Source organism: Streptomyces azureus (assembly GCF_001270025.1).
Taxonomy (GTDB): Bacteria; Actinomycetota; Actinomycetes; order Streptomycetales; family Streptomycetaceae; genus Streptomyces; species Streptomyces azureus.
The window spans coordinates 1-49,292 of the sequence record NZ_DF968189.1; the positions used below are offsets into that span (position 1 = coordinate 1).

General features: G+C 70.2%; 41 protein-coding genes and 4 pseudogenes. 32 read left to right on the plus strand and 13 right to left on the minus strand.

What is annotated here, in order from left to right; all coding sequences use genetic code 11:
- Nucleotides 1-70: 70 nt before the first annotated feature.
- A complete protein-coding gene (locus tag AOQ53_RS01320) occupies nt 71-526 on the minus strand; it encodes a tellurite resistance TerB family protein (protein WP_059414140.1) in 456 nt (151 codons plus the stop codon).
- Nucleotides 527-606: 80 nt separating this feature from the next.
- Nucleotides 607-1,602, minus strand: a complete 996-nt coding sequence (locus AOQ53_RS01325) for a sporulation protein (RefSeq protein ID WP_059414142.1) — start codon at nt 1,600-1,602, stop codon at nt 607-609.
- Nucleotides 1,603-1,934: 332 nt separating this feature from the next.
- On the opposite strand from AOQ53_RS01325, the gene AOQ53_RS44370 reads away from it, so the two are divergent.
- The 3 genes from AOQ53_RS44370 to AOQ53_RS01335 all read left to right on the plus strand — a co-directional run bounded on the left by AOQ53_RS44370 (nt 1,935) and on the right by AOQ53_RS01335 (nt 4,604).
- Complete coding sequence (locus AOQ53_RS44370; RefSeq protein ID WP_167745662.1) at nt 1,935-2,072, plus strand: response regulator; 138 nt, start codon at nt 1,935-1,937, stop codon at nt 2,070-2,072.
- A 172-nt stretch (nt 2,073-2,244) separates the two neighbouring features.
- Nucleotides 2,245-3,582: a hemolysin family protein gene (locus AOQ53_RS01330; protein ID WP_059414144.1), complete on the plus strand. Its 1,338-nt coding sequence runs from the start codon at nt 2,245-2,247 to the stop codon at nt 3,580-3,582.
- The gene (locus tag AOQ53_RS01335) at nt 3,579-4,604 is read left to right on the plus strand and encodes a hemolysin family protein (RefSeq protein ID WP_059414146.1); all 1,026 of its coding nucleotides are present in this window, start codon (nt 3,579-3,581) and stop codon (nt 4,602-4,604) included. Before AOQ53_RS01330 ends, AOQ53_RS01335 begins: the two co-directional genes overlap by 4 nt.
- A gap of 9 nt (nt 4,605-4,613) precedes the next feature.
- Here AOQ53_RS01335 and AOQ53_RS47615 read toward each other — a convergent pair.
- Nucleotides 4,614-4,814 (minus strand): annotated as a pseudogene (locus AOQ53_RS47615) (rhamnogalacturonan lyase family protein); the annotation flags it as partial.
- A 32-nt stretch (nt 4,815-4,846) separates the two neighbouring features.
- Here AOQ53_RS47615 and AOQ53_RS01340 point away from each other — a divergent pair.
- Complete coding sequence (locus AOQ53_RS01340) at nt 4,847-5,221, plus strand: SGNH/GDSL hydrolase family protein (RefSeq protein ID WP_330219269.1); 375 nt, start codon at nt 4,847-4,849, stop codon at nt 5,219-5,221.
- Nucleotides 5,222-5,306: 85 nt separating this feature from the next.
- Nucleotides 5,307-5,681, plus strand: a pseudogene (locus AOQ53_RS01345) (VOC family protein); the annotation flags it as partial.
- A 67-nt stretch (nt 5,682-5,748) separates the two neighbouring features.
- Here AOQ53_RS01345 and AOQ53_RS01350 read toward each other — a convergent pair.
- The 3 genes from AOQ53_RS01350 to AOQ53_RS01360 form a co-directional block, all read right to left on the minus strand.
- Nucleotides 5,749-5,976 carry a helix-turn-helix domain-containing protein gene (locus tag AOQ53_RS01350; protein WP_330219270.1) on the minus strand — a complete coding sequence of 76 codons (228 nt, stop codon included), beginning with the start codon at nt 5,974-5,976 and terminating at the stop codon, nt 5,749-5,751.
- A 387-nt stretch (nt 5,977-6,363) separates the two neighbouring features.
- Complete coding sequence (locus AOQ53_RS01355) at nt 6,364-6,738, minus strand: TraR/DksA family transcriptional regulator (RefSeq protein WP_059414148.1); 375 nt, start codon at nt 6,736-6,738, stop codon at nt 6,364-6,366.
- Nucleotides 6,739-6,783: 45 nt separating this feature from the next.
- On the minus strand, nt 6,784-7,110 hold the full coding sequence (locus AOQ53_RS01360; RefSeq protein WP_059414149.1) for a TraR/DksA C4-type zinc finger protein: 327 nt from the start codon (nt 7,108-7,110) through the stop codon (nt 6,784-6,786).
- A gap of 292 nt (nt 7,111-7,402) precedes the next feature.
- Here AOQ53_RS01360 and AOQ53_RS01365 point away from each other — a divergent pair, with 292 nt between their 5' ends.
- From AOQ53_RS01365 to secF, 4 genes and pseudogenes are all read left to right on the plus strand, one after another.
- On the plus strand, nt 7,403-8,356 hold the full coding sequence (locus tag AOQ53_RS01365; RefSeq protein WP_059414151.1) for a HAMP domain-containing sensor histidine kinase: 954 nt from the start codon (nt 7,403-7,405) through the stop codon (nt 8,354-8,356).
- Between the two features lie 2 nt (nt 8,357-8,358).
- The gene (locus AOQ53_RS01370; protein ID WP_059414152.1) at nt 8,359-9,042 is read left to right on the plus strand and encodes a response regulator; all 684 of its coding nucleotides are present in this window, start codon (nt 8,359-8,361) and stop codon (nt 9,040-9,042) included.
- 46 nt (nt 9,043-9,088) lie between these two features.
- On the plus strand, nt 9,089-9,472 hold the full coding sequence (locus tag AOQ53_RS44380; protein WP_059414154.1) for a hypothetical protein: 384 nt from the start codon (nt 9,089-9,091) through the stop codon (nt 9,470-9,472).
- A pseudogene (gene secF / locus AOQ53_RS01380) lies at nt 9,394-10,110 on the plus strand (protein translocase subunit SecF); the annotation flags it as partial. The gene AOQ53_RS44380 and the pseudogene secF, both read left to right, overlap by 79 nt.
- A gap of 79 nt (nt 10,111-10,189) precedes the next feature.
- Here the strand turns inward: secF and AOQ53_RS01385 are convergent.
- Nucleotides 10,190-10,627, minus strand: a complete 438-nt coding sequence (locus AOQ53_RS01385) for a DoxX family membrane protein (RefSeq protein WP_059414158.1) — start codon at nt 10,625-10,627, stop codon at nt 10,190-10,192.
- Between the two features lie 86 nt (nt 10,628-10,713).
- On the opposite strand from AOQ53_RS01385, the gene AOQ53_RS01390 reads away from it, so the two are divergent.
- The 9 genes from AOQ53_RS01390 to AOQ53_RS01430 all read left to right on the plus strand — a co-directional run bounded on the left by AOQ53_RS01390 (nt 10,714) and on the right by AOQ53_RS01430 (nt 20,618).
- A complete protein-coding gene (locus tag AOQ53_RS01390) occupies nt 10,714-11,415 on the plus strand; it encodes a helix-turn-helix transcriptional regulator (protein ID WP_059414161.1) in 702 nt (233 codons plus the stop codon).
- Nucleotides 11,416-11,662: 247 nt separating this feature from the next.
- Nucleotides 11,663-13,306 (plus strand): BCCT family transporter, encoded by a 1,644-nt coding sequence (locus AOQ53_RS01395; RefSeq protein ID WP_078945090.1) that lies wholly within the window; start codon nt 11,663-11,665, stop codon nt 13,304-13,306.
- Nucleotides 13,307-13,585: 279 nt separating this feature from the next.
- Nucleotides 13,586-14,671 (plus strand): S-(hydroxymethyl)mycothiol dehydrogenase, encoded by a 1,086-nt coding sequence (locus AOQ53_RS01400; RefSeq protein ID WP_059414163.1) that lies wholly within the window; start codon nt 13,586-13,588, stop codon nt 14,669-14,671.
- Entirely contained in the window at nt 14,671-15,306 is a 636-nt protein-coding gene (locus tag AOQ53_RS01405; RefSeq protein ID WP_059414165.1) for an MBL fold metallo-hydrolase, read from the plus strand. The genes AOQ53_RS01400 and AOQ53_RS01405 overlap by 1 nt, the downstream gene beginning before the upstream one ends.
- Nucleotides 15,307-15,561: 255 nt before the next feature.
- Complete coding sequence (locus tag AOQ53_RS01410; RefSeq protein ID WP_059414166.1) at nt 15,562-16,623, plus strand: chorismate-binding protein; 1,062 nt, start codon at nt 15,562-15,564, stop codon at nt 16,621-16,623.
- 123 nt (nt 16,624-16,746) lie between these two features.
- Entirely contained in the window at nt 16,747-17,658 is a 912-nt protein-coding gene (folP, locus tag AOQ53_RS01415) for a dihydropteroate synthase (RefSeq protein WP_078945091.1), read from the plus strand.
- Nucleotides 17,659-17,827: 169 nt separating this feature from the next.
- Entirely contained in the window at nt 17,828-18,190 is a 363-nt protein-coding gene (locus AOQ53_RS01420) for a bifunctional 3-phenylpropionate/cinnamic acid dioxygenase ferredoxin subunit (protein ID WP_059414170.1), read from the plus strand.
- Nucleotides 18,187-19,350 (plus strand): NAD(P)/FAD-dependent oxidoreductase, encoded by a 1,164-nt coding sequence (locus AOQ53_RS01425; protein WP_078945092.1) that lies wholly within the window; start codon nt 18,187-18,189, stop codon nt 19,348-19,350. Before AOQ53_RS01420 ends, AOQ53_RS01425 begins: the two co-directional genes overlap by 4 nt.
- A gap of 137 nt (nt 19,351-19,487) precedes the next feature.
- Nucleotides 19,488-20,618, plus strand: coding sequence for an aromatic ring-hydroxylating oxygenase subunit alpha (locus tag AOQ53_RS01430; protein WP_059414175.1), 1,131 nt, complete (start codon nt 19,488-19,490; stop codon nt 20,616-20,618).
- Between the two features lie 63 nt (nt 20,619-20,681).
- Here the strand turns inward: AOQ53_RS01430 and AOQ53_RS01435 are convergent, their stop codons facing one another.
- Complete coding sequence (locus tag AOQ53_RS01435) at nt 20,682-21,428, minus strand: IclR family transcriptional regulator (RefSeq protein WP_059414177.1); 747 nt, start codon at nt 21,426-21,428, stop codon at nt 20,682-20,684.
- Nucleotides 21,429-21,636: 208 nt separating this feature from the next.
- Between AOQ53_RS01435 and betA the strand changes: the two genes are divergently transcribed.
- From betA to AOQ53_RS01490, 11 genes are all read left to right on the plus strand, one after another.
- Nucleotides 21,637-23,295 (plus strand): choline dehydrogenase, encoded by a 1,659-nt coding sequence (betA, locus tag AOQ53_RS01440; RefSeq protein ID WP_059414179.1) that lies wholly within the window; start codon nt 21,637-21,639, stop codon nt 23,293-23,295.
- Nucleotides 23,296-23,490: 195 nt separating this feature from the next.
- A complete protein-coding gene (locus tag AOQ53_RS01445; protein WP_059414181.1) occupies nt 23,491-24,960 on the plus strand; it encodes an aldehyde dehydrogenase family protein in 1,470 nt (489 codons plus the stop codon).
- A gap of 20 nt (nt 24,961-24,980) precedes the next feature.
- The gene (locus AOQ53_RS01450) at nt 24,981-26,069 is read left to right on the plus strand and encodes a quaternary amine ABC transporter ATP-binding protein (protein WP_059414184.1); all 1,089 of its coding nucleotides are present in this window, start codon (nt 24,981-24,983) and stop codon (nt 26,067-26,069) included.
- A complete protein-coding gene (locus AOQ53_RS01455) occupies nt 26,069-28,069 on the plus strand; it encodes an ABC transporter permease (protein ID WP_059414186.1) in 2,001 nt (666 codons plus the stop codon). Before AOQ53_RS01450 ends, AOQ53_RS01455 begins: the two co-directional genes overlap by 1 nt.
- Nucleotides 28,070-28,082: 13 nt before the next feature.
- Complete coding sequence (locus AOQ53_RS01460; protein ID WP_059414188.1) at nt 28,083-29,045, plus strand: ABC transporter substrate-binding protein; 963 nt, start codon at nt 28,083-28,085, stop codon at nt 29,043-29,045.
- Nucleotides 29,046-29,272: 227 nt separating this feature from the next.
- Nucleotides 29,273-31,711: a GcvT family protein gene (locus tag AOQ53_RS01465; RefSeq protein ID WP_059414190.1), complete on the plus strand. Its 2,439-nt coding sequence runs from the start codon at nt 29,273-29,275 to the stop codon at nt 31,709-31,711.
- A gap of 22 nt (nt 31,712-31,733) precedes the next feature.
- On the plus strand, nt 31,734-32,597 hold the full coding sequence (locus AOQ53_RS01470; RefSeq protein ID WP_059414192.1) for a bifunctional methylenetetrahydrofolate dehydrogenase/methenyltetrahydrofolate cyclohydrolase: 864 nt from the start codon (nt 31,734-31,736) through the stop codon (nt 32,595-32,597).
- Entirely contained in the window at nt 32,594-33,877 is a 1,284-nt protein-coding gene (glyA, locus tag AOQ53_RS01475) for a serine hydroxymethyltransferase (RefSeq protein WP_059414194.1), read from the plus strand. Before AOQ53_RS01470 ends, glyA begins: the two co-directional genes overlap by 4 nt.
- Nucleotides 33,874-35,106: a sarcosine oxidase subunit beta family protein gene (locus AOQ53_RS01480; protein WP_059414196.1), complete on the plus strand. Its 1,233-nt coding sequence runs from the start codon at nt 33,874-33,876 to the stop codon at nt 35,104-35,106. Before glyA ends, AOQ53_RS01480 begins: the two co-directional genes overlap by 4 nt.
- Nucleotides 35,107-35,126: 20 nt before the next feature.
- The gene (locus AOQ53_RS01485) at nt 35,127-38,408 is read left to right on the plus strand and encodes a sarcosine oxidase subunit alpha family protein (RefSeq protein ID WP_059414198.1); all 3,282 of its coding nucleotides are present in this window, start codon (nt 35,127-35,129) and stop codon (nt 38,406-38,408) included.
- Nucleotides 38,401-39,006: a sarcosine oxidase subunit gamma gene (locus tag AOQ53_RS01490; protein WP_059414200.1), complete on the plus strand. Its 606-nt coding sequence runs from the start codon at nt 38,401-38,403 to the stop codon at nt 39,004-39,006. The genes AOQ53_RS01485 and AOQ53_RS01490 overlap by 8 nt, the downstream gene beginning before the upstream one ends.
- A gap of 108 nt (nt 39,007-39,114) precedes the next feature.
- Here AOQ53_RS01490 and AOQ53_RS01495 read toward each other — a convergent pair whose 3' ends face one another.
- Both AOQ53_RS01495 and purU read right to left on the minus strand, forming a co-directional pair.
- On the minus strand, nt 39,115-39,861 hold the full coding sequence (locus tag AOQ53_RS01495; protein ID WP_059414202.1) for an IclR family transcriptional regulator: 747 nt from the start codon (nt 39,859-39,861) through the stop codon (nt 39,115-39,117).
- Nucleotides 39,862-39,977: 116 nt separating this feature from the next.
- Entirely contained in the window at nt 39,978-40,850 is an 873-nt protein-coding gene (gene purU / locus AOQ53_RS01500) for a formyltetrahydrofolate deformylase (RefSeq protein WP_059414204.1), read from the minus strand.
- 192 nt (nt 40,851-41,042) lie between these two features.
- Between purU and AOQ53_RS01505 the strand changes: the two genes are divergently transcribed.
- Both AOQ53_RS01505 and AOQ53_RS01510 read left to right on the plus strand, forming a co-directional pair.
- Nucleotides 41,043-42,185: an aromatic ring-hydroxylating oxygenase subunit alpha gene (locus AOQ53_RS01505; RefSeq protein ID WP_059414206.1), complete on the plus strand. Its 1,143-nt coding sequence runs from the start codon at nt 41,043-41,045 to the stop codon at nt 42,183-42,185.
- Nucleotides 42,186-42,188: 3 nt separating this feature from the next.
- On the plus strand, nt 42,189-44,483 hold the full coding sequence (locus AOQ53_RS01510; RefSeq protein ID WP_059414208.1) for an FdhF/YdeP family oxidoreductase: 2,295 nt from the start codon (nt 42,189-42,191) through the stop codon (nt 44,481-44,483).
- A 46-nt stretch (nt 44,484-44,529) separates the two neighbouring features.
- Here AOQ53_RS01510 and mshA read toward each other — a convergent pair whose 3' ends face one another.
- From mshA to AOQ53_RS01525, 3 genes are read right to left on the minus strand one after another with little or no spacing between them, the layout of a single operon-like run.
- A complete protein-coding gene (gene mshA / locus AOQ53_RS01515) occupies nt 44,530-45,801 on the minus strand; it encodes a D-inositol-3-phosphate glycosyltransferase (protein ID WP_099054506.1) in 1,272 nt (423 codons plus the stop codon).
- Nucleotides 45,798-46,685, minus strand: coding sequence for a formate dehydrogenase accessory sulfurtransferase FdhD (gene fdhD, locus AOQ53_RS01520; RefSeq protein WP_059414212.1), 888 nt, complete (start codon nt 46,683-46,685; stop codon nt 45,798-45,800). The genes mshA and fdhD overlap by 4 nt, the downstream gene beginning before the upstream one ends.
- Before the next feature lie 31 nt (nt 46,686-46,716).
- Nucleotides 46,717-48,099 carry an L-serine ammonia-lyase gene (locus AOQ53_RS01525; protein WP_059414214.1) on the minus strand — a complete coding sequence of 461 codons (1,383 nt, stop codon included), beginning with the start codon at nt 48,097-48,099 and terminating at the stop codon, nt 46,717-46,719.
- A gap of 963 nt (nt 48,100-49,062) precedes the next feature.
- Between AOQ53_RS01525 and AOQ53_RS01530 the strand changes: the two are divergent.
- Nucleotides 49,063-49,292 (plus strand): annotated as a pseudogene (locus AOQ53_RS01530) (RICIN domain-containing protein); the annotation flags it as partial.

Below are 49,292 nucleotides of genomic sequence, written 5' to 3' on the forward strand. Positions count from 1 at the left end.
GGCGGGCAACGTTGCCCGCCGGGGCACTGGGTCCGCGCGGGGCGTCGGCGCGCCGCACGGTCCGGTCGGGTCAGAGGTCGAACTCGTGCGGCGGCAGGCCGAGGGTGTAGCACGCTTCACGGACCACGGTCTGCTCGTCCTTGTCGAAGTCGCCGTCGGCACCGCCGATGACGATGCCGATCTGGATGACCGCGCGGGCCTCGGCGGGCTTCTTCTTCGCCTTGGCGATCTCCTGCATCACGCTGACCTTGCCGAAGTCGAAGTCGGCGGTGAGCTTGCCCAGGTTGTCATCGAAGCGGCGACGCAGGTCGTCGGCGTCGAAGTTCTGCAACACCTCGTTGGTGGCGATGAGCTGGGCCACGCGCTGCCGTTCGGACGGGTCGACCGTGCCGTCGGCGGCCGCGACCAGGGCGCACATGGCCATGCTCGCGTCGCGGAAGGCGCCGCTCTTCAGGTCGTTCTTCTTCGCCGTGAGCTGGGTCTGCATCGTCGATGCGGACTCCTTGAGGCGGTCCCACAGGGCCATGAGAACTCCGTAAGTGTCGGGAGGAGGATGCCCGGAAGGAGGTGTCCCGGGCAGGTTTTTCTACAGGAATGTAGAAGGTATCAGCCCTCTTCCTCCTCGTCGTCCTCGAAGAAGTCCCCGGCCTCGTCCACGACTTCGGCCGCGACCATGCCGCCGACGACACCGGCCGCGAGTCCGGCGGCGCCCGCGGCGACAGCGGTGCCCATGCCGGGACCGGAGCGGTGGTGGTCGTCGTGCCCGTGGTGGCCGCCGTGTCCGTGCTCGCCATACGGGTCACCGTGGCCGTACGTGCCGGGGGAGCCGTGCGCCGCCCGGTGCTCGACCAGCTGCCGGATCCAGCCGTCGACTTCTGCGTTCCACTCATGGGCGTCGTGGTGGCCGACCGTGAAGCGGGTCAGCGCGTCGTGGCCCCCGGTGAGGAAGCCGCCTCGCTGGTCGGCCTCCAGGACGACCTCCATGCCGCCCGGGTTGGCCAGGAAGGTCACCTCGATCTCGTTCACCAGGTGCGCGTACTGCGGCGACGGCGTGATCTCGATCTCCTGGTAGAAGGGCAGTTGCTGGCCGGTGCCGCCGATACGCCCGTACTCCAGGTCTGCGGACCTGAAGCCGAAGCCGAGCCGGCCGAGCGCCTCGAGGACCGCCTCCTGGACGGGCAGCGGGCCGACGGTCAGCGGATCCAGGTCGCCCCTGTCCTTGGCGCCGGCCACGGACAGTTCGGTCCGGACGCCGAGGACGACGCCCAAGGGCTGGCCGTGCAGCTCGGTGATCGGTGTCTCCCAGGGCAGCGTCACGCTGAACGGGATGCTGCGCAGCTCGCCCTCGGCGAGCCGGAAGCCGCCGCCGACGGTGAAACGGCCGAAGGCGACGACGCCCTCGCTCTCGCCCTCCTCGTGCTCGGCCTCGACCCGCGCCACCAACTCCAGGGTGATGTGCTCGATGTCGAAGTCGGCGCTGCCGCCCTTGAGATGGACCTGGCCGGTGAGCGCCCCGCCGGGCCGGGCCGTTCCGGGGTCGAGGATCGTGTCGACGGTGGGGCCGCCCACGCCGAGCGACGCGAGCAGTCGTTTGAACACCATGGTGGCGTCCACTCCTTGTGTGTGCGTGTGTTCCATGAGGGTGGTGCCGCCCGTCCTGGGGCATGCGGCACCACGGCGGTTCGCGAGCCGGTCACCAGGCCGCGTCGAGGACGGCCACGCGCCGGACTTCTACAAACGAGTAGAAGCATAGGGCGGTCGAGGGCGGGGCGGGGCACGGCCCCGGTGGGCGGGTCGGGAACGGCCGAAAACGGCTTCCTGCTCCGGCCAGGTGCCGCTACCCAGGAGCACGGCGCGTACTCCCGCTGTCGTGCTCGTGCGCGTTCGTTCCGGCAGGCTCATGTCGTGCGCTGCTCGACCTGACCGGCGACCTGGTGGTCGTCGCGGAGGCCGCCGACGGCGTGCAGGCGGTGGAGCCGGCCCGCACGACCCGGCCCGACGTGGTGCTGAGGGACGCCCGTTTCAAGCCTGCCGGTGTCCGGGTGAGCACCCACTCGGCCCTGGACCTGTGAGGTGTTCTGCACCTCCTTTACAGTTGCTGTAGAGGCAGGTCCACCTGTCTCCACCCACTGTCTGCATGTGCGTCTTGAGAAGGAGCGACGTTCCCCCGATGGGTGAGCCTCCCAGTACCAGCCGTGTCATCCCGCGCCCGACTCATGCGACTGAGGGAGCGGGGGTGGCACGGTGACCGAAGTCCTGCTGCTCCTGCTGGCCCTCCTCCTCACACTGGCCTGCGCGGTGTTCGTCGCGGCCGAGTTCTCCCTCACCACCGTTGAGCGCGGCGAGCTGGAGCGTGCCGCCGAGGCCGGCGAGCGCGGCGCGGACGGTGCGCTGAAGGCCGTACGGCGCCTGACCTTCCAGCTGTCCGGTGCCCAACTCGGCATCACCGTCACCTCACTGGTGATCGGCATGCTCGCCGAGCCGTCTCTGGCGGCCCTCCTGCGCGGACCGCTGAAGGCGGTCGGCCTGGGCGGCGTTACGTCATCGGTGGCGACCGTGCTGGGTGTGGTCATCTCCACCGTCGTGCTGATGGTCGTCGGTGAGCTGGTGCCCAAGAACTGGGCGATCTCCCGGCCTCTGGCGGTCGCCAAGGTGGTGGCCGGCCCGCAGCGCGGTTTCACGGCAGTGTTCGGCCCGTTCATCCGGCACCTGAACAGCACCGCGAACCGCTTTGTACGCCGCTTCGGCCTGGAGCCAGCCGAGGAGCTGGCCTCCGCTCGCAGCCCCGAGGAACTGGTCGCCCTGGCCCGGCACTCGGCCGCGGAAGGCGCCCTGGAAGCCGACTCCGCCGAACTCTTCGTCCGCACCCTGCACCTGAGCGAGCTCACGGCTGAGAACGTGATGACGCCGCGGGTCGACGTGAAGGCGCTCGAAGTGCACGCGACGGCCGCCGACGCCGCCAACCTCTCCCATGCGACCGGCCTGTCCCGCTTCCCGGTCTACCGCGACAGCCTGGACGAGGTCGTCGGCACCGTCCACATCCGGGACGTCCTCGCCCTCGACCCGGAGAAGCGGGCCGTCACCGCGGTCACGGAGCTCGCCACAGAGCCCCTGCTGGTTCCGGACAGCCTCACCGCCGACCGGCTGCTGGAGCGACTGCGGGCCTCGCGCACGATGGCCGTGGTCATCGACGAGTACGGCGGCACGGCGGGCGTGGCCACGGTGGAGGACATCGTCGAGGAGGTCGTCGGCGAGGTCCGCGACGAGCACGACCCCGTCGAGGTCGTCGACCTGCTGCCCGGGCCCCGGACCGGGGACGGCCGCGCGGTGTGGGAGGCGGACGGCAGCGTCCGTCTCGACCAGCTCGCCGAGACGGGACTCACCGCGCCCGACGGGCCGTACGAGACCGTGGCCGGCCTGATCGCCACTCGCCTGTCCCGCATCCCGGTCAAGGGCGACGTGGTGGATCTCGACGGCTGGGAGCTGGAGGTCCTCGACGTCGACCATCACCGCGCCGACCGAGTCCGCATCACCGGGCCGGTCACGGGCCGGCCCCTCCAGCTCGCGGAGGAAGCCCGATGACCTTCCTGCAACTCACCATCGGCGCGCTGACCCTGCTGACCAACGCGTTCTTCGTCGGCGCCGAGTTCGCGCTGATCTCGGTGCGCCGCAGCCAGATCGAGCCCCACGCCCAGGCGGGCAACAAGCGGGCCCGCATGACGCTGTGGGCCCTGGAAAACCTCTCCGCGATGATGGCCACCGCCCAGCTCGGCATCACCGTCTCCTCGCTGGTGCTCGGCGCTGTCGCCGAACCCGCCATAGCCCACCTGCTCGAACCCGGTTTCGAGGCGGTGCACCTCCCGCACGGGCTGGTGCACCCGGTCGCGTTCGTCATCGCGCTGACCCTGGCGACGTATCTGCACATGCTGATCGGCGAGATGGTCCCGAAGAACATCGCGCTCGCCGCGCCGGTGCCCAGTGCCCTGTTGCTCGGCCCTCCCTTGGTCGCCCTCACCCGGGCGCTGAAGCCGGTCGTGTTCGGCATCAACGCCTTCGCCAACGTTCTGCTGAAGCTGCTGCGCGTCGAGCCGAAGGACGAGGTCGAGTCGGTCTACACCGACGACCAGCTCGCCCGTATGGTCCTCGACTCCAGCCAGGCGGGTCTCCTCTCACCCGCCGACGGCGAACGGCTCCGCGACGCGCTGGAACTGGGCGCACGGCCGGTCGGCGAGATCCTCGTCCCCACCCATCGGATGCACACCGTCGACCACACCGTCACTCCTGCGCATCTCGAACGGGTGGCCGCAGGAGCGGGGTACTCCCGCTTTCCCGTCACCGGCCCCGAGGGTGCCCTTCTCGGTTACCTGCACATCAAGGACACCCTCGGCGTCACCGACCGCGAACGGCCCTTCCCCCGCGGCGCGCTGCACAAGGTCACCCGGGTGCGCATCGACACCCCGCTCGACGACACCCTCACGGCCCTGCGCGCCGAGGGCAGCCACCTCGCCGCCGTCGTCGGTGAGAGCGGCAAGGTCATCGGCTTTGTGACCATGGAGGACGTGCTGTCCGAGCTGGTCGGCCCCGCGGCTCCGGCCCCTGGGTGACCGCCCGGGATGCGGGGTCGAGTAGATGCGCAGGGCCGTGTTGTCGCCGGTGCGCCATATGACCTCCTCGCGCCAGTCGCCGAGGAGGTCGCCGGACAGGACGGGCGTGGCCTTGGTGCCGTTGTTGGAGGAGACGCCGGATCCGGTGAGCTGGCGGGTGTCGCCGGAGGTGCCGTACTTGTCGATGCGGGTGCCGTCGAGGAGCCGTCGTCACGTACTCGTTCACCAAGGTGAACGACCCGGTGTTCATCCAGTTCGGCCACAACGACAAGCAGACCAGCGCGTCCGCCTTCCGGAGCAACCTCACCTCCATGATCTCGCGGGTCCGTGCGAAGGGCGACGTCCCGGTCCTGGTGACCCCGCCGGTCCGCCGGCTGTTCGACGGCAACCGGCTCACGTCAACGGCGCTGCACGTCAACGGCGTGGGCGTGGACCTGCCCGCCGAGATGCGCTCGCTCGGCGCGGCGCAGAACGTGCCGGTGATCGACCTGACCGCCAAGAGCAAGGCGCTGGTGGAGTCCCTCGGCCCGTCCGCCTCCGCGCAGCTCCTCCTGCGCTCCTCCGTTGACGGCGGCACGGACAACACCCACTTTCGCAGCCCGCCGCATCTCAAGTAGCGCCGACGGGCCCAGTGTTGTCTCGTGGCGCACGACGAGCGCAACTCGGTGGCGTCTGGGGTGGAAGTGAGGAAGGCTCGCTCGCATGGTTTCGGTACTGCAGAACGTTGCGATCGACTGTGCGGATGCCTACGAGCTGGCCCGGTTCTGGAGCAGGGTGACTGGCCGTCCGCTGCATCCGGAGGACAAACCGGGTGACAGGGAGACCCAGGTGCTGCTGGCGGATGGCCCAGTGCTGTACTTCAACCAGGTGCCCGAGTCCAAGAAGACCAAGAACCGGATCCATCTGTGTCTGCGCCCTGAGACCTCGCGTGAGCAGGAGGTGGAACGGCTGCTGGGCCTCGGTGCCACCTTCGTCGCGGATCACCGCAATCGCGATGGCTCTGGCTGGGCAGTCCTTGCCGACCCCGAAGGCAACGAGTTCTGCGTGCTTCGCAGCGAGTCCGACCGAGCCGCCTCCTCCCCCTGGCAGAGGCACGCGCAAGCCCCGCTCACCGGCACTGAACAGTGCTTCACGTCAACACAGGTCAGTACACCTGGTCCGCAGCTATGACGGCCTGGACGAGGCCCGGGAATCTGCGGTCCAAGTCCTCCTTGCGGAGGCGCATGTACAGCCCGTTCCCGGCGTCGCGCTGGTACACCAGGCCTGCTTCGCGCAGTACTCGCCAGTGACGCGTGCGGCTGGACTTGCTCACCGGCAGGTCGAAGGAAGCGCAGAGCCGCTCTTCGTCCGGCCGTTCGGCAAGTTCAGCCACGACCCGACGCCGGTTTCCGTCGGCTAGTGCCAGAAGGATGGGCCCCACCTCCAACTCCTCGGCACGAGGGTGGGCCAACTCGCCTGCCGCCATCACTCCACCTCTCGACAAGGTACGCCTAGTTGCGTACCTTACCCAGAGGTACGCGACTGGGCGTACCTTACCGCTGTTGGGGGAGCCATGTCTGCGCCTGCATCGCCACGTCGCCGAGTTCTGTCGCGCGTCCGCTTGGCACTACGCAAGCTTCTGCTCAGCGAGCACTCTCCCTTCATGACCCTCTGACCCGGAGTGATGGGTGATTGGACGCAGGGCGTGCCCCCGCCGGCCAGGAGGATGCCGCGCTCACGGCGTCGGCGGTCAGCGGGGTGGGCAGGTGGTGTGGGCCGGTCATGGGATTGCCTCCTTGACCTGCTGGCAGCGGGCGCAGTAGCGGGCCTGCGGCACGATCATCAGCCGTTGCCGGCCGACGGGGTGCCGGCACAGGTGGCAGATGCCGTAAGTTCCCTCGTCCATGCGGGTCAGGGCCGCTTCGACGTCGGCGAGGACCATGCGGGCGGAGGCGGTGAGCTTGATGCGGACCTCCATCTGGGCTGCGGTCTGCCGCTGGAGCCGGTCCTCGGCACGGGAGGTGGTGGGTCCGGCGAGCTGGCGCAGTTGCTCTTGGCGGAACGAGCGCTGCTCGTGCAGGTGCTCGCGCAGCGCGGCGAGGTCTTCGGCCGACAGGTGGGTCGTGCTCTCGCCGATGGTCTGGTCGGTCACCACGTCACCCCTTTGAGGCACGGTGTAGGAGGTCGGTACGGGCGTCGGTCAGGCTGCGCGGCGCTGGCAGGCGACGCAGTAGCGGGTGTAGGGGAGGATCTCCAGGCGTTCCGGGGGGACCGGTTTGGCGCAGCCCAGGCAGGTTCCGTAGGTGCCGTCCTCGATGCGGGCGAAAGCTGCCTCGATCTCGTTGAGGACCCGCTCCATCGCGGTCTTCTGGACGGCCGACAGGTGGTCGTCCGTGCTGGGCCCGGACTCGTCGAGGGCCTGCAACTGAGCCAGCCGTGAGGTGCGGGCGTGCTCCAGGCGCTGACGGGCCTCGTGGAGGCGGGCCTCGTGAAGGTGGGGCTCGGTCCGGGTGACATCGAGCGACATGGTCGGTCCCTTTCTCGGCCAGGGTGATCGGGTGTCTTCCACCTTCGCCGGGCAGGTGGCGGATACCTATCGGGCACGAGGCCCATTTGCGCCGGGGCGGGGGATCCATGGGGCCGTGCCGTGGGTGGTGCTCAACGGGGGAAATGGGGGCTGGGCCCCATCGACGGGGCACTCGGGAGGGGGCAGGCTGACCGCAGGGTCACTCGGGCACCCCGGGATGAAAGCGGTGGGGCTGCGCGCGGCCCGGTGATGGAGGTGAACCGAGGTTTTCCAGAAGGGAGGCGGAGGGCCGGTGTCCCTGTTCTGGCGGATCTTCGCCCTCAACGCCGTGGTGCTGGGCACGGCCACGGCCCTGTTGCTGTGGGCGCCCGTGACCGTCTCCGTGCCGGTTCTGCTCACCGAGGCGGTCATCCTCGTCGGGGGCCTGGTCGTCATGCTGGTCGCCAACGCCGCGCTGCTGCGGCTCGGCCTGGCCCCGCTGGGCCGGCTCACGAAGCTGATGACCACGGTGGACCTGCTGCGTCCCGGCCAGCGCCTGCCCGCTTCCGGCGGCGGCGAGATCACCGAGGTGATCCGTACGTTCAACGCCATGCTGGAGCGGCTGGAGCACGAGAGGGCCACCAGCAGTGCCCGGGCCCTGCTGGCCCAGGAGGCCGAACGGCGCCGCATCGCGCAGGAACTCCACGACGAGGTCGGCCAGAGCATGACCGCGATCCTGCTGGAACTCAAGCGCGTCTCGGACGAGGCGCCGCCGACGCTGCGCGAGCAGTTGCACGAGGTGCAGGAGATCACCCGGGAGAGCCTGGACGAGGTCCGCCGCCTGGCGCGCAGGCTGCGGCCGGGAGTGCTGGACGACCTGGGTCTGGTCAGCGCGCTCACCTCGCTCACCGAGGACTTCGCCACCCACACCGGCTTGCAGGTCACCCGCCGTTTCGATGCCGACCTGCCGGTCCTGGAGCCGGGGACGGAACTGGTCCTCTACCGCGTCGCCCAGGAGTCGATGACCAACGTCGCCCGGCACGCGGACGCCACACAGGTCACCGTCGCCCTGCGTCACACCGACGACCACGTGGTGCTGGCCGTCACCGACGACGGCTGCGGCGTCGAGGCCCCCAGAGAAGGCGCCGGCATCCGCGGCATGCGCGAGCGAGCCCTGCTCATCGGCGGCAGCCTCGACATCACCCCGGCACCCGACAGCGGCACCCGGGTCCAGCTCACCGCACCCGTATCCAGGAAGCAGCTCTGACCATGCCCGAAGCGACCACGACCGCCACGACGGGGACGAGCACGATCCGCATCCTGCTCGCCGACGACCATGCGCTGGTGCGCCGCGGGGTGCGGCTCATCCTCGACCGGGAGCCGGACCTGGAGGTGGTCGCCGAGGCCGGGGACGGCGCCGAGGCCATCGAGATGGCCCGCGCCCGCGAAGTCGACCTGGCCGTGCTGGACATCGCCATGCCGCGTCTGACCGGCCTGCAGGCCGCCCGGGAACTGGCCGCCCTCAAGCCGGGCCTGCGGATCATGATGCTCACGATGCACGACAACGAGCAGTACTTCTTCCAGGCCCTGAAGGCCGGCGCGAACGGGTACGTACTGAAGTCCGTCGCCGACCGGGACCTGATCGCCGCCTGCCGGGCCGCGATGCGGGACGAGCCCTTCCTGTATCCGGGCGCGGTCACCGCCCTGATCCGCAACTACCTGGACCGGGCCCGCCACGGCGAGGAGACGCCCGACCAGATCCTCACACCCCGCGAGGAAGAGGTTCTCAAGCTGGTGGCCGAGGGGCACTCGTCCAAGGAGATCGCCGACCTGCTGTTCATCAGCGTCAAGACCGTCCAGCGGCACCGCGCCAACCTGCTGCAGAAGCTCGGCCTGCGTGACCGCCTGGAACTCACCCGGTACGCCATCCGCGCCGGTCTGATCGAAGCCTGAACCGTCCGCCCGCACCGCAGCACACGACGATGAAAGGGGACGGTGCATGCACCGCACTGCGCGCACCGCCCCCGGCACCGGCAGCGCCCGGCCCCGCGTCGCGGTACTGGCGGCCGTCGTGCTGGTGTTGCTGGCCGCGCTCGGCATCGCCGGCCTGCCGCCCGGCGCGACGAGCGAGCCGGTGGCCCGCGCGGTGGCAGGGGCCGATCGGCACGTGGACACCCCGCCACGCGCCGACGATGGGTGCGGCACCGTCTGCGCCGTCCGGGCGGCAACCCGCCCGGAGTCGCACAGCGAGCATCCTGCGCCGCGCGGCCACCTCGTCACCTGCGCCCCCGGCACGGACGTCACCCCGACCGGGTCCGCACCGCCCTCGCCGACGCCGGATTCCCCCGGGCCGTCGTGCAGTCCTCGGGCGAAACGGGCCTGACGGTGCGCACCGACCCGCTGACCAACGCCGAGGAGACCGAGGTCACCGGTGCCGTGCGCGATCTCGCGGGGCGGGCGGACAAGGTACGCGACGAACTGATCGGACCCAGCCTGGGCGAGGAACTGCGCCGGGGCGCCCTGATCGCGCTCGCCGTGGCCCTCGGCGCCCAGTTCGCCTACCTCGCGGCACGCTTCCGGTGGGTGTTCGGCACGGCGGCGGTCGTCGCCCTCGCCCACGACGTGGTGATCCTCGCCGGCGTCTTCGCCTGGCTCGGCAGGCCCGTCGACGGGGTGTTCCTGGCGGCCCTGCTCACCGTCATCGGCTACTCGGTCAACGACTCCGTGGTCCTCTTCGACCGCGTCAGGGAACTCGCCCGCAAGTCTCCCGGGGCACCGCTACCGGACATCACCGACCAGGCCATCCTGCAGACCCTGCCCCGGACCGTGAACACCGGCATCGGCGCCGCGTTCATCCTCACCGCCCTCGCCGTGCTCGGCGGGTCCTCGCTGACCGACTTCGCCCTGGCCCTGCTCATCGGCCTCGTGGTCGGTACGTACTCCTCCGTCCTCACCGCCGCCCCCGTGGCGATCGGGCTCCACCACCGCATCCCACCCCGGCAGTCGTCCGGCCGCACCTGACCCGGCCGGGGGTCGGGCGCGGGTGAGGTGGGTGAGCCCTCGTCCGGCTCACCCGCCTTCCCCCGTGCGCGCCGCCGTGTCAGTGCGGCTGCCGTTCGCCGTGGTAGCGCTGGGCGAGCCGGGCGAGGGCGACCGCGCCGAGCAGGAGGCCGAAGTCGCGCAGCGCGATGTCGTAGTACCCCGGGATGGTCAGCAGGTTGACGATGATGCCGGCCAGCCATCCGGCCACCAGCCAGCCGCCGAAGCGCGGGGCGAGAGCAACGGCGAGACCGGCGACGATCTCGATGACACCGACGGCGTACATGGCTGCCTGGGCGCTGCCGGGCACGACGTCGTCGATCCACGGGGCGAGGTAGGTGGGCCAGTCCACGAGCAGGTTGGCGAACTTGTCCAGCCCGAACAGGATCGGCGCCACGGTGAACCCGACGCGCAGGATGACGAACGCCTGGTAGCCGGGGTCACTGAGCACGGCCCGCCGGGGCGCGACGGACGGGGTGGTGTGGGTTGCGGACGTCATGACGCACCGTTCCTTCTATCGACAACTCTCACTAACGATAGAAGCGCGGAAGGCTTCTTTAGTCAATGGCTGTGGGTTTTACACTGGTGCTCGTGGATCACCCGAAAGACGCACCCCGCTCCGACGTCTCCGCCGTCGCCGCCCTGGACGAGCCGACCCGCAGGCGGCTGTACGACCACGTCGTGCGCCAGCCGGGGCCGGTCAGCCGCGACGAAGCCGCCGCCGCTCTCGGGCTGGCGCGCCAGACCGCGGCCTTCCACCTGGACCGCCTGGCCGACGAATCACTCCTCGACGTCGTCTACGAGCGGCGCAGCGGCCGCACCGGCCCGGGAGCGGGCAGGCCGGCCAAGCTCTACAAGCGCTCCGCCAAGCAGGTCACCGTCAGCCTGCCCGAGCGGCGCTACGAGCTGGCCGGACGGCTCCTCGCCCAAGCCATGGAGGAATCCGAGGCCACGGGTGAACCGGTCCGCGCCGTCCTGCACCGAAGGGCCCACCAACTCGGCGCCCAGCTCGCCGGCCAGGGCGGCACCGGCGTGTTCGACCTTCTGGAGAGGTACGGGTTCGAGCCCCGCCACGACGGTGGCGCGATCGTGCTGGGCAACTGCCCCTTCCACGCGCTCGCCCGCGAACACACCCAGACGGTGTGCGGCATGAACCTCCACCTGTTCCGGGGCGTCCTCGAAGGGCTCGACGACAGCAGTCTCCACGCATGCCTGGCGCCCAGCCCCGGCCACTGCTGTGTCCGTCTGGAACCGGCTTCCGCCCCGCCCGCGACCGCGAGTTCCTGACACACCGGTCGTCGTCCTCGGCATCGACACCAGCACCGAGAGCCTGCTCGGCGCACTCCGCCACGACGCCCGCTCCCGCGCTGGAGCGTGGCGAGAAAGGTCGGTGTACAGGGGGTTGACGCACCCGATACCTGACAGGAACTGTGTTGCACATCGAGCTCGAAGTTGCGTGTTGCGCACCGCTGCCCGCGGTGCGCAACACGGGGATGCAGACCCGCCACCCCCGTCCCCTGTCGGAAGGCTGCGGATGACTACCGCGACGACGAAGAAAACGACATCGGCCCTCGCACGGGTGGATCCGGCCGTCCTCTATGTATCGGTCACGCTGTCCGCCCTGTTCGTCGCTTGGGGGGTGTTCTTCACCGACAGTCTCGCCACGGTCGCCGAGACGACGCTGGGCCGGATCATCGACAACTTCGGCTGGCTGTTCGTCCTGACGAGTTCCGGGTTCGTGGTGCTGGCGACGGTGCTCGCGTTCAGCCGGTTCGGTTCCATCCGGCTCGGCAGAGACGGGGAGCGCCCGGAGTTCAGCACCGCGTCCTGGGTGGCGATGATGTTCAGCGCCGGCATGGGGATCGGCCTCATGTTCTACGGAGCGAGCGAGCCGATCATGCATATGTCCAGCCCGCCGCCAGGCTCCGCGAAGGCGGGCAGCGAGGACGCCGCCCGCCTGGCGTTGGAGTACTCGTACTTCCACTGGGCGATCCACCCCTGGGCGATGTACGCCGTCGCCGGGCTGGCGCTCGCCTACTTCGGTTTCCGCAAGAGCGGCAACAGCCTGATCAGCTCCGCCTTCCGCCCACTGCTGGGCGACCGGGTGGACGGACCACTGGGCAAGTCCATCGACATCCTGGCGATCTTCGCCACCCTCTTCGGTTCAGCCGTCTCCCTCGGGCTGGGCGCGCTCCAGGTCAACCGGGGGCTGAACGAGGTCTGGGGCGTCCCCGACTCCACCGCGCTGGCCGTCTCGGTCATCGCGGTCCTCACCGTCCTGTTCGTGATCTCCGCCCTCTCCGGCGTGCATCGCGGCATCCAGTGGCTGAGCAACGGCAACATGATTCTCGCCGCCGTGCTGCTGCTCTTCGTCTTCGTGGTGGGCCCCACGGTGTTCATCCTGGAGAGCCAGACCGAGGCGCTGGGCGGCTATCTGGCCTCGCTGCCGAAGATGAGTTTCACGACGGGTGCCTTCGGCGGCGGTGAATGGCTCTCCGGCTGGACGGTCTTCTACTGGGCGTGGTGGATCTCCTGGACGCCGTTCGTCGGGACGTTCATCGCCCGGATCTCCCGCGGGCGGACCATCCGGGAGTTCATCGTCGGCGTGATCCTCGCGCCGAGCCTGGTGAGTGTCGTGTGGTTCGCGATCCTCGGCGGGACGGCCCTGAACCAGGAGATGCACGGCGGTCACCTGGCCGCGGCGGTCGCCAAGGGCGAGGAAGCGGGCCTCTTCGCCACCCTGCGGAACCTTCCCTGGTTCCCCGTCACCTCGGTCCTGGTGATCGTTCTGGTCGGCCTGTTCTTCGTGAGCGGTGCGGATGCGGCATCCGTGGTCCTCGGCATGCTCTCCTGCCGGGGCGACATGGCCCCCGGTCGCCTCGTCGTGATCCTCTGGGGTGCGCTGACGGGTCTGGTCGCGGCCGTGCTGTTGATGGCCGGAGGCCTGGAGGCGGTCAAACAGGTGGCCATCATCGCCGCGTTCCCGTTCCTCTTCGTGATGATCGGCCTGTGCGTCTCCCTCGTGAAGGCGCTGCGCGCCGAGCCGATCCCCGCCTCGTCGGCGGAACGGGAAGGTCTCGCCGACGCCGACGCCGACGCCGACGCCGCCGCCGAGCCGGGGCCGGACGACGGTGTACGGCCGGCCGAGGCCATGGCGGACTCGCAGCCCGCGGGCTGAGCTGCCCGGCCGGCCGAACCGGAGGAGCGCGACTCGGCCGGAATCGGACGAACGTGAGGGCCGCCTCCCCGGAGTGTCCGAGGGGCGCGGTCCCTCATGTGCGCCCGTGGCGAGCCTCTTCGTCGGTTTCCCGCTCCGACGGATCCGGCCGAGTCGTCCCGGTTGGTGTCAACCCCTTGACCGTCGGCGTGCTTCTCCACGATGCTCAGTTGCGTATAGCGGTGCGTGTAGCGAATGAGGCAACGCACTCGCGAGGGTTTCCCGCTTGAGGAGCAGCTCATGGCTCACGAGGTTCGTGCCGTCGTCGCCCGGAAGAAGGGCGCGCCCGTCTCCGTCGAGACGATCGTCGTCCCGGATCCTGGTCCGGGTGAGGCGCTGGTCAAGGTCGAGGCGTGCGGCGTCTGTCATACCGATCTCCACTACCGCGAAGGCGGGATCAACGACGAATTCCCCTTCCTCCTGGGGCACGAGGCGGCAGGCCGCGTCGAGGCGGTCGGGGAGGGAGTCACCGGCGTCGAGCCCGGCGACTTCGTCATCCTCAACTGGCGTGCGGTGTGCGGCCAGTGCCGGGCTTGCAGCAAGGGCAAGCCCTGGTACTGCTTCGCCACCCACAACGCGACACAGCCGATGACGCTGCTCGACGGCACCCCGCTCTCGCCGGCACTCGGCATCGGCGCGTTCGCGGAGAAGACGCTGGTCGCCGCCGGGCAGTGCACCAAGGTGGATCCGGCGGCCCCGGCGGCGGCAGCCGGTCTGCTCGGGTGCGGCGTCATGGCGGGCTTCGGCGCGGCCGTGAACACCGGTGCCGTCGGCCGGGGCGACTCCGTCGCCGTCATCGGCTGCGGCGGCGTCGGAATGGCCGCCGTCGCGGGCGCGAGGCTGGCCGGGGCGAGCAAGGTCATCGCCGTCGACATCGACCAGCGCAAGCTGGACCGGGCCATGGCCATGGGGGCCACCCACACGGTCGACGGGGCGAAGGGCGACGTCGTGGAAGCGGTGCGCGAGCTGACGGGCGGCTTCGGCGCGGACGTCGTCGTGGAGGCCGTCGGCCGCCCCGAGACGTACCGGCAGGCCTTCTACGCCCGCGACCTGGCGGGCACGGTCGTGCTGGTCGGCGTGCCCACCCCGGAGATGAAGGTGGAGCTGCCCCTGCTCGACGTCTTCGGCCGGGGCGGCTCGCTGAAGTCCAGCTGGTACGGCGACTGCCTGCCCTCGCGCGACTTCCCGGCCCTCATCGACCTGTATCTGGGAGGCCGTTTCGACCTGGACGCGTTCGTCTCCGAGACCATCGGCCTCGGTGACGTGGAGGAGGCGTTCGAGAAGATGCACCGCGGCGACGTGCTGCGCTCGGTGGTGGTGCTGTGATGGCCGGCGCACCGCGCATCGAACACCTCGTCACCAGCGGGACCTTCAGCCTCGACGGCGGGACCTGGGACGTCGACAACAACGTCTGGATCATCGGTGACGACGACGAGGTGGTCGTCATCGACGCGGCACACGATTCCGACGCCATCTTGGAGGCCGTCGGTGACCGTCGCCTGTCGGCCATCGTGTGCACCCACGCCCACGACGACCATGTGCGCGCCGCACCGGACGTCGCCCTGGCCACGGGCGCGCCCATTCTCCTGCACCCTGACGACCATGTGCTGTGGAAGATGGTGCACCCCGGCCGGCGGCCCGACGGCCCGCTCGCCGACGGTGACGAACTCATGGTGGCGGGCATCGGCCTGCGTGTCCTCCACACACCCGGACACGCTCCGGGTGCCGTGTGCCTGTACGCACCCGAACTGGGCGCACTGTTCAGCGGTGACACGCTGTTCGCCGGAGGCCCCGGCGCGACAGGGCGCTCGTACAGCGACTTCGGCACGATCATCGGCTCCATCGGTGACCGGCTGCTGACCCTCCCGGGTGAGACGGTCGTCCACACCGGACACGGCGAGACGACGACCGTCGAGGCGGAGGCACCGCACCTTCAGGAGTGGGCGGCCCGCGGCTGGTGACAGGGCGCCGCCAGGCCGGCCGGGGGCGATCGAGTGCCCGCGTGTCTCCTCGCTCGGGACCCGCGAACGAGAGCCCGCCCCCGGGCCGGCATCCCGCGAGCCCGTCGGCATGCCCGTGTGCCTGGTCGGCATACCGGCGTACCCGGCCGTCGTGGCCCTGTCCTCGGCCGTCGTGGCCGTGTCCTCGGCCGTCGCGGCCAGGAACGACCGTCATGACCAAGGACCATCCGTCCCGCCGACCCCGGACGAACCGCCGTGCACGCTCCCGCCCCGATGGCCCGCTTCGGCGGCCTCGTCGCCGCTGATCTGCGTGATGTGACCAGCGATCCCGCCGCCCTGGACTCCTCCGGCTTCTGGGCGGTCGTCGCGGACTTCGAAGGCCGCCTGGTCTGCGCCCGGTTCGGCCGGCTGCGCACCGCGCAGGTGCCCGCTCCGCAGACCGGGGCCTGGCGGGGCCCGGCCGCAGGCGACTGGACCTCGTCGCTGGACCGCACCGCCTACACCGCGGGCGTGCGCCGCATCCGCGAGCACATCGCGGCGGGCGACGTCTACCAGGCCAATCTCTGCCGCGTGCTCTCCGCACCCCTGCCCGACCCGGCCGCCGCCGACATCGACGCGCTCACCGGGCTGCTCGCCCGCGGCAACCCCGCGCCCTACGCCGGTACGGTCCGGCTTCCCGCGCACGGCGTCGAAGTGGCCACCGCCTCGCCCGAACTCTTCCTGCGCCGTACCGGCCGGACCGTGGAGTCCGGGCCGATCAAAGGCACGGGCCGTACGGCGGACGATCTGCTCGAGAAGGACCACGCCGAGAACGTGATGATCGTGGACCTGGTCCGCAACGACCTGGGGCGGGTCTGCGCCACCGGATCCGTGACCGTCCCGGCCCTGTGCGCCGTCGAGCGGCACCCGGGCCTGGTGCATCTCGTCTCCACCGTGCGCGGGGAGCTGGCGCAGGGCGCGGGCTGGCCCGAGCTGATGGCCGGGACCTTCCCACCGGGTTCCGTGACCGGCGCGCCCAAAACCAGCGCACTGCGCATCATCGACGCCCTGGAGACCGCGCCCCGCGGCCCGTACTGCGGCGCCATCGGCTGGGTCGACGCCGACCGGGGGACCGGTGAACTGGCTGTGGGCATCCGCACCTTCTGGATCGACCGTGCCGCCCCGGCGGGGCCGGTGCTGCGCTTCGGTACGGGCGCCGGCATCACCTGGGGGTCCGACCCCGGGCGGGAGTGGGACGAGACCGAACTGAAGGCCTCTCGGCTGCTCACTCTGGCGTCGAGGCCGCATGGCGAGGCCGAGTCCCTCCACCTGCCTTGACAGTGTCGCGCGGCCGTCCTCAGACTCGTTGCTCAAATCGCACATTGTTCCTCTATGCGCAACGAGGTCACCAGGTCCCATGATGATTTCCGCACGCCGTCCCGTCGACCAGCTCCGAGTCGCGTGAGCACCGCCGCCCGGCCCGGCCGGGCCGCTCCCGCGCTCCATCCGCGAGGACTTCCCCGCCTCGACCGGACCCTGGTGATGGGCATCGTGAACGTCACGCCCGACTCGTTCTCCGACGGCGGGCGCTGGTTCGATCCGGAACGGGCCGTCACGCACGGCCTCGCGCTGCTCGACGAGGGCGCGGACATCCTGGACGTGGGTGGCGAGTCGACCCGTCCCGGCGCCGCGCGCCCGGCCGTCGAGGAGGAGCTGCGGCGCGTGCTGCCGGTCGTCCGCGAACTCGCCGCCGCGGGTGCGACGGTCAGTGTCGACACGATGCGGGCCGAGGTCGCCGCTCATGCCATCGAGGCCGGCGCCGCCCTGGTCAACGATGTCTCCGGCGGGCTCGCCGACCCGGAGATGCTGCCGCTGATGGCCCGGGCCGGTGCGCCCTACGTGCTCATGCACTGGCGCGGGCACTCCGCGGGGATGCAGGCGAACGCCGTGTACGACGACGTCGTCACCGACGTGGTCGACGAGTTGCGGGCGAGAGTCGACGCGGCCTTGCACGCCGGGGTCCCGGCGGACTGTCTCATCGTCGACCCGGGGCTCGGGTTCGCCAAGCACGCCGAGCACAACTGGCGGCTGCTCGGCCGTCTCCGGGAGGTCGTCGCGCTCGGCCGGCCGGTCCTGGTGGGTGCGGCGCGGAAGTCCTTTCTGGGTCACCTGCTCGCCGACCCGGAGACAGGGCAGCCCCGCCCGGCGCACCTGCGGGACGCGGCCACCTCCGCGGTGTCGGTCCTGGCCGCCGCGCAGGGCGCCTGGTGCGTGCGCGTCCACGACGTCGCCTCGACGGCCGACGCGGTGCGCGTGGCCGCTCGGTGGGGCCTCGATTCCGCGGCGACGCCGCTGCCGATGGGCCAGTTCTGAGAGGCGTTCCGCTCTGACCTGCGTTTCCCATGGTGCAGGGGGTTGCGTGATATGCAACACGAAATATGGGCGCCAGGTGACCCGTGAACTCCTTGACAAGGGTTTGTGGGCGCCCTCAAACTGGCGTTGCGTTCACCGCAATCCGTTCCGCTATACGCACCGAGGTGTCATGATGATTGCCGCGTGCCGTCTCGTGGATCTGCCCCGAGGCGAGGCCCACAGGCTCGACATCGACCCGCCGGTCTCGGTGTTCCACACCGATGACGGCGAACTCTTCGCCATCGACGACACATGCACCCACCAGGACGCCTCGCTTGCCGACGGCTGGCTGGAGGGCTGTGAGGTCGAATGCCCGCTGCACGCCTCGAAGTTCAACCTCAAGACGGGAGCCGTCGACGCCCCGCCGGCCAAGCTCCCGGTGCGCACGCACGAGGTCTTCGTCGAGGACGGCATGATCTACGTCCGGCTGTCCACGGCAGCTCCGAACCTGCCTCCCTGCATCGCGGCCCGGCTCGTGGGGGGCGTCACGTGAGGACCGTGGCCGTGGTGGGCGCGTCGCTGGCCGGTCTGTCGGCGGCGCGCTCGTTGCGGAAACAGGGATACGACGGACGGCTGGTCGTCATCGGCGACGAAATCCATCGCCCGTACGACAGGCCGCCACTGTCCAAGGAGTTCCTGGCCGGTGGCATCAGCGAAGCCGATCTCGCACTGGAGTCGGACGACGAGGACTTGCAGGCGGAGTGGCTGCTCGGAGCCCGCGCCGCCGGACTCGACACCACGCCCCGCGCCGTGCGGCTCACCGACGGCCGGGAAGTGCGGGCCGACGGCATCGTCATCGCCACCGGTGCCGCCGCCCGGACCCTGCCCGGTATGGATGGACTGGCCGGTGTGCACACCCTGCGCACACTGGACGACGCCCGCGCCCTGCGGGACGAACTGACCCAAGGCGGACGCCTGGTCGTGATCGGCGGCGGCTTCATCGGTGCCGAGGTCGCCTCCACCGCCTACGCTCTCGGCCTCGACGTGACCATCGTCGAGGCGGCGCCCACACCACTGGCCGGACCGCTCGGCGCGGCCATGGGGCGTATCGTCTCCGCCCTCCACGCGGACCACGGCGTACACCTGTTGTGCGGCGTGGGCGTCAAGGGACTGAGCGGCGAGAACCGCGTCGACGCGGTCCTGATGGAGGACGGCCGGAGCATCCCCGCCGACATAGTCGTCGTGGGTGTCGGGGCCCGTCCCTGCGTCGAGTGGCTGGCCGGATCGGGTGTCGAACTCGACGACGGCGTCAAGTGCGGTGCGGACGGCCGGACCAGCCTGGCCGGGGTGGTCGCGGTCGGCGACTGCGCCTCCTGGTACGACCCGCGCGCAGGCACGCACCGCCGCGTCGAGCACTGGACAGGCGCCCGCGAACGCCCCGACGCGGCCGTGGCCGCCCTGCTGTCCTGGGGTGAGTCCGAACCGGGCACACCCCGGCCGCCGTACTTCTGGTCCGACCAGTACGGCGTGAAGATCCAGTTCGCCGGCCATGCGGCCCGCGCCGACAGCGTGACGATCGAGGAAGGCACCGCGGACGATCGCAACGTCCTGGCCGTCTACCGGCGTGCCGGACACCCGGTCGCCGTACTCGGGATGAACCAGCCGAAGCTGTTCATGCGCTGGCGCAAGCAGCTCGCGGCCAAGGCGCCCTGACAGGGGCGTAGACCGCACTCACAACCGCTGTTGCGCGGAGGGGCCGGCCCGCCGCGCTGCTCCTTACCAACGACGTCCGGTGTCGCTCTTCCCGGCGCGTGCATGCCCGATCCACTCGTCTCCCCGAGGAGTGCACTGTGACCTCGACCGGCCTGCCGGAAAGCCTGATCGCCACCCTCCCCGGTTCCTCCTACACGGATCCGAAGATCTTCGCCCAGGAGCAGGAACACATCTTCGAGGCGATGTGGTTCTGCGCCGTGCGCTCCGCCGACCTCGCCCGGCCCGGTGCCTTCCGGACCGTCGAGGTGGGCCGCGAGAGCATCCTGATCACCCGGGCACGGGACAACTCCATACGTGCATTCTTCAATGTCTGCCGGCACCGCGGAGCCAAGCTCTGCACGGCGGAGACCGGCGAGGTCAAACGCGCCTTCCAGTGCCCTTATCACGCCTGGACCTACGACCTGACGGGCAAACTCGTCGCGGCACCCAACCTCACCAAGATGCCCGACATCAGCCGCACCGAGTACGGCCTGGCAGCAGTGGCCACGCGGGAATGGCTCGGCTATGTGTGGGTGTGCCTCGCAGAGGACCCGCCCCCCTTCGACGAGGTCGTGGGGGATGTGGTCGCGCGCCTGGGCGACACGGAGTCGATCGAGCACTACGACATCGACAACCTCGAAGTCGGCAAACGCATCGTCTACGACGTGAAGGCGAACTGGAAACTCATCGTCGAGAACTTCATGGAGTGCTATCACTGCGCGACGATCCACCCCGAACTGACCGAGGTCCTCCCCGAGTTCGCCGACGGGTACGCCGCCCAGTACTACGTGGGACACGGTGCGGAGTTCGGCTCCGAGGTCAAGGGCTTCACCGTCGACGGCTCCGAAGGCCTCGACCGCATTCCCGGCGTCACCGAGGACCAGGATCGCCGTTACTACGCGATCACCGTCCGGCCGCAGGTGTTCATCAACCTCGTGCCCGACCATGTGATCTTCCACCGGATGTACCCGGTCGCCGCGGACCGCACCATCGTCGAGTGCGACTGGCTCTACCTCAAACACGTCGTCGAGAGCGGCAAGGACGTCACCCGGTCGGTGGAGCTCTTCGACCGGGTCAACCGGCAGGACTTCGACGCATGCGAGCGCTGTCAGCCCGCGATGAGCTCCCGGCTGTACACCAAGGGCGGAGTCCTCGTGCCCAGCGAGCATCACATCGGTGAGTTCCACGCCTTCGTCCAGGAGCGTCTGGGCGCGGGGCGGCCACGGTAGCGGCGGTTCACGTCGGGCCGCCACCTGGTGTGCAGGGCGCACGTCGAAGGCGGCGCGGCGGGCTCAGCCCAGGTAGCCCATGCGATAGCTGATCTCGTCCGCGCCCTTGACCAGCACCGGTGCCAGCTCGTGCATGCGGTCCTCGGTGAGCCGGTACGCCGGTCCGGAGGCGCTGATCGCCGCGATGACGTCGCCGTCCCTGTTGCGGACCGGGGCGGCCATGGCGTGCAGTCCTACCTCGAACTCCTCCAGGGTCCAGGAGTAGCCACGCTCGAGCGCCTCGGCGAGGTTCTTCTCGAGCTTCGTCTTCGCGGTCAGGGTGCGGGGGGTCACCTTCTTCAGACCGACCTCCGACAGCAGCGCGGCACGCTCCTTCGCCGGCATGTGGGCCAGCAGGATCTTGCCGCTGGAGGTGGCGTGCAACGGCGTCAGCTGGCCGACCCAGTTGAACGCCGTGACAGCACCCGGACCGCGCACCTGATACAGGTTGATCGCGTAACGCTCCTGCATCACGGCGAGGTTCACGGTCTCGCCGATCTCCTCCGCGAGACGCTCGCAGACCGGGCGGCTCTGCTGGGTGATGTCGATGCGCTCGGTGACCGCGCCGGCGAGGCGGACGATGCCGAAACCGAGGCGGTACTTGCCGCGCTCGCCTGCCTGCTCCACCAGGCCGCGCACCTCCAGGGCGCCGAGCAGCCGGAACGCGGTGGACTTGTGGACATCGATCTCGGCGGCCACCTCGCTGACGCCGGCCTCACCGCGCTGGGCCAGGATCTCCAGCACGGTGATGGCGCGGTCGACCGACTGCACCCCACCGGTCGGCGCAGTTGTCGTCTCGGAATCCGCATGGTAGTTGCTCACAACGCAACTATACGGGCGTTAAACATAGCCGACAGCGGTGCAGGTCACGGGCTTGGCATGACATTGCAGAAGTTGCGTTGCTCGCAACCTGGTGCACATAGAGATACAAGTACTAGCATGCCGCGCATTCTCTACGGCGCGACCGAGGCGAGGCCCCATGGCTCACTTGCAGTACGACTTCGTCATCGTCGGTGGTGGATCGGCCGGCAGTGCACTGGCCAACCGGCTCTCCGCGGACCCCGGCAACCGGGTGCTGGTGCTGGAGGCGGGCAGGTCCGACTACCCCTGGGATGTCTTTATCCACATGCCCGCGGCACTGACCTACCCGATCGGCAGCCGGTTCTACGACTGGAAGTACGAGTCCGAACCGGAGCCCCACATGGGCGGGCGGCGCGTCTACCACGCGCGAGGCAAGGTACTGGGCGGTTCCAGCAGCATCAACGGCATGATCTTCCAGCGCGGCAACCCCATGGACTACGAGCGCTGGGCGGCCGACCCGGGCATGAAGACCTGGGACTACGCGCACTGCCTGCCGTACTTCCGGCGGATGGAGAACTGCCTCGCCGCCGACCCGGACGACGAGTTCCGCGGTCACGACGGTCCACTCGTCCTGGAACGCGGCCCGGGGGACAATCCGCTCTTCAAGGCCTTCCTGAAGGCCACCGAGGAGGCGGGCCACGCTCCCACCGACGACGTGAACGGCTATCGGCAGGAAGGTTTCGCCAGATTCGACCGCAACGTCCACCGCGGCCGCCGCCTGTCGGCCTCCAAGGCCTATCTCAAGCCCGTGCGAAAGCGCCCCAACCTCACGATCAAGACGCGCAGCCTGGTCACCCGCGTCCTCTTCGAAGGCAAGCGGGCCGTCGGCGTGGAGTACCGGCGTGGCCGCGGCAGACCCCAGCGGGTGCGTGCCCGCGAAATCATCCTCTGCGGAGGCGCGATCAACTCCCCGCAGCTGCTCCAGCTCTCGGGCGTCGGCAACGCCGAGGAACTGCGCGCGCTCGGCATCGACGTCGTACACGATCTGCCGGGTGTCGGCGAGAACCTCCAGGACCACCTGGAGGTGTACATCCAGTACGCCTGCAAGCAGCCCGTTTCCATGCAGCCGTACCTCGCGAAGTGGCGGGCCCCTTTCATCGGCCTGCAGTGGCTGTTCCGCACGGGCCCCGCCGCGACCAACCACTTCGAAGCGGGCGGCTTCGTCCGCAGCAACGAGGATGTGCCCTACCCCAACCTGATGTTCCACTTCCTGCCCATCGCGGTCCGCTACGACGGCTCCGTGCCCGCCGGTGGACACGGCTACCAGGTGCACGTCGGGCCCATGTACTCCGACGCCATCGGCTCGGTGAAGATCAAGAGCAAGGACCCGGCCGAGCACCCCGCGCTGCGCTTCAACTACCTGTCCACCGAGCAGGACCGCCGCGAGTGGGTCGAGGCCGTCAGGGTCGCCCGTGAGCTGCTCAACCAGCCCGCCATGGCCCCGTACAACGCCGGGGAGGTCTCGCCCGGACCGTCCGTCGAGACCGACGAGGAGATCCTCGCCTGGGTCGCCAAGGACGGCGAGACCGCGCTGCATCCGTCCTGCACCTGCAAGATGGGCACCGACGAGATGGCCGTCGTGGACCCGGCCAGCATGCGGGTGCACGGGGTGGAGGGGCTGCGTGTCGTCGACGCGTCGGTGATGCCCTACATCACCAACGGCAACATCTACGCGCCGGTGATGATGATCGCGGAAAAGGCGGCCGACCTCATCCTCGGAAAGGACCCGCTGCCGCCGTCCAGCGCCGCGTATTACCGGCACCGCTCCCTGCCGTAACCGGCGGTTTTCAGACAGTCGGCAGGCCCGGAGGCGAGGCGTTCCGGGCCGACCGGCGTGCCCTCCCCGTGGCTGTCTCCTTGGTGAAACCGTCATCGGTCACCCCCTTGACGTGGGGTGCAGCCTTCTACAGAGTGTTCCACCACAAGCAATGCGGTGCACGATGCGCAACGCGATCCGCTCGAAGGGCCCGACGTGGCAGACCTGTACGTAGACGGAAAATGGCGGGATCCCGTGGCCGGCGGCCACCGGGACATCCGCTGCCCCGCCGACGGCACGCTCTCCGTGACCGTGTCCGAAGGTACCCGTCCGGACACCGAGGCGGCCATCGCCGCGGCCCGCCGGGCCTTCGACGAAGGGCCCTGGCCGCGCACCTCCGAGCGTGAGCGCGGCGCGCTCCTCCTGCGCACCGCCGACCTCCTCGAACGCGACGCCGACGCGTTCGCCCGTGCCGAATCGCTGGACACCGGCAAACGGCTGGTGGAGAGCGAGTACGACATCGCCGACGTCGTCTCCTGCTTCCGCTACTACGGAGGGCTCGGCGGCACCGGCGCCGGCCGGGTGATCGACACCGGCCGTGACGACGCCGTCAGCCGCGTCGTCTACGAGCCGATCGGCGTGTGCGGACTGATCACCCCCTGGAACTACCCGTTGCTCCAGGCGAGTTGGAAGGTCGCGCCCGCTCTCCTCGCGGGCAACACGATCGTCCTCAAGCCCAGTGAGCTCACCCCCTCGACGTCCATCCTGCTGATGAAGGCGCTGGAGGAGGCCGGGCTCCCGGCCGGTGCCGCCAACCTCGTCCTGGGGACCGGGCCCGAGGTGGGCGCACCGCTCGCCGAGGACCCCGCCGTCGACATGGTCTCCTTCACCGGCGGCCTGGACACCGGCAGACGCATCATGGCCACCGCTGCCGCCACCGTGAAGAAGGTCGCGCTGGAGCTCGGCGGCAAGAACCCCAATGTCGTCTTCGCCGACGCCGACTTCGAGACGGCCGTGGACTTCGCGCTCACGGCCGTCTTCCTGCATTCCGGCCAGGTCTGCTCGGCCGGCGCCCGGCTGATCGTCGAGGACTCGCTGCACGACCGGTTCGTCGACGAGGTGGTCCGCCGCGCCCGGCGGATCCGGCTCGGCGGCCCCTTCGATCCGCGGGCCGAGACCGGCCCGCTGATCTCCGCGCAGCACCTGGCGAAGGTCGAGGCGTACGTCGCGACCGGACTCGCCGAGGGCGCCGTCCTGCGCTGCGGTGGTGGACGCCCCGACGACCCGGCACTGGCGGACGGCCACTACTACCCGCCCACCGTGCTCGACGAGTGCGGTCAGGACATGCGGGTGGTGCACGAGGAGTCCTTCGGTCCCGTGCTCACCGTGGAGCGCTTCACCGGCGAGGACGACGCCGTACGCATCGCCAACGACACCGAGTACGGACTCGCCGGCGCCGTCTGGACGCAGGACGCCGGGAAGGCCCAGCGGGTCGCCCGCCGGCTGCGCCACGGCACGGTGTGGATCAACGATTACCACCCCTATGTGCCGCAGGCGGAATGGGGTGGGTTCGGGCACTCCGGCGTGGGCCGGGAGCTGGGCCCGACCGGCCTGGACGAGTACCGGGAACCCAAACACATCTGGCAGAACATCCAACCCCGGCCGCAGCACTGGTTCCGCGGCTGAACGCCGAAAAGAGGTCGAACATGACCCCAGCAACGACCGAGGTGCCGCAGCGGCGCGGCACGCCCCAGGACCCGGCACCCGACCCGGTCATATCCGTACGCGAGCTGTGGAAGGTGTTCGGGCCGAAGGCGGACCAGGTGCCGGGCTCCGAGGAACTGCGCGGGCTCACCCGCCGCGAACTGATGGACCGCACCGGATGCACCGCCGCCGTGCGGGACGTGGACTTCGAGGTCGCGCCCGGCGAGGTGTTCGTCGTCATGGGCCTGTCCGGCTCCGGCAAGTCCACCCTGGTGCGCTGTCTGACCCGGCTCATCGAACCCACCGCCGGCGACATCCTCTTCGAGGGCGAGAACATCCGCGACGCGGACGCGGGCCGCCTGCGCGAACTGCGCCGCAGCAAGTTCTCCATGGTCTTCCAGCACTTCGGGCTGCTGCCGCACCGCCGGGTCGTCGAGAACGTGGCGTTCGGGCTGGAGATCCGCGGCATGAGCCGGGCCGAGCGCACGAGACGGGCGCTGGAGGTCGTCGAACTCGTCGGGCTCTCCGGGTACGAGAGCTCCTACCCCGACCAGCTCTCCGGCGGTATGCAGCAACGCGTCGGTCTCGCCCGCGCACTGGCCGGTGACCCGGACGTACTCCTCTTCGACGAGCCGTTCTCCGCGCTCGACCCGCTGATCCGCCGTGACATGCAGAACGAGGTCGTCCGGCTGCATCACGAGGTCGGCAAGACCATGGTGTTCATCACCCACGATCTGTCGGAGGCGCTGCGGCTGGGCGACCGCATCCTCATCATGCGCGACGGCAGGATGGTCCAGTGCGGCACCGGCGACGAACTGGTCGGGGCCCCCGCCGACGACTACGTACGCGACTTCGTCAGGGACGTGCCCCGCGGTGACGTACTGACCCTGCGGTGGATCATGCGCCCGGCGGAGCCCGGGGACCCCCTGGACGGTCCCGAGCTCGGCCCGGACGTCGTGGTGAAGGAGGCCACGCGGGCGGTGCTCGCGGCCGAGAAGCCGGTCAAGGTCGTGGAGGACGGCAAGCTGCTCGGCATCGTCGGCGACGAGGAGATCCTCGCGGTGGTCGCCGGGCAGGAAGGCGACGCGTGATGACCGTCGCGATCGAGAAGCCGGAGAAGACCGGGACCGTGGAGCCGCCCGCTCCCGCCCGGCGTGTGCGCACGGTCAACCGCGCCGTGGTGGTGGCCGCGGTCGTGCTCGTCTGGCTGGTGCTCTTCGCCGTGCTGCGCGGCAAGCAGACCCTGGCCCTCGCGGCGGCCGACCTGACCGATCTGCACCGGTGGTTCAACGACGTCAACGACTCGATCGGCGCGAACCGCAACTCCAACCCGCTCTTCCTCTACTTCTTCAACGAGATCCGCGTGGTCATCGACTTCCTGGTGACCTTCGTCCAGGAGCTGATCTCGCAGCCGACCGCGGGCCGCCCGGTTCCGCAGATCGGCTGGCTGGGTGTCGTCGGCGTCGTCGGCTACGTCTCCTGGGCCGTGGGCAACTGGCGTGTCGCGCTGCTGGCCGTGGCCGGCTTCACCTTCCTCGGCCTGCAAGGGCTCTGGCAGGAGAGCATGGACACCCTGGCGCTGACCCTCTCCGCGGTCTTCGTGGCGTTGCTGTTCGCCATCCCGCTGGGCGTGTGGGCCGGGTTGTCGGACCGGGTCAACCGGATCGTGACGCCGTTCCTGGACTTCATGCAGACGATGCCGACCTTCGTCTATCTGGCGCCGCTGACCCTGTTCTTCCTGATCGGTCCCGCCTCCGCCACGATCGCCACCACGATCTACGCGGCACCACCGGCGATCCGCATCACGGCGCACGCCATCCGCTCCGTACCGGAGACCACGGTCGAGGCGGCGGACTCGATGGGCGCGACGCGGCGGCAGGCGCTGCTGAAGGTCCTGCTGCCGATGTCCAAGCGGACCGTGGTGATGGGTGTCAACCAGACCATCATGGCCGCCCTGGCCATGGTGACCATCGCGGCCCTGATCGACGCGCCAGGCCTCGGCAAGACCGTCATACAGGCCCTGCAGTCGCTCGACGTCGGCACGGCCTTCAACGCCGGTCTGGCCATCGTCGTCCTGGCCATCGTGCTGGACCGGGTCACCACCGCGGCGAGCGGACGGGCGGAGACGGCCCGGGGCTCGGACAGCCCGTTCCTCAAGTGGCGGCGGCAGCTGCTCACGGCAGGCGCGGTGGTGGCGGCGGTGCTCGTATATCTGTCGCACATGTACGTGTGGGCGGCCGAGTTCCCCGGCGAGGGAGGCATCGGCAGCGGCATCGCCAGGACGGCGGCCGACGTGACCACCTGGGCACAGGACAATCTGTCGGGACTGACCAACGGCTTCCGCGACGCCCTCACCAACGGCCTGCTCAATCCGTTCCAGACCCTGCTGACCGACTCCCCGTGGTGGCTCGTCGGCGCCGCCCTCGTCGCGGTCGGCGCGGTGCTCGGCGGCTGGCGTGCCGGGGTCACCACCGCCGTGTGCGTGGGCCTGCTGGTCGGTACCGGTGTCTGGTCGGACGCCATGACGACGCTGGCGTCCACCGCGGTGGCGACGGTGCTGGTGATGCTGCTCGGCGTCGTCCTCGGTGTGTGGATGGGCCGCAGCGCGCTGGTGGACCGGCTGCTGAGGCCCTCCCTGGACGCGGCCCAGGTCATGCCGCCGTTCGTCTATCTCGTGCCGTTCCTCGCGCTGTTCGGCGCGACACGGTTCACTGCCATCGTCGCCGCCGTCGTCTACGCGGCGCCGGTCGCCATCAAGATCATCGCCGACGGGGTGCGGGCCGTGCCCGAGACCACCGTCGAGGCGGCGACATCCACCGGGTGCAACACCTGGCAGATCATCACCAAGGTCCAACTGCCCATGTCGCGGGGCGCCCTGACCCTCGCGACCAACCAGGGCCTGATCTACGTGCTGTCCATGGTCGTCGTGGGCGGCCTGGTGGGCGCGGGTGCCCTCGGCTACGACGTCGTGGCCGGGTTCTCGCAGGGACAGCTGTACGGCAAGGGACTCGCGGCCGGACTGGCCATCGTCCTGCTCGGAGTCATGTTCGACCGGATCACTCAGGCAGCGGCTCGCCGCGCCGGCGCATAAGGAGCACCACACCATGGCACGACACTTCAGAGCCGGCGCGGCCGGCCTGGCCGTCCTCGGCCTCACCCTCACGGCCTGCGGCGGCGCGAAGGTCGGCGACGACACCGCCGCCGGCTCGGGCAGCTCGGGCAAGTGCGGCACCTTCAACCTCGCGATCAACCCCTGGGTGGGCTACGAGGCGAACGCGGCGGTCCTCGCCTACGTCGCCGAGCACGACCTCGGCTGCAAGGTCGAGCAGAAGGACCTGAAGGAGGAGATCGCCTGGCAGGGCTTCGGGACGGGCGAGGTCGACGCCGTCGTCGAGAACTGGGGTCACGACGACCTGAAGAAGAAGTACATCACCCAGCAGAAGACCGCCGTCGACGCGGGCCCGACCGGCAACGAGGGCCTCATCGGCTGGTACGTGCCGCCGTGGCTGGCCAAGGCGCACCCGGACATCCTGAACTGGAAGAACCTGAACAAGTACGCGTCGAAGTTCAAGACCTCGGAGTCGGGCGGAAAGGGACAGCTCCTCGACGGCGACCCCTCGTACGTCACCAACGACGAGGCGCTGGTGAAGAACCTCAAGCTGGACTTCAAGGTGGTGTACGCGGGCAGCGAGACCGCGCTCATCCAGGCGTACCGCAACGCCGAGAAGAACAAGGAATGGGTGATCGGCTACTTCTACGAGCCGCAGTGGTTCCTGTCCGAGGTGCCGTTGAAGAAGGTCAGCCTGCCCGCGTACAAGGAAGGCTGCGACGCCGACGCCGAGAAGGTCGCCTGCGACTACCCGGTGTACAAACTCGACAAGATCGTCAGCGCCAAGTTCGCCAAGTCGGGCAGCCCGGCCTATGACCTGGTGAAGAACTTCACCTGGACGAACGACGACCAGAACACGGTCGCCAAGTACATCGCGGTGGACAAGATGGCGCCCGAGGCCGCGGCGAAGAAGTGGGTCGAGGCCAACCGCGACAAGGTCGACGCCTGGATCAAGTAGGGCGAACGACTGCCCTGGTGAACCCCGCCGGCAAGGCCCGGCAGGCTGTGCCCTCAGCCTGCCGGGCCTCGTCGTTTTCCGGTGGTTCCTCCCCGGAGTTTCCGGGGGCTTTTCCGGCGTCGCGGACCCCTTGACACGCCTGTCCACGGCGGGCACATTGAGTTGCGCAACCTGAACCCTGTTGCGCACACAGCAACTGGATCGCTTTCAACGTCGGAGGTGCGGCGATGGCGGGACCCCGGGTGGTCATCATCGGAGCGGGCGTCGTGGGAGCAGCGCTCGCCGATGAGATCTCCGCGCGAGGCTGGACCGAAGTGACCGTGGTCGACCAGGGCCCGCTGCCCGCCACCGGGGGATCGTCGTCGCACGCCCCGGGCCTGGTCTTCCAGACCAACCCCTCCAAGACCATGACGGAGATGGCCCGTTACACCGTCGAGAAGTTCTGCTCGCTCGACGTGGACGGTCAGCCCTGCTTCCTCCAGGTTGGCGGCCTGGAGGTGGCGACCACCCCGGAGCGCGTCACGGAACTGCAGCGGCGCCACGGCTGGCTCGCCTCCTGGGGCATCGAGTCCCGGCTGCTGAGCACCGAGGAGTGCGTCGAACAGCACCCGCTCGTCAACCCGGACAAGGTCCTCGCCGGCCTCCTCGTGCCCACGGACGGCCTCGCGAAGGCGGTCCTCGCCGTCGAGGCGCAGATCCGCCGGGCCACCGAGCGCGGCGTGCGCTTCCTGGCCCGCCACGAAGTACTCGACATCCAGCGGGCCGACGGCGAGGTGACGGGTGTCGTCACCGACCAGGGCGAGATCCCCGCCGACATCGTCGTGTGCTGCGCCGGCATCTGGGGCCCGAAGATCGCCCGCATGGTCGGCATGAACCTCCCCCTCACGCCGCTCGGCCACCAACTCGCCTGGACGGGCCCGGTACCGGCCCTGGCGGGCCAGACGCAGGAGGCGGTCCGCCCGATCCTGCGCCACCAGGACGCCGACCTCTACTACCGCGACCGCTTCGACGGCCTGGGCATCGGCTACTACGGCCACCGCCCGATGCCGATCTCGGCCGACGACATCCTCTCCGTGGACGAGGCCGAGGAGATGCCGTCCGTCCTGAAGTTCACCGAGGAGGACTTCGAGGAGGCCTGGAGCGAGACCCAGTCGCTGCTCCCCGCGACGAAGGACGCCAAGGTCGAAGAGGGCATCAACGGCCTGTTCTCCTTCACCACCGACGGCCTGCCGCTGCTCGGCGAATCCCCGGACGTCAAGGGCTTCTGGGTCGCCGAGGCCGTCTGGGTCACCCACTCCGCGGGCGTCGGACGGGCCATGGCCGAGTGGCTGGTCGACGGCTACTGCTCCTCGTTCGACCTGCACGAGTGCGACGTCAACCGCTTCGAGCCGCACCAGCTCTCACCGGAGTACGTGCTGGCCCGCGACTGCCAGAACTTCGTCGAGGTCTACGACATCCTCCACCCCCTCCAGCCGTCGGGGGACCCGCGCCCGATCCGCACGAGCCCGTTCCACGCCCGCCAGCAGGAGCTGGGCGCCTTCTTCCTGGAGGCGAACGGCTGGGAGCGCCCCCAGTGGTACGAGGCCAACGCGGGCCTGGTCGAGGGCCGTTCCATCGTCACCCCCAACGACTGGGCCGCGAGGTACTGGTCGCCCATCGTCGCCGCCGAGGCCCAGACCACCCGCGAGACCGTCGCGATGTACGACATGACGGCCCTCAAGCGGCTCGAGGTCAGCGGGCGCGGCGCCGGCGAGTTCCTGGAGCGGCTGTGCACCGGCAAGGTCGCCAAGTCCGTCGGCTCGGTGACGTACACCCTGCTCCTCGACCACGACGGCGGCATCCGCAGCGACATCACCGTCGCCCGGCTGGCCCCCGACCTCTTCCAGGTCGGCGCCAACGGCAACCTGGACCTCGACTGGTTCACCCGTCACCTCCCCGCCGACGGCACTGTCCAGGTTCGCGACATCACCCCCGGCACCTGCTGCATCGGCCTGTGGGGACCGCGCGCCCGCGACGTCCTCCAGCCGCTCACCGACGCCGACTTCTCGGCGACCGGACTGAAGTACTTCCGCGCCAAGCGCGCCCACATCGGCTCCGTCCCCGTCACCGCGATGCGCCTGAGCTACGTCGGTGAGCTCGGCTGGGAGCTGTACACCACCGCCGACCTGGGGCAGAAGCTGTGGGACACCCTGTGGCAGGCGGCCGAGCCGCTCGGCGGCATCGCGGCCGGGCGAGGCGCCTTCAACAGCCTCCGCCTGGAGAAGGGCTACCGCTCCTTCGGCACGGACATGACCTACGAGCACGACCCCTACGAGGCCGGCGTCGGATTCGCCGTCAAGCTCGACAAGGACGACTTCATCGGCAAGGCGGCGCTGGAGCGCCGCAAGGCCGACGTACGGCGCAAGCTCACCTGTCTCACGATCGACGACCCGCGGGCGGTCGTGATGGGCAAGGAGCCGGTGTACGACGGTGACTGTGCGGTCGGGTACGTCACGAGTGCCGCGTACGGCTACACGATCGGCAAGGGCATCGCCTATGCGTGGCTGCCCACGGAACTCACCACCCCCGGCACGACTGTGCACATCGGCTACTTCGACCAGTCCGTCGAGGCCGTGGTCGCCGAGGAGCCCCTGTTCGACCCGACCATGTCCCGCCTCCGTGGCTGACCGCAGGGAAGGAACACCGCCGGTGACCACCGCACAACTGCTCGACGGCAAGGCCACTGCCGCCACCATCCGCCGCGAACTCGCCGAGCGCGTGGCCAAGCTGGCCGCCACCACGGGCCGTGCGCCGGGCCTGGGTACCGTCCTGGTCGGCGACGACCCCGGCAGCCACGCCTACGTCGGCGGCAAGCACCGCGACTGCGCCCAGGTCGGCATCGCATCCATCCGCCGGGAGCTGCCCGCCGACGCCTCGCAGCAGCAGGTCGAGGAGACGATCGACGAACTCAACGCCGACCCCGCCTGCACCGGCTACATCGTCCAGCTCCCGCTGCCGCGCCACCTCGACGCGGGCGCCGTACTGGAACGCATGGACCCGGCCAAGGACGCCGACGGACTGCACCCCGTCAACCTCGGCCGGCTCGTCCTCGGCGTCGAGGCCCCACTGCCGTGCACCCCGCGCGGCATCGTCGAACTGCTCCGCCGCCACGACGTGCCCCTCGCCGGAGCGCGGGTGTGCGTGATCGGCCGGGGCATCACCGTCGGACGGCCCATCGGACTCCTCCTCACCCGCAGGTCCGAGAACGCCACCGTCACCCTGTGCCACACCGGCACCAAGGGCCTGGCCTGGCACGTACGCGAGGCGGACATCGTCGTCGCGGCCGCCGGCTCGCCCGGACTGATCACCAAGGACATGCTGCGCCCCGGCGCGGCCGTCCTCGATGTCGGCATCACCCGCACCGACCAAGGACTGGTGGGTGACATCCACCCGGACGCCGCCCAGGTCGCCGGATGGCTGGCGCCGATGCCCGGGGGCGTGGGGCCCATGACCCGGGCCATGCTGCTCGCCAATGTCGTCGAGGCCGCCGAGAGGAACGCGAACGCCGTATGAACGCGCTGAACACCCCCCTGGCTGAGCTGGACCCCGAGGTCCACGCCGCGCTCCGCGCCGAACTGCACCGCCAACAGTCCACGCTGGAGATGATCGCCTCCGAGAACTTCGCGCCCTCCGCCGTGATGGAGGCCCAGGGCTCGGTCGCGACCAACAAGTACGCCGAGGGCTACCCGGGCCGCCGCTACTACGGCGGCTGCGAACACGTCGACGTCACCGAGCGGCTGGCCATCGAGCGGATCAAGTCCCTCTTCGGCGCGGGCTTCGCCAACGTGCAGCCGCACTCGGGCGCCCAGGCGAACACCGCCGTCTTCTTCGCCCTGCTTCAGCCAGGCGACACCGTCCTCGGCCTCGACCTCGCGCACGGCGGGCACCTCACGCACGGCATGCGCATCAACTACAGCGGCAAGATGCTCAACGTCGTGCCGTACCACGTGTCCGAGGCGGACAACCTCGTCGACATGGACGAGGTCGAGCAGCTCGCCAAGGAGCACCGCCCCAAGATGATCATCGCGGGCTGGTCGGCGTATCCGAGGCAGCTGGACTTCGCGGAGTTCCGCAGGATCGCCGACGACGTGGGCGCCCTGCTGATGGTCGACATGGCGCACTTCGCCGGACTGGTGGCCGCGGGACTGCACCCCAACCCCGTACCGCACGCCCACGTCACGACCACCACGACGCACAAGACACTCGGCGGCCCGCGCGGCGGCGTCATCCTCACCAACGAGGCCGACCTCGCCAAGAAGATCAACTCTGCGGTCTTCCCCGGCATGCAGGGCGGGCCCCTGGAGCACGTCATCGCCGCGAAGGCGGTGTCGTTCAAGGTCGCCGCGTCACCGGAGTTCGCCGAACGCCAGGCCCGCACGCTCGCCGGCTCCCGCATCCTGGCCGAACGCCTCACCCGGCCCGACACGGCGGCGGCCGGGGTGAAGGTCCTGACCGGAGGCACGGACGTCCACCTGGTCCTGGTCGACCTGCGCGACTCGGAGCTCGACGGCCGGCAGGCCGAGGACCTGCTCCACGAGGTCGGCATCACCGTCAACCGCAACGCCGTGCCCTTCGACCCGCGCCCGCCCATGGTCACCTCGGGCCTGCGCATCGGCACCCCGGCACTGGCCACCCGCGGCTTCACCGAGGCGGACTTCTCCGAGGTGGCGGACGTGATCGCACTCGCCCTCCAACCGGAGCCGGACGTGCCCGCTTTGCGCGCCCGCACGGAGGCGCTGGCAGCCAAGCACCCGCTCTACCCGCACCTGTCCGAAGACGGAGACGCCCGATGAGCCCCCGCACCCCAGGCGCCGAGCTCCCCGAACACCCCGACTGGCTGTGGCGCAACCCCGAGCCGAAGCGCTCGTACGACGTCGTCATCGTGGGCGGCGGCGGCCACGGTCTGGCCACCGCCCACTACCTGGCGAAGAACCACGGCATCACCAACGTCGCCGTGCTGGAGAAGGGCTGGCTGGCGGGCGGCAACATGGCCCGCAACACCACGATCATCCGCTCCAACTACCTGTGGGACGAGAGCGCCGGCATCTACGAGCACGCGCTCAAGCTGTGGGAGGGACTGGCGGACGAGCTCGACTACCCGATCCTGTTCTCCCAGCGTGGCGTGCTGAACCTCGCCCACAGCCTCCAGGACGTCCGCGACAGCGTGCGCCGCGTCGAGGCCAACCGCCTCAACGGCGTGGACGCCGAGTGGCTCGACGCGGACGGCGTCAAGGAAGTCTGCCCGATCGTCAACATCTCCCCGGACGTGCGCTATCCGGTCCTGGGCGCGACCTACCAGCCGCGCGCGGGTATCGCCAAGCACGACCACGTGGCGTGGGGCCTGGCCCGCTCCGCCGACGCCGCCGGGATCGACATCATCCAGAACTGCGAGGTCACCGGCCTCGACGTCGTCGGCAACCGGGTGGTGGGAGTCCAGACCACCCGCGGCCCGATCGCGGCGGGCAAGGTCGCGCTCTGCTCGGCGGGCCACACCTCGGTCCTGGCGGCCATGGCCGGCGTCGAACTCCCCGTCCAGAGCCACCCATTGCAGGCGCTGGTGTCGGAGCTGCTGGAGCCGGTGCACCCGACGGTCGTCATGTCCAACGCGGTCCACGTGTACGTCAGCCAGGCCCACAAGGGCGAGCTGGTGATGGGCGCGGGCATCGACGCGTACAACTCCTACACCCAGCGCGGTGCCTTCCACATCATCGAAGAGCAGATGTCGGCGGCCCTGGAGCTCTTCCCGGTCTTCGCCCGCGCCCACGTCCTGCGCACCTGGGGCGGCATCGTCGACGTCAGCCCCGATGCCTCACCGATCATCGGCCTCAGCCCGGTCGACAACCTCTACCTCAACTGCGGCTGGGGAACCGGAGGCTTCAAGGCCACCCCCGGCGTGGGCTGGGTCTACGCCCACACCATCGCCCACGACACACCGCATCCGCTGAACGCCCCCTTCTCGCTCGACCGTTTCACCACCGGCGCGCTCGTCGACGAGCACGGCGCGGCCGCGGTCGCCCACTAGGACCATCAGGGAGCCGACCCATGCTGCTGATCCCCTGCCCGTGGTGCGGGCCCCGCGACGAGGCCGAGTTCCACTACGGCGGCCAGGCCCATGTGCCGTACCCGCAGGACCCGTCCTCCCTCACCGACGAGGAGTGGGCCCGCTACCTCTTCTTCCGTGACAACCCGAGGGGCCCCTTCGCCGAGCGCTGGAGCCATGCGGCGGGCTGCCGCCGCTGGTTCAACGCGGTGCGGGACACATCGACGAACGAGATCCTGACGGTGTACCGGGCGGGTGAGGAACGCCCGGGAACGGTTGAACGGCGGTCGGGCGCTCTCGAGCCGAGCCCGGGCACCTTCCAGCCGACCCCGGCACCACCAGCCCGTCCGGCGCTTGAGGACGAGGCCGCCCAGGCCGAAGGGGGGCCTGGGAGCGCAGCCCCCAGCGGGGCCGAAGTGGCGGAGCCCCTTCAGGACGGGAAGGGCAGGGGCGGCGGGGGCGATTCAACCCAGCCGTTCCGCCACCCCACCCGCGGCCGAATCCACCGCGACACCCCGATCACCTTCACCTTCGACGGCACCGAATACCAGGGCTACAAGGGCGACACCCTCGCCTCCGCCCTCCTCGCCAACGGCGTCGTCCAGACCGGCACCAGCATCAAGCTGGGCCGCCCGCGGGGCATCTTCTCGGCCGGCGCGGAGGAGCCCAACGCCGTCATCCAGATCGAGGCCCCCTTCCCCGAGCCCATGCTCCCCGCCACCACCGTCGAGCTCTACGACGGCCTGGTCGCGACGAGCCTCCCCGGCCAGGGCCGGCTCGCCACCGAACCGGACCCGGCCCGCTACGACGCCGTCCACACCCACTGTGACCTCCTGGTCGTGGGCGCGGGCCCGGCCGGACTCGCGGCAGCGGAAGCCGCCGCCCGATCAGGTGCCCGCGTCATCCTCGCCGACGACCAGCCGGAACCCGGCGGCAGCCTCCTCGGCACCGGCGAACACCTCGACTGGGTGACCGGGACGACCGCCCGGCTCGACGCCGCCCCCGACGTCCATGTCCTGCGCCGCACCACCGTCTTCGGCTACTACGACGACAACCACCTGCTCGCCGTGGAGCGCCGCACGAACCACCTCGGCGCCCAGGCCCCCGAGAACGTCTCCCGCGAACGCGTCTGGCGCATCCGCGCCCGCCGCGTCGTCCTCGCCACCGGCGCCCACGAACGCTCGCTGGCCTTCGCGGACAACGACCGCCCCGGCGTGATGCTGGCCGCCTCGGCCCGCACCTACGCCAACCGCCACGGCGTCCTGCCCGGCCGCCACGCGGTCGTCTTCACCACCAACGACAGCGCCTACGCGGCGGCCTTGGACCTCGCGGCGGCGGGCGTGGCCATCGAGGCCGTGGTCGACACCCGCACCGAGCCGGGGGAGTGGGCGACGCGCGCCCGCCAGGCCGGCATCGAGGTGCTGACGGGGCACGCCGTCACCGCCACGGAAGGCGACCCCCGTCTCACCTCCGTGACCGTCGCCCCGTACGGACAGTCCACGGGACAGCGGGAGTTCGCCGCCGACCTGCTCCTGGTCTCCGGCGGCTGGAACCCGGTGGCGCACCTGTTCAGCCAGGCGGGAGGCAAGCTCCGCTACGACGAGGAGCTCGGCACCTTCGTCCCCGACACCTGCCGCCAGGCCGTCGAGGTCGCGGGCGGCGCGAGCGGCGTCTTCGACCTGGCGCGCGTTCTCGCACAGGGGGCCGCCGCCGGTGCCCGCGCGCTCGAGGCCGAGGGCTACACCCCAGGGGAGGTCCGGCTGCCACAGGTGGCCACGCCGCTGCACACGCCGCCCATGCGGGTCTTCACCGTCCCTGGCCGGGAAGGCGCCCCGCGCTTCGTCGACCTGCAACGCGACGTCACCGTCGATGACCTGGCCCGGGCGACCGGTGCCGGCATGCGCTCCGTCGAGCACACCAAGCGCTACACCACGGCCGGCACGGCGAACGACCAGGGCAAGACCTCCGGCGTCCTGGCCAGTGGCGTCGTCGCCGAACTGCTCGGCGTGGACATCTCCGCGCTCGGCACCACCACCTTCCGGCCGCCGTACACCCCTGTCTCCTTCGCCGCCCTCGCCGGCCGCGACCGCGGCGCCCTGCTCGACCCGATCCGCACCACCGCCCTGCACGAGTGGCATGTCGCGCACGGCGCCCTGTTCGAGAACGTCGGCCAGTGGAAGCGGCCCTGGTACTACCCCCAGGACGGCGAGGACATGGAGACGGCCGTACTGCGCGAGTGCGCCGCGGCCCGCGAGGGCGTCGCCTTCATGGACGCCTCCACCCTCGGCAAGATCGACGTCCAGGGCCCGGACGCCGGCGTCTTCCTCGACCTGCTGTACACCAACATGATGAGCACCCTGAAGGTCGGCATGATCCGCTACGGCGTGATGTGCCGCCCGGACGGGATGGTCTTCGACGACGGCACCGTCATCCGTCTCGACCAGGACCGCTACCTCGTCACCACCACGACGGGCAACGCCGCCGCCGTGCTGGACTGGATGGAGGAGTGGCTCCAGACGGAGTGGCCCGAACTGCGGGTCCACTGCACGTCGGTGACCGAGCAGTGGGCCACGGTCGCCCTGGTCGGCCCGCGCTCCCGCGAGGTCCTCGGCTCGCTCGCGCCCCGACTCGCCGTCGCCAACGACGACTTCCCGTTCATGGCGTGGCGCGAGACGACCGTCGCCGGCATCGACGCGCGCGTGTGCCGGATCAGCTTCTCCGGCGAACTCGCCTACGAGATCAACGTGTCACCGTGGGAGGCCCTCGCCCTGTGGGAGGCGCTGTACGAGGCCGGCGCCCCGTACGGCATCACCCCCTACGGCACGGAGACCATGCACGTCCTGCGCGCGGAGAAGGGCTATCCGATCGTCGGCCAGGACACCGACGGCACCGTGACGCCGCAGGACCTCGGCATGAGCTGGGTGGTGTCGAAGAAGAAGCGGGACTTCATCGGCAAGCGGTCCCACGCCCGTGCCGACACCGCCCGCCCCGACCGCAAGCACCTGGTCGGGCTGCTTCCGGAGGACCCTGGCACGTTCCTCCCCGAAGGCACGCACCTGGTCGCCGGCAGTGTGCTGCCGGCGCCGCCCGTCCCGATGCTCGGCCACGTCACGTCCAGTTACCGCAGCGCGGCCCTCGGCCGGACGTTCGCCCTCGCGCTGGTCAAGGGCGGCCGGGACCGCATCGGTGAGCGACTCTACGCACCCGTGGGCGACCGGCTGGTCCCGGTGACCGTCGCGAACCCCGTCCTCTACGACCCCGAGGGAGCCCGCCGCGATGGCTGACACCGCCGTTACCACCCCGCTCCGCAGCCCCCTGTCGCATGCCGCCGACCGGCTGGCCGCCGCGACCCGCACCTCCGGGGGCGCGATCCGGCTGGCGGAACTGCCCTTCCTGACCCAGATCAATGTGCGTCTCGACCCCAAGGGAGCGGCGGCGGACGCCGTGGGGCTGGCGCTGGGCCTCCCACTTCCCGTCGAACCCGACACCGTCGTCCGCGCCGGGGAGCTGACCGCGCTGTGGCTCGGCCCCGACGAGTGGCTCGTGGTGGGTCCGCCGGGCGGTCAGCAGGACCTGGAGAGCCGGATCCGTGAGGCCGCGGGCGACGAGCCCGTGTCCGTCATCGATGTCTCGGCTCAGCGCACCACGCTCCTCGTCGCGGGCCCCCGGGCCCGCGACCTGCTCGCCCACGGCTGCTCGCTGGATCTTCACCCGCGGGCCTTCGGCCCGGGGCGCTGCGCCCAGACGAACCTGGGCCGAACCCAGGTGGTCCTGGTCGCCCGTGACGACCCCAGGGCCGGGTTCTGGGTGCTGGTCCGTTCGTCCTTCGCCGGCTATCTGACGGACTGGCTGCTGGACGCGGCTGTGGAGTGGACGGGCTGACGCGGGCAGCACGCAAGCGGCGGTCGGTGATCCGGACACCGGATCACCGACCGCCGCTTGTCATGAGGGTTCTGTCCTGGTCAGCGACCGAGTCGGGCCTTGCGGGCCTCAACCCGTATAACCGAGACGGCGGCTGAGCTCGTCCGCTCCCGAGACCAGCAGCGGCGCGAGTTCGCGCATCCGCTCCTCGGTCAGCCGGAAGGCCGGCCCTGACGCACTGAGGGCGGCGACGACCTCGCCTTCGTCCGAACGCACGGGAGCGGACAGGGCGTTGAGGCCCTCCTCGTATTCCTCCAGCGTGATGGCATAACCCTGCTCACGGGCTTTGGACAGATCCGCCTCCAGCTTCTTCCTGGAGGTCACCGTGCGCGGGGTCAGACGGGGGAGGCCGGCCTCGGCGAGGAGTTCGTCGCGGGCCTCGCGGTCGAGGTGGGCCAGGAGGACCTTGCCGCTCGACGTGCAGTGCAGCGGCGTCAGCCGTCCCACCCAGTTCTGCGCGGCGATGGCCGACGAGCCGCGTACCTGGTAGAGGTTGATCGCGTGGTGGGACTCGAGCACGGCGATGTTCAGCGTCTCGCCCACATCGTCGACGAGACGCTCGCAGATCCCGCGCCCGTGTCTGGTGACGGCGATGCGGCCCGTCACGGCGCCGGCCAGGCGCACGACGCCGAAGCCGAGACGGTACTTTCCGCGTTCGCTCTCCTGCTCGACCATCCCATGCGCTTCCAGCGCGCCGAGCAAACGGAAAGCGGTGGACTTGTGGACGTCGATCGCCGCGGCCACTTCACTCACGCCCGCCTCGCCGTGCTGGGCGAGGATCTCCAGCACGGCGACAGCACGGTCAACGGATTGCACTCCGCCACTGGGAGCGCCTGCGGAGTCAGCGCCGTAGTTGCCCATGGCGAAACCCTAAGTGAAATGGACAACAGGCGTGAGGGGGTGGAGGTCATTTTCCTCGGAGGCCGTTTTCCTCAGCGGAAGACGACCGTACGGTTGCCGTTGACCATGATGCGGCTCTGGCTGTGCCATTCCACCGCCCGTGCCAGGACCTGCGCCTCGACGTCGCGCCCCAGCGCGACCAGGCTGTCGGGACCCTGTGAGTGGTTCACACGGACGACGTCCTGCTCGATGATGGGTCCCTCGTCGAGGTCCGGGGTGACGTAGTGGGCCGTCGCTCCGACGAGCTTGACGCCGCGCTCGTGCGCCTGGACATAGGGGCGGGCGCCCTTGAAGCTCGGCAGGAACGAGTGGTGGATGTTGATCGCCCGGCCTTCGAGCTGCTTGCACAGGTCGTTCGACAGGATCTGCATGTAGCGGGCGAGGACCACCAGGTCGATGTCCAGCTCGTCGACGAGCTCCAGCAGCCGCGCCTCCGCCTCGGGCTTCGTCTCCCGGGTCACGGGCACGTGGTGGAAGGGGATCCCGTAGCTCTCGGCGAGCGGCTCGAAGTCCCGGTGGTTGGAGACGATCGCCGGCACCTCGATGTTCAGCGCGCCGGTGCGGCAGCGGAAGAGCAGGTCGTTCAGGCAGTGCCCGAACTTCGACACCATGATCAGCGTGCGCGTGGGCGTCGACGCCTCGTACAGCTGCCAGGAGATCCGGTACGCCTCCGCGACCTGGGTGAAGCCGGTCTTCAGGCTTTCCAGCGACGTGCCCGGGTCCGAGACGTCGAAGTGCACCCGCATGAAGAAGCGGTCCTGCAACCGGTCGTCGAACTGCTGGCTCTCCTGGATGTTCCCGGAGTGCCGGACCAGGAAGCCGGTGACGGCGTGGACGAGGCCCGAGCGATCGGGGCACGACAGGGTGAGGACGAACTCGCGGCCGGTTGTGCGTCCAAGAGACACGGAGCCCTCCCAGAGAAGTGCGTATTACGCAACAGTCTGACTGATACGCAACATGGTCCTGGCTGCGGCGGTCTGCGGTCAAGGGCTTGACACTGCTTCGGGTGGGCTGCACCGTGAGTTGCGTAGCAAGAAGCTCGTTGCACATGAGGCAACCACTCGCCCGCCCGAGGCGCCTTCACTCCGAGGTGAACCATGACTACGACCGGCCTGCCGGAGAGCCTGATCGCGACCCTCCCCGGTGACCACTACACGGACCCGGAGATCTTCCGCCTGGAGCAGGAACACATCTTTGAATCCATGTGGTTCTGCGCGGCACGCTCGTCGGAACTGTCGAAGCCGGGCGCCTTCCGGACCGTGGACGTCGGGCGGGAGAGCGTCCTGTTGACCCGGTCGCGGGACGGCTCCGTCCGGGCCTTCTTCAACGTGTGCCGGCACCGGGGCGCGAAGCTGTGCACGCAGGAGTCCGGAGAGGTGAAGCGGGCCTTCCAGTGCCCGTACCACGCCTGGACGTACGACCTCAACGGCAAGCTCGTGGCGGCGCCGAACCTGACGAAGATGCCGGACATCGGCCGCACCGAGTACGGCCTGGCGGGCGTGGCGGTACGCGAGTGGCTGGGCTATGTGTGGGTGTGCCTGGCCGAGAACCCGCCCTCGTTCGAGCAGTCGGTGATCGCGGACGTGGTCGCGCGTCTGGGCGACGTGGAGTCCATCGAGCGGTACGACGTCGAGAGCCTGGAGGTCGGCCGGCGGATCGTCTACGACGTCAAGGCCAACTGGAAGCTGATCATCGAGAACTTCATGGAGTGCTACCACTGCGCGACCATCCACCCCGAGCTGACCGAGGTCCTCCCGGAGTTCGCCGACGGCTACGCGGCGCAGTTCTACGTGGGACACGGCGCCGAGTTCGGCTCGGACGTCCAGGGCTTCACCGTGGACGGCTCTCAGGGCCTGGACCGTATCCCCACGGTCTCCGAGGAGCAGGACCGCCGGTACTACGCGATCACGGTGCGCCCGCAGGTGTTCATCAACCTGGTCCCCGACCACGTGATCTTCCACCGGATGTTCCCGGTGGCGGTCGACCGCACGATCGTGGAGTGCGACTGGCTGTACCTGAAGGGCGTGGTGGCAAGCGGCCGGGACGTCAGCCGGTCGGTCGAGCTGTTCGACCGCGTCAACCGGCAGGACTTCGACGCCTGTGAGCGCTGCCAGCCCGCGATGAGCTCCCGGCTGTACGCCAAGGGCGGCGTCCTGGTGCCCAGCGAGCACCACATCGGCGAGTTCCACGACTGGGTCCAGGACCGCCTCGGCACCCGCTCGAACCTCGCGGAGCGCTAGCCCATGACCCGCAAGGCTCCTGCCGAGGACCCCGGTGACTCCCGTCTGCGGGTGGGCCCGCCGAAGGACTACGCCGCGGGCGTTCCCGCGGTCACGTCCTCGCTGCGCCACGCCCACGCGCAGATGGGCGTCCGCCGCAGTCTGCTGACCCTGCTGAGCGTCAACCAGAAGACGGGATTCGACTGCCCGGGATGCGCCTGGCCCGAGCCCGAGCACCGGCACCGTGCCGAGTTCTGCGAGAACGGCGCCAAAGCGGTGGCCGAGGAGGCGACCGTGCGCCGGGTCGGTCCCGGCTTCTTCGCCGAGCACACCCTGGAGGAGCTGGCCGGACGCAGCGACTACTGGCTCGGTCAGCAGGGCCGCCTCACCCACCCCATGTACCGCCCCGCGGGCAGCGACCGGTACCGGCAGATCTCCTGGGACGAGGCGTTCGCCGTCATCGCCCGGGAGCTGGCCGCTCTCGGCTCACCCGACCAGGCCGCCTTCTACACCTCCGGCCGGGCGAGCAACGAGGCCGCCTTCCTCTACCAGCTGTTCGTCCGGCTCCTCGGCACCAACAACCTGCCCGACTGCTCCAACATGTGCCACGAGTCGAGCGGCTCCGCCCTGACCGAGACCATCGGCATCGGCAAGGGCAGCGTCCGGCTGGAGGACCTGTACGAGGCCGACCTGATCCTCGTCGTCGGGCAGAACCCGGGTACCAACCACCCCCGGATGCTCTCGGCCCTCGAGACCGCCAAGGACAAGGGGGCCCGCGTCATCACGGTCAACCCCCTCCCCGAAGCCGGCCTGTTGCGCTTCAAGAACCCCCAGCGGCCCTCCGGCGTACTGGGGGCGGGAACCCAGCTCTCCGACCAGTTCCTGCAGATCAGGCTCGGCGGCGACCAGGCCCTCTTCCAGGCCTTCAACCGCATGCTCCTGGAGGCGGAGGACGACGCTCCCGGCACCGTCCTCGACCGTGACTTCATCACCGCGCACACCCACGGCTTCGAGGAGTTCGCCGACCAGGCCCGCAAGACGTCCTGGGACGACGTCCTGGAGGCGACCGGCCTGTCGGAGCGGGAGATCCGGGAGGCGTTCCAGGAGGTGGTGTCCGCCCGGAAGATCGTCGTGTGCTGGGCCATGGGCCTCACCCAGCACCGCCACTCGGTGCCGACCATCCGCGAGGTCGTCAACTTCCTGCTGCTGCGCGGCAACATCGGACGTCCCGGCGCCGGCCTGTGCCCCGTGCGCGGGCACTCCAACGTCCAGGGCGACCGGACCATGGGCATCCACGAGAAACCGGACGCCGCCTTCCTCGACGCGCTCGGCGCGGAGTTCGGCTTCGTGCCGCCCCGCCATCACGGCCACGACGCGGTGGAGACCATCCGGGCCATGCGGGACGGACAGGTGCGGGTCTTCGTCGCGCTCGGCGGCAACTTCGTCTCCGCCGCCCCGGACACCGAACTCACCGAGCGAGCTCTGCGCAACTGCGAGCTCACGGTGCAGGTCTCCACCAAGCTCAACCGGTCCCACGCGGTGACCGGCCGCCAGGCGCTGATCCTGCCCTGCCTGGGCCGCACCGAAGCCGACCTGCGGCCCGCGGGGGAGCAACGGGTGACGGTGGAGGACTCCATGGGCATGGTGCACCTCTCGCGCGGCCGGCTGGCGCCCGCCTCCGACGCCTTGCTGAGCGAAGTCGCGATCATCTGCCGGATGGCGAACGCGGCCCTCGACAGCGGTGGTCCGCAGGTGCCCTGGGCCGACTTCGAGGCGGACTACGACCTGATCCGGGACAGGATCGCCCGGGTGATCCCCGGCTTCGAGGACTTCAACGCCCGGGTGCGCCGGCCGGGCGGCTTCGCCCTGCCCCACCCGCCACGCGACGAGAGGCGCTTCCCCACCAGGACCGGACTGGCCAACTTCACCGTCAACCAACTGGATGTGCTGCGCGTCCCGCAGGGGCGGCTGCTCCTGCAGACCCTCCGTTCGCACGACCAGTACAACACCACCATCTACGGCCTGGACGACCGCTACCGGGGCATCCACCAGGGCCGCAGGGTGCTCTTCGTCCACCCGGACGACCTCGCCGCGCGCGGCCTGGCCGAGGGTGATCCGGTCGACATCGTCAGCGAGTTCTCCGACGGGGTCGAGCGCCGGGCACCGGCCTTCCGAACGGTCGCCTACCCCACCCCGCGTGGCTGCTGCGCCGCCTACTTCCCCGAGACCAATGTCCTCGTACCGCTGGACTCCACCGCGGAGGTCAGCAACACGCCGACGTCCAAGTCCATCGTGGTCCGGCTGGAACCGGCTCACTGACCGGCAGTCCGGTCAGGCACGCTCACGCCTGACCGGACTCAACCGGTCAGTCACGCTCGCGCATCGCCGCCGCGTACACGTCCGCCGTGGCCGCGGCGGCCGTGTCCCAGCCGAACGACTCGGCGTGCCGGGCGGCTGCCGCGCCCATCCGGGCCGAGAGCGCCGGGTCGTCGGCGAAGCGGCGCAGCGCCCGCGCGTAGTCCGCGGGCCTGTGCCCCGGCACCAGCACGCCGCTCACTCCGTCCCGAACGGCCACCGGCAGGCCGCCGACCGCGGCCGCTATCACCGGCGTCCCGCAGGCCTGCGCCTCGGCGGCCACCAGACCGAAGGACTCGCTGTAGGACGGCATGACCAGCACGGTCGCCGCCCGGTACCAGTCCGCGAGCTCCGCCTGCCCCACCGGCGGACGGAACAGCACCACATCACCGATGCCGAGCTGGGCGGCGAGCTTCTGCAACTCCTCCGGCCTGGCCAGGCCACTGCCGCTCGGCCCGCCCACGACCGGCACGACGATCCGCTCGCGCAGCCGTGGCCGCTCCACCAGCAGCCGGGCCACCGCACGCAGCAGGATGTCCGGAGCCTTGAGAGGCTGGATGCGGCCGGCGAAGAGCGGTATCAGTGCCCCCGGCGGCAGCCCGAGCCTGGCCCGGGCCGCGGCCCGGCCGGCCTCGACCCCGCGAGGATCGGGTCGGAAGCGGTTCAGGTTCACGCCGGGGTGCACGACAGCGACCCTGTCGGGTTCGGCGTCGTAGCGGCGGCACAACTCGTCCGCCTCCTTCGCCGTGTTGGCGATGAGCCGGTGTGCGCCCCGGATGACCCGTGTCTCCCCGAGCACGCGGGACTCGGGTTCGGGTGTGTCGCCCTGGGCGAGGGACGCGTTCTTGACCAGGGCCATGGTGTGCATGGCGTGCACGAGCGGTACGCGCCAGCGTTCGGCGGTGAGCCGGCCGACCTGTCCGGAGAGCCAGTAGTGCGAGTGCACGACGTCGTAGTACCCGGGGCGCTGCCCGGCCCAGACCCGCGTCACTCCGTGCGTGAAGTCGCACAGCCGCGCCGGCAGCTCCTCCTTGGCCAGGCCCTCGTAGGGTCCGGCGACCACATGCCGCGCCAACACGCCGGGCGCGAGCTCGACGGTGGGCGGAAGCGCCGCCGAGGTCGCCCGGGTGAAGATCTCCACCTCGATGTCGATCGCGGCGAGGCACTTGGCGAGTTCGACGATGTAGACGTTCATGCCGCCCGCGTCGCCGGTGCCCGGCTGGTGCAGGGGCGAGGTGTGCACGCTGAACATCGCGACGCGGCGGGGGCGGCGATGGCTCACTCCGGGTGACCCCCTCGTGGCCCCAGGGCGATGCGCTGCTCGCCGGCGTACACGTTCATGGAGCTGCCGCGCAGGAAACCGACCAGCGTGAGGCCGGTCTCCGCCGCCAGGTCCACCGCGAGGGAGGAGGGCGCGGAGACCGCGGCCAGCACCGGGATGCCCGCCATGACCGCCTTCTGCGCCAGCTCGAAGGACGCGCGGCCGGAGACCAGCAGGACGGTCCGGGACAGCGGCAGCGCGCCGGACCGCAGCGCGCGGCCGATCAGTTTGTCGACCGCGTTGTGACGGCCCACGTCCTCACGCAGGTCCAGCAGCTCCCCCTCCGCCGAGAACAGCCCCGCGGCGTGCAGCCCGCCGGTGCGGTCGAACACCCGCTGCGCGGCCCGCAGCCGGTCGGGAAGGAGTGCCAGCAGATCGGGAGCGACCCGGACCGGGGGAGTGTCCGCGATCGGCCAACGGGCGGTGGTCCGCACCGCGTCCAGGCTCGCCTTGCCGCACAGACCGCACGACGAGGTGGTGTACACGTTCCGCTCGAGCGAGATGTCCGGCACCGCCACGCCGGGCGCGAGCCGCACGTCGACGACGTTGTACGTGTTCGAGCCTCCCCCACTCTCGACTCCGCTCGAGCGGGAGGTGCCCCCAGCTTTCGCGCCCGCGCAGTACACGATGTTCGCCAGCTCCTCGGCCCGGCCGAGGACGCCCTCGCTCACCAGGAACCCGGCGGCCAGCGCGAAGTCGTCGCCGGGCGTGCGCATGGTGATCGCGAGAGGCCTGCCGTTCAGCCGGATCTCCAGCGGCTCCTCCGCCACCAGCGTGTCCGGCCGGCTGCCCACCGCCCCGTCCCGGATGCGCAGTACGCGCCGTCGCTCGGTGACCCGTCCCACGCACACTCCCCAGATCCAGGCTGCCGCGTCGTCAGCACTCGATGACGTTGACCGCGAGCCCGCCGCGGGCCGTCTCCTTGTACTTGACCTTCATGTCGGCGCCCGTCTCCTTCATGGTCTTGATGACCTTGTCCAGGGAGACGTGGTGGCGGCCGTCGCCCCGCAGGGCCATCCGGGCCGCGGTGACGGCCTTGACCGCCGCCATGCCGTTGCGCTCGATGCACGGGATCTGCACGAGGCCGCCGACAGGGTCGCAGGTCAGGCCCAGGTTGTGTTCCATGCCGATCTCGGCGGCGTTCTCCACTTGTTCGGGCGAGCCGCCGAGTACCTCCGCGAGACCGCCCGCGGCCATGGAACAGGCGGCGCCGACCTCGCCCTGGCAGCCGACCTCGGCGCCCGAGATCGAGGCGTTCTCCTTGAACAGCAGGCCGATGGCGCCGGCCGCCAGCAGAAACCGGACCACGGCGTCGTCGTCGGCTCCGTGCACGAAGTTGACGTAGTAGTGCAGGACCGCCGGGATGATGCCGGCCGCGCCGTTCGTCGGAGCGGTGACCACCCGGCCGCCGGCCGCGTTCTCCTCGTTGACCGCCATGGCGTAGAGGGTCACCCACTCCAACGCCCGCCCCGCCGGGTCGCCCTCGGCCCGCAGCGCCTTGGCCACGGCGGTGGAACGGCGGCGGACCCTGAGCCCGCCCGGCAGGATCCCCTCACAGGACAGGCCGCGTGCCACGCACTCCCGCATCACGCGCCAGATCTCCAGCAGTCCCGCGCGGATCTCCTCGTCGGTTCGCCAGGCCAGCTCGTTCTCCAGCATCAGCGCCGAGATCGACAGACCCGTCTCCCGGGTCAGGCGCAGCAACTCGTCGCCGCTGCCGAACGGGTACTTCACCACCGTGTCGTCGACCTTGACCCGGTCCGCGCCGACGGCCTCCTCGTCGACGACGAACCCGCCCCCGACCGAGTAGTAGGTGGCCTCCAACAAGGACAGCCCCTCGGCGTCGTACGCGAACAGCCTCATGCCGTTGGCGTGGTACGGCAGGGAACGGCGGCGGTGCAGGACCAACTGCCGCTCCGTGTCGAAGCGGATCTCGTGGGCATCGCCGAGCTCGCGGCCCAGCAGCCGCAGCCTTCCCGTCGCCCTGATCCGCTCGACGTCACCTTCGGCCACGCCGACGTCCACCGTGTGCGGCTCGTTGCCCTCCAGACCGAGCAGGACGGCCTTGGGGGTGCCGTGACCGTGGCCGGTGGCCCCCAATGAGCCGAAGAGCTCGGCCCGTACCGACGCCGTCCGCGCGAGCAGATCTTCCTTCTCCAGCCTGCCGGCGAACATGCGGGCGGCCCGCATGGGACCGACCGTGTGCGAACTGGACGGGCCTATGCCGATGGAGAAGAGGTCGAAGACGGAGATGGCCACGAGCGGGCTCCCTTGTCTGCGCGTGGGTGTGGCGGGAGGCGCGAGCGAAACCTCACGACGGTGGATGCTCTGGTTGCTGATTAAGCAACGAGCATCTCTATGTGCAACAGCCTTTCTTTTGTGTACCAGGTTGTCAAGACGGCTGCCGCGCGGGTGGCGACTCCGACGGCACGGCGCCGGTGGGCCGGTGTCCCGACGGCCGTCCCGAGCCGGGTCGGGTCCGGGTGCTCCGGGCGGCATCTGGGCGCACCGGTCGGCAGGCGAGGTCCGTCTGTGGCTCGAAAGCACGCTTCACTCAGCCTCCCGATCGAGCATCGAACTGTTAGTCAAGTCAGGCCGGGTCGTTACGGTGGGACCGCCCTATTCGACGCGTCGGAGCAGACCTTGGCGGATTTGGCGGTCACTTTGGTCGCTGACTACACGTTTCCGGCTCGGGCCTGGTTGCCGGCGGCGGCGATCGTGGCGTTGCCGGGGGGCGTGCCGCATCGCCGCCCAGTACGAGATCTTCATCCGGCGGTGGAGCGGCCTGCGGCCACTCACACGATCGTCGGCATGACGGCTGGTATCGGTCACAGCGACGGCTGACGGCCCGGCGGTCCGACCCTGAGTTCAGAGGGATTTGGCTCGCAGAGATTGACAGATGAGAGTCCGATGGTGACTCTTTCTGTTATTCGAAATGGTGTGGGAGCGTTCACAGTCATGTGCCCCAGCGAGCAGACCGCATGCATCGCTCCTCGCCGCCTCGGGCTTTTGTACCTCCGCATCAGTGGTGACAGGAGGCACTTCATGCGTGAGTTACGGCCGGCCGGCGTTCGGCGGCCGCCACCGCACCGTGCGCGTTCAGCGGAAGCCGCACCATCACCCCGTTACCTCACCTGACGCTTCCTCACCAGTGAAGCGACCGGGCCGCGAAACCCGCACCTTCCCCCACGAGCAACCCCCCACTCACACAGGAGTTCATCGATGAGCATGCAACGGCGCACCTTCCTGGCCCTGAGCGCGGCCGGAGCAGCGGGCGTGGGCGCATCCCTGTTCGGCACCGGGCAGGCTGGCGCCCTCGCCAGGCCGCAGGGTGCCCCCACCACGCCGTTCGCGGTCGGCGTGCGCCGGTATGACTGGACCCGCGGCAGCCGCCGGTGCACCACCTACGTCTACTACCCGGCCACCGGCACCCCCGGCGGCAACCCGGTGAC

Coding starts and splice junctions, on each gene's coding strand:
- AOQ53_RS01320 (WP_059414140.1), bottom strand. CDS start 526: ATGGCCCTGTGGGACCGCCTCAAGGAGTCCGCATCGACGATGCAGACC.
- AOQ53_RS01325 (WP_059414142.1), bottom strand. CDS start 1,602: ATGGTGTTCAAACGACTGCTCGCGTCGCTCGGCGTGGGCGGCCCCACC.
- AOQ53_RS01335 (WP_059414146.1), top strand. CDS start 3,579: ATGACCTTCCTGCAACTCACCATCGGCGCGCTGACCCTGCTGACCAAC.
- AOQ53_RS01360 (WP_059414149.1), bottom strand. CDS start 7,110: ATGTCGCTCGATGTCACCCGGACCGAGCCCCACCTTCACGAGGCCCGC.
- AOQ53_RS01370 (WP_059414152.1), top strand. CDS start 8,359: ATGCCCGAAGCGACCACGACCGCCACGACGGGGACGAGCACGATCCGC.
- AOQ53_RS44380 (WP_059414154.1), top strand. CDS start 9,089: ATGCACCGCACTGCGCGCACCGCCCCCGGCACCGGCAGCGCCCGGCCC.
- AOQ53_RS01385 (WP_059414158.1), bottom strand. CDS start 10,627: ATGACGTCCGCAACCCACACCACCCCGTCCGTCGCGCCCCGGCGGGCC.
- AOQ53_RS01395 (WP_078945090.1), top strand. CDS start 11,663: ATGACTACCGCGACGACGAAGAAAACGACATCGGCCCTCGCACGGGTG.
- AOQ53_RS01400 (WP_059414163.1), top strand. CDS start 13,586: ATGGCTCACGAGGTTCGTGCCGTCGTCGCCCGGAAGAAGGGCGCGCCC.
- AOQ53_RS01405 (WP_059414165.1), top strand. CDS start 14,671: ATGGCCGGCGCACCGCGCATCGAACACCTCGTCACCAGCGGGACCTTC.
- AOQ53_RS01420 (WP_059414170.1), top strand. CDS start 17,828: ATGATGATTGCCGCGTGCCGTCTCGTGGATCTGCCCCGAGGCGAGGCC.
- betA (WP_059414179.1), top strand. CDS start 21,637: ATGGCTCACTTGCAGTACGACTTCGTCATCGTCGGTGGTGGATCGGCC.
- AOQ53_RS01450 (WP_059414184.1), top strand. CDS start 24,981: ATGACCCCAGCAACGACCGAGGTGCCGCAGCGGCGCGGCACGCCCCAG.
- AOQ53_RS01455 (WP_059414186.1), top strand. CDS start 26,069: ATGACCGTCGCGATCGAGAAGCCGGAGAAGACCGGGACCGTGGAGCCG.
- AOQ53_RS01460 (WP_059414188.1), top strand. CDS start 28,083: ATGGCACGACACTTCAGAGCCGGCGCGGCCGGCCTGGCCGTCCTCGGC.
- AOQ53_RS01465 (WP_059414190.1), top strand. CDS start 29,273: ATGGCGGGACCCCGGGTGGTCATCATCGGAGCGGGCGTCGTGGGAGCA.
- glyA (WP_059414194.1), top strand. CDS start 32,594: ATGAACGCGCTGAACACCCCCCTGGCTGAGCTGGACCCCGAGGTCCAC.
- AOQ53_RS01480 (WP_059414196.1), top strand. CDS start 33,874: ATGAGCCCCCGCACCCCAGGCGCCGAGCTCCCCGAACACCCCGACTGG.
- AOQ53_RS01485 (WP_059414198.1), top strand. CDS start 35,127: ATGCTGCTGATCCCCTGCCCGTGGTGCGGGCCCCGCGACGAGGCCGAG.
- AOQ53_RS01490 (WP_059414200.1), top strand. CDS start 38,401: ATGGCTGACACCGCCGTTACCACCCCGCTCCGCAGCCCCCTGTCGCAT.
- AOQ53_RS01505 (WP_059414206.1), top strand. CDS start 41,043: ATGACTACGACCGGCCTGCCGGAGAGCCTGATCGCGACCCTCCCCGGT.
- AOQ53_RS01510 (WP_059414208.1), top strand. CDS start 42,189: ATGACCCGCAAGGCTCCTGCCGAGGACCCCGGTGACTCCCGTCTGCGG.